Source organism: Methylobacterium sp. E-005, from assembly GCF_022829725.1.
Classification (GTDB): Bacteria; Pseudomonadota; Alphaproteobacteria; order Rhizobiales; family Beijerinckiaceae; genus Methylobacterium.
Genome location: NZ_JAKSYG010000239.1, coordinates 1 through 54,186 on the forward strand (window position 1 = coordinate 1; position 54,186 = coordinate 54,186).

Sequence of the window (54,186 nt, forward strand, 5' to 3'; positions counted from 1 at the left end):
GCCGGCCCTGGAACGTGATGTACGTCACCGCCAACGGCCGGGCGCTGCCGTGCTGCATCGCGCCGTTCTCGCAGCGCGGCTACGAGAACTACACCCTCGGCGACGCCACGCAGGACACCCTGCGGGCGATCTGGAACGGCCCGGCCTATGCGGATTTCCGGGCGGCCTTGCTGTCCGACACGCCGCCGCAGGCCTGCGGCAATTGCGGGCTGCGCTGGAGCCTGTGACCGCGTCAGCCTTCGTCACCGCCATCGTGCCCTGCCTCGACGAGGAGACCGCGATCGGCGGCGTCGTCGCGGGTCTCCTGGCGAACGGGGCCGACGCGGTCCTCGTCGTCGATGGCGGCTCCCGGGACGCGACCCGGGAGCGGGCCGCCGCCGCGGGGGCGCGCGTCATCCTTGAGCGCCGCCGCGGCTATGGAAGGGCGATCCAGACCGGTCTCGCCGCGCTGCCGCCGGAGACCCGCATCGTCCTGTTCGTCGACGGCGATGGCAGTGATCGGCTCGACCGCGTACCGGCCCTGCTGGATCCGATCCGCCTGGGCCGGGCGGAATTCGTCCACGGCTCCCGCATCCGGGGCGACCGCGAGCCGGGCGCCATGAGCCCCCAGCAGATCGTCGCCGGCCATCTCGCGGGCTGGCTGCTGCGGCTCACCTATGGGGCCCGTTTCACCGACATGTCCCCGTTCCGGGCAATCCGCCGCGACGCGCTGGAACGGCTCGGCATGCGGGACGAGACCTATGGCTGGAATCTCGAGATGCTGATGCGCGCCGCCGCGGCGGGCCTGCGCTGCGAGGAGGTCGCCGTCGGGCAGCGTCCCCGGCAGGGCGGCGCCTCCAAGGTGTCGGGGGACTGGCGGGTGGGGATGCGCGCCGCCTGGGTCATCGGCACGACCTTCCTGCGCCTCGCGCGTGCCCTGTCCCGCGAGGGGCGCACACCCGGCTGACGCGCCGCCCCTCAGGTCGCGACGCGCACGAGGCTGGCGGCCCATCCAAAGGTGAGGCCAGGCGGGTACCGGCGGCGCAGTTCGGCGTCGAGGCCCAGGCTTCGGCCCGCCGCGAAGACGCTGAACAGGGCCATGAGACCGCCGAGGAAGACGTAGGTCCACGGCCATTCCTGCGGGTGCAGGTAGAGGCCGAGCCAGAGCTGGGCGACGAACACGACACCGACCGCGCCGACGATCCGGACGCCGAGCCCGAGCAGCAGCGAGATCGCGAAGGTCAGCTCGGTGAAGAACACCAGCAGATCCAGGACGTAGAAGGTCGGCGTCGGCAGCAGCACATTCTTCACGAGCTCCCGGTGGATCGCGAAGGCGGCGTTCGTCACCTCCTCGCCGGTCCAGTAGTACAGCCCGTTCTCGGTGGAGAAGAGCGGCAGCTTCCAGAGCATGCCCTGGAACCACATGCCGCCGATCAGGGCGCGCAGCGCCCAGAGGGTGACATCGCGGCCGGTTCGCTGGGCCGGATCCTCGATCCATTCCCGGATCGCAATGACGATGCTGGCCAGGACCAGCAGCGCGAAGCCGGCGGCAACCAGCCAACGCCCCCAACCGAGGGCGACCTCGTCACTCTGCTGCCCGATCAGGAACAGCCACGTGTCGGTGAAGGGGTCCGTCCGCATCGCATCGATCCTCTCAAGGGCTACGCGCCATCAGGTACAGGCGGCCCGCAGGGGCGGTTCGGCCACGGACCCGGGCAGGGGCTTGGACAGGCGGGTCGGCAGGTCGCTGAGGCGCAGCGACCGGCGCAAGGCGCGGGACAGGGCATCGACCAGCGCGGTCAGGAGTGCCGTGGCGACGATCAGCAGCACGGCGACGTCCAGGCGCAACTCCGAGATCGCGGCATCGACGTAGAAGCCGAGCGTCGCCACGCCCAGGATGCCGAAGATGGCGCTCTCGCGCAGGATCAGCTCCCAGCGATACAGCAGGTAGGCCAGGAACTGGCCGTAGAGGCGCGGCACGGTCTCGTAGCTGTAGAGGTTCAGGCCGGTCGGTGCGTCGGGGCGATAGGCGAGATCGTCGGCGTGGCGTCCCATCAGGTAGCCGACGATGCCGGCATTGTGGATCGTCAGCGCCAGGATCGCCGGCAGCATCGAGGGGCCGAAGAGCTGCAGCAGCACGTAGGCGAGCATGTATTCCGGGGTCGAGCGCACCACCACCAGCAGGATTCGCCCGAAGGGCTGCCCGATCGGCCCGGCGAAGCGGCGCGAGGCCAGGGGGAACAGGACCAGCGCGCCGAGGCCGGTGGCCACCAGCGCGATCTGCGCCAGCACCAGCGTCTGGATGGCGCCGGGCAGGATCTGCTCCGTCACGATCGGCCGGAGCCACATCCAGAGCCGGCCCCAGGTCGCGGGATCGAGGAGGGCGCCGGACCGGAGCGGACTCGGCACGATGTCGTGGCCGAGGAAGCGGCCGAGGCTGGTCAGCCAGTCGGTCGACCCGACGGTCGTGGGCAGGGCGAGGATGCTGCCCACGAGCAGGATCGGCAGGGTCGAGAGCCGCATCCAGAGGCGGCGGGAGCCGATCAGGCCGTAGAAGACGAGGAGCAGGGCCCCGGCCTCGGCGTAGCGGCCCTGCCGGAAGGCGGATTCGAGGTAGAAGCCCATGGTGGGCAGGCCGATGAAGCCGAGAACCAGGGTCGAGCGCATCGCGCATTCGAACCGGTAGAGCGTGTAGTGCCGGAACGCCGCGGCGACCTCGGGCAGGCGGGCGTAGGCGAAGGCCGAGAGGGCGCCGGTCCCCTCCGGCAGGACCCGCAGGGCCGAGAGATCCGCCTCCTCGATGATCTCCGAATAGACCTTGGCGCAGATGCCGGCGTAGGGCAGCGCGATGGCGAGGATGCCGGTGATCGCCGACAGGCCGAACACCTGCGTCAGCAGCAGCGCCCAGAACAGTTCGTGGACCGAGCGCAGGCCGGCGCAGGCGAGCCGCACGCTCCGAACCTTGGCGAACGGGATGGCGAGGACGAAGCCGGCCCCGGCCCCGAGGGTCACCCCCAGGATCGCGAAGGCGACGGTGTAGACGACGCTCCAGATCTCCACCGACGGGAAATCCGGGTGGATCAGGCCGGCGAACAGGCGGCGCAGGTCGGCCCAGGGATGGAGGCTGGTGATCGCGAGGTCGGCCAGGAGGAGCGCCGCCGCCGCGCCGCCGACGAACCAGCGGGTCGCCGTGGCGTAGCCCGCGCCGGGCATCAATCGCGCGGCCCTCATGCGGCCTGCCCGTAGAACGGGACGAGGGCCGCCTCGTCCAGGTCGCGGGCGGGTGCGTCGAGGACGATCCGGCCCGCATCGAGGACGACGATCCGGTCCGTGTGCGCCAGCGCCAGCGCGATGTCGTGGAGCGCCAGAACGAGGGTCTGGTGGCGGGCGGCCATCCGCTCCAGGATCAAACCGCCCTGCCTACGGTCCAGGGCCGAGACCGGCTCGTCGCCGATCAGGATCGGCCGCCCGTTGTAGAGCGCCCGCGCCACCGAGACGCGCTGCTGCTGGCCGCCCGACAGCGCCCCGGCCTTGGCCCGGATCGCATCGGCGAGCCCGACCTCGCCGAGGATCCCGCTGACCTCCGCGAGATCGGCGCGGGCCGGGAACGCCAGGGTGCGCAGGTTGTGCAGGGTCGAGCGCCGGTCGAGGCGGCCCATATAGACGTTGTGGAAGACCGAGAGCGTCCGCACCAGGGCGGCCGCCTGCGGGATCAGCGCCACGCGGGCGCGCGCTTGGGCGTGGATCAGACCGAGCAGGGTGGATTTCCCGGCCCCCGAGCGCCCCATCAGCGCGACGCGTTCGCCGGCCCGGATGGTGAGGTCCAGGCCGAACAGGACGGGCTTGCCGTCATAGGCCGCCGTCGCGCCGGACAGGACGACCTCGGCTTCGCCTCGGGACGGGCTCACGGCGGCGCGCCATTCAATCCAGCAGGTCCGTGGATTTCGCCACGCGCTCCACCGGCTCATAGGCGGCATTGGTCACCGGGATGAACTTGGAGCGCGCGAAGGGCGCGAGGATCGCCGGATCGGTGATACCGATGAGGCCGGCCTTCAACCGATCCGTGAACCCGGCACCGTAGATCGCGTCGACATCGCCGCGCACGGTCCACTGGTAATCCGGGAAGGGCGGGCTCTCCCAGATGATGCCGACTTCCTTCGGATCGATCTTGCCGGCCTTGTTGTCGAGATCCCAGACCGAATAGTCCACGGCCCCGACCTCGAAGGCCCCGGACTGGACGAGCTGGATCGTGCGGCTGTGATCGCCGGAGAAACCGACGCGGGAAAACACCTCCTCGGGCGTCTTGCCCGGGAAGGCCTCGCGGATGAAGTATTCCGGCATCAGCCGGCCCGAGGTCGAGGCCCGGGAGCCGAACGTGAAGGTCTTGCCGGCGATCGTCTTGGGGAAGTCGGCCGTGCGCGTCAGGCCGGTCTTGGTGTTGGCGATGAAGTAGGTCTTGAAGGCCGCATCCTCGGCGCCCTGCGCGATCGCTTGGGCCCCGGGCGAGGCCTTGCGGGCCTGGACGCCGGTGAAGCCGCCGAACCACGCGAGCTGGACCTGCCCGTTCGTGAAGGCCGTGACCGCCGCCGGGTAGTTCTTCACCGGGAGGTACTTCACCGGCACGCCAAGCTTGCCCTCAAGGTAGGCAGCGACCTTGCCGAAGCGCTCGACGAGGCGGCTCTCGTCCTGATCGGGGATGCCGGTAAAGACGAAGGTCGGCTTGGCGCCGCCCTGCGCGCCGGCGGCCTGGGGTAGCGCGAGGCCAGCCAGCGCGCCCAGCAACCATTGGCCCAGTGTCCGTCTCAGCATCGCGTGCTCCCGTCCGGATTCCATGTGCGAACGACGCCATGCCGGCATCGATGTCCAATCAACTGACAGCTAGCTGATGTCTAGCGAAGCACCCGGTAAAGCCCGTCGATGGGCCTCATTCGTGTCGCCGCGCCGGGTGGTTACCAGACGCGAAGCTGCGTCGCTGCGGCAATCGGCCCGGCGGGCACCGTCACGCCTCCGGTCTGTTCGTCTTCGGCCCTGGCGGCTGTATTGGTGTAGAGCGCGCGGATCGACCGCGGTTATCAATCTTGCTGAAGATGTGATGTTACCGATGCGCCGTGCCGTGCGAAGGAAGCTGCGACGCTCCGGGGTCGGGCGCCGGTGGCCCGATGGTGCCTGTCGAGATCAGGCGAGAGGATCTGCATGGCTATGGACCTCGGGACGCCGCACCCACTGGAGCCGGACGCCGCTGCGCCCACGCCGTCATTCGCTCTGGGGGTCGGGCTCACCAACGAGTGCAACCTCGCCTGCTCCTTCTGCTACCGCGATCCCGATCGCCTGGACCGTCTCGGACCGGAACAGCTGCGGATGGTGCTCGACAGCCTGCCGGTACGCTCCGTCAATCTGGGGACCGGCGAGAACGGGATGCACCCCCAGTTCCGGCAACTCCTCGATCTGCTCCGGGCCGAGCCGATCAAGCTCACGATCACGTCGAACGGGCACTCGATCGCCGTGATGGACGACGCGGCGGTTCAGGCCTTCGCCGATGTGGAATTCTCGATCGACTACCCCACCCGGGAGGAGCAGGACGCGCAGCGCGGCGCCGGCAACTGGGACCTCGTGATGGCGCAGGCCGCCCGCTGCCGGGCGCTCGGTGTCGGCGTCACCTTCATCGCCGTGATGATGCGGACCAATTTCGACCGGCTGCACGAGATCGCCGCCCTGGCCCGCGGCTTCGATGCGCCGCTGCGCATCAACGTCTACCAGGCGGTGCGTACGGACACCTTCGCCCTCACCTACGCGGAATATTGGGACGGGTTCGCGCGCCTCTTCGCCGAAACCGACGTGATCGCCATCGGCGAGCCGCTCGTCCGGGCCATGGCGGGCCTCCCGGCGCGCCGGGGCGGATGCGGGGTCGGCACGGTGCGGGTCACGCCCCGCGCGACGGTGCAACCCTGCGTGTATTGGGGCGGCACGGGCCAGAGCCTCGAAACCCTCCGTCAGGCCGGCAGCGAGATCGTCGCCACGGCCCCGTTCACGGCGGTCCGGGCCCTGCCGGAACCCTGCCGGGGCTGCGCCTACGCGGAATCCTGCCATGGCGGCTGCGCCGGGCGGAGGCGGCTGATGGAGCGGCTCGATCAGGTCGATCCCTACTGCCCGATCGTGCGCGGCGAGGTCAGGCCCCTCTCGATCGTCATGGCGCCGGCCCGCGAGCTGCCGAAGCTCGAGAGCGCCTGCACGACGATCGTCCAGGCGCGGCCTGCCCGTGGCTGACGCGCCCCCGGCGCTCACTGGCCTGAGCCGGCTCGCGGAGTCCTTTGCCGTCGTGCTGTGCGACGTCTTCGGTGTGCTCCACAACGCGACGCGGGTCTTTCCCGCCGCAGCCGAGGCGCTGGCCGCCTTCCGGTCCGGCGGGGGCACGGTGATCCTCGTCTCGAACGCCGCCGAGCCCGGGATGCGTCTGGCGGAATCCCTCCGGGCCCGCGGGATCCCCGACCCGTACGATGATCTGGTGACCGGAGGCGACGTCGCCCGGAGCCTCCTCGAAGAGGCGGGTGTCCGGCGCGTCCATCACATCGGGCCGGCGCGCGACCGGGTCCTGTTCGCGGGGCTGCCGGTCACGCCGGTCCCGGTGGACGCGGCTGAGCAGATCGTCTGCACGGGCTATCCGGATTGCGACGACGACCTCGACGCGACATTGGAGGCCGCGCTGGAGCGCGGCCAGCGCCTGCTCTGCACCAATCCTGATACGAGCCTGACGGTGGGCGCGACGCGCCTGCGCTTCGCCGGTCTCGTCGCCGAGCGCTACCGCGCCCTCGGGGGCCACGTCGTCGAGACCGGGAAGCCCGGCGCCCTGATCTACCGTCGCGCCCTGGACAAGGCCGCACGCGTGCGCGGACGGCCCGTCGCCCCCGCGCAAACCCTGGGGATCGGCGACACTGTCCCCCTCGACGTGGCGGGGGCACTGGGAAACGGCTTTGCGGCGCTCCAGATCGGAACCGCGCAGCCCCCGCCGATGGCCGCGTCCGACCGATTCTACCGGATGCCTGCACTTGTCTGGTGACCCCGTGCCCGACACGGTCCCACCCGGATATCGACACGAGAGGATTGCTTGATGGATACGCCCCCGGTTCGCCTCACCAGCCTCGCCCATGGCGGTGGATGCGGCTGCAAGCTCGATCCCGCGGTGCTGCGCACGCTCCTGGCCGACCAGCCGGTCGCCGGTCCGTTCGAGCGCCTGCTGGTCGGCAACGAGACCGCCGATGATGCGGCGGTCTGGGCCCTGGATGACGGCACCTGCCTGATCGCCACCACGGACTTCTTCACGCCGATGGTGGACGACCCGCACGATTTCGGCCGGATCGCCGCCACCAATGCCATCTCCGACGTCTACGCGATGGGCGGCAAGCCGATGCTGGCGCTGGCCATCCTGGGCATGCCGGTCGGCAAGATCGCCCCCGCGATCGTCGCCGAGATCCTGAAGGGCGGCGCGGCCACCTGCGCCGAGGCGGGTATTCCCATCGCCGGCGGCCACTCGATCGACACGCCGGAGCCGATTTACGGCCTGGCGGTGATCGGCTCGTGCGACCGCGCGCATCTGCGGCGCAACGCCGATGCCCGTGCCGGTGACGTCGCCATCCTGACCAAACCCCTCGGCGTCGGGATCTACTCGGCGGCGATCAAGCGGGAGGCCCTCGACGCCTCCGGCTACGCCGATTTCGTCGGCACCACGACACGCCTCAACAAGGTCGGGGCTGATCTGGCGCGCGATCCGGAGGTCCACGCCATCACCGATATCACCGGCTTCGGCCTGCTGGGCCACGGCCTGGAACTCGCCCGCGGCGCCGGCCTGACCTTCGTGATCGCCGGAAACGATCTCCCGCTCCTGCCCCGGGCCGAGGCCCTGGCCCGGGAGGGCTTCGTCACCGGCGCCTCGCACCGCAACTGGGCGAGCTTCGGGGGGCAGGTGCGCCTGCCCGAGGGCCTGCCGGATTGGCGCCGGCATATCCTCACGGATCCGCAGACCTCCGGGGGCCTGCTCGTGACCTGTACCCCCGCACGAGCGGAGGCGATCCTCGCTCAGTGCCGGGAGGCGGGCTTCGCGCAGGCCGCCGTGGTCGGGCGGTTCGAGGCCGGCCCGGCCGCGATCCGCGTCGAGGCCTGACCCCGTCCGATGCCGCCCGACGAGCCGGCGACCGCCCCGATCCTGCGCGACAAGGCGCACGCGGCAGCCTCGGCGTTCACGCCCGAGAACCTGCTCCGCGAGGCGCGCCGGCAACGCGGTCTCGGCGCCGGCCGCGTGCCGGCTGTGTGCGTCCTAGACCCGGACGGCGACATCGTGCGCCACCTCTGCGCGACCGGGCGGGCCCGGCCCGATCCCGATTGGGCCTGCTACCACAGCACCCTTCACCGGTTCGCGGAATCCGGCCGCGCGATCGGCATCGTCGGCTGCGCGGTCGGCGCGCCTTTCGCCGTGCTGGTGGCCGAGCAGATGTTCGCCTCCGGCTGCGAACTCCTGATCAGCATCACCTCGTCGGGACAGATCACGGCGCTGCGGGCGCCGCCCTACTTCATCCTCATCGAGGCGGCCCTGCGCGACGAGGGCACGAGCTATCACTACCTGCCGCCGGCCGAGTTCGTGGAAGCTCCACGGGATCTGGTAGCGGCCGTGGCGCCCGCGCTGACGGGGATCGGTGAACCCGTCGAACGGGGCGCCACCTGGACGACCGACGCCCCCTATCGCGAGACCGAGCAGGCCATCGCGGCGGCCCGGGCGCGGGGGATCCTCGCGGTCGAGATGGAGGCGGCGGCCCTGTATGCGTTCGCGCAGGCGCGCGGCAAGGCCGTCCTGTGCTTCGCCCACGTGACCAACCAGATGGGTCAGGCCGGCGATTTCGAGAAGGGCGAGGCCAACGGCGCGACGACGGCGCTCCGCCTCGTCGCCGCGGTCGCGGCCGCTCGGTTCCCGATCTAGAGGGCGACCGTCCGGAAGCCGGCGAACACGTCGCGGCGCTCTGGGCCGAAGAAGTTGCGGTAGGCGGTGTCGACCATCCGCGCGCGGGTCGCCCAGGCGCCGCCCCGCAGGACCTTGCGCGTCCCGAAGGCGGGCTCCGAATATTCCCTGTAGGCATCCGGCGCGAAGCCGGGGAAGGGGAGGAACGGGCTCGCCGTCCATTCCCAGACGTTGCCGAGCATCTGCCGGCAGCCCCAGGCGCTGTCGCCCTCGGGGAAGGCCGCGACGTCGACACAGCCGAGGTGGCCGCCATCGAGGTTGGCATGCGTGGCGGTCGGCGCGCTGTCTCCCCAGGGATAGGTGCGCTTGGTGTCGCTCAACCTGCCGTCCGGCGTCGGCGCGCCGGCTGCCGCAGCCTCCCATTCCGCCTCGGTCGGCAGCCGTCGGCCCGCCCAGCGGCAATAGGCGTTGGCTTCGTACCAGTTGACGTGGACGACCGGCTGATCGGGCGCCAGCGGCTCATCCCGGTCGAACCGCCGGCAGGTCCAGTCGCCGGGCCCGTGAGGCGTCCAGTAGACCGGGTGCTCGGCGCCGCATCCATCGCGCCACCGCGCCCCCTCGGCGTCCCAGCAGGCGGCATTCCGATAGCCGCCATCCGCCACGAAGGCGGCGAACGCCCCGTTGGTCACCGGCGCGCGGGCGATGTGGAACGCCGCCACGGACACGGGATGCGCCCATTTCTCGTTGTCGAAGACGAAGCCGCCGCCGGGCTCTGCGCCGAGCTGCCACGTGCCCCCGCCGACCGCGACGTCGCCGGGCCAGGGACCCGTCCCCGTGTCCTGGGCCAAGGCCGAGGCGGCAAAGGACGGCCGCGGATAGCCCAGAGTCTGACGCGTGTAGGTGAAGGCCTCGTCGTGCATGTCCTCGTGGAAGGTGACGAGCTGGTAGAGCTCGGCCTCCTGCGCCGTCGGCTCGTGGCCGTCGAGGCGCCGGACGAGCGCCTCCTGCACGCCCGCCATATAGGCGAGGGTGTCGGGTAAAGCCGGCAACGGGATCGACCAGCGCGTCGCGTGCGGCACCCGCGCGGAGTCGTAGAGCCTGTCAGCGTCCGCCCTCCGGGGCTGTGCCCGGTCGATGCCGCGCAGGATGAAATGTTCGTGAAACCAGGCGAGATGGCCGATTTCCCACAGGAGGGGGTTCACGATCTCGCTCTGCGGGCCCATCAGGCGGTCCTGATCGAGGCCCGACACCAGTTCGAGCGTCCGCGCTCTGGCATCCTGAAGCATCGCCACGAGATCGGCAGTCGAGACCTGTGCGCTCATCAAACGTCCCGGAATCCTGTCACAACCATGAGAATCAGCCTGATCACACCGGCGGCGAGAACGTCTCGCGCCGGCAATCGAACCACGGCGATGCGCTGGGCGCGCATCCTCGGCGAACTCGGGCACCAAGTCGACGTGTCAACAACCTACCCGGACGACGCCGACGTCGACCTGATGCTGGCGCTTCACGCGTGGCGCAGCGCGCCGTCGATTGCGCGCTTTAAGGCGCAATACCCGGATAGACCCCTCATCGTCGCCCTGACCGGCACGGATCTCTATCACTATCTCGCGGCCGATCCGGAGCCGACCCTGCGCTCCCTTGATCTGGCGGACGGCCTGATCGGCCTGCACGACGACGTCCCCGCCGCCCTTCCGGAGCGCCACCGCGGCAAGGTCGAGGTGGTCTATCAATCCGCCACCGCGCGGGCGCAGCGCTGGCCGGTCTCCGACGATGCGTTCGAGGTTCTCGTCGTCGCGCATCTGCGTTCCGTCAAGGACCCGCTCTGCGCGGCCCGGGCGGCCCGGAGCCTGCCGGATCGATCCCGGATCCGGATCGTACATCTCGGCGGCGCGCGGGATCAGATCTGGGCCGATCAGGCCCGGGAAGAGATGGCGCACAACCCGCGTTACCACTGGCTGGGGGACCAGCCCGGCTCCCTGGTTCGGCGCTGGTTGACGCGGGCCAGAGTCATGGTCCTCAGTTCACAGCAGGAAGGCGGCGCGAACGTGGTATCGGAAGCGGTCGCCGCCGGTTTGCCGATCCTAGCCACCGCAATTCCCGGGACGCGCGGCTTGTTGGGCCCGGAGCATCCGGGCTATTTCCCGGTCGGGGATGATGCGGCCTTGGCCGCGCTGCTGCTTCGAGCCGAAGTGGAGCCCTGTTTTCTCGCGCACCTGCACGCGTCCGGTGCAGAGCGGGCAACGCTCTTCGCCCCGGCCAGGGAGCGCGAAGGGCTTCGCCGTGTCATTTCGCGCTGCATGGAGGTGCGCCCGACGTGATCGCGCGCCTCCGGGCCGTATGAGCGTCCCGCCTCAACCTGGACGAACCACGCCCCCGAAATGTCTGAACCGGCCCGAGCCGAAGTTGCGCTTGAAGGCCGCGGTATGGTCGAGAGGTGAGCGTGCCCCCTAGATCGTGACAGGAGGGATCGTCCGCGCCATCGTCGAGCCGTCGGGGACCTGAGCGGCTGATCCTGGGCTCAGTCGAGCCTGAAGCCGCGCTGTCTCACGAAGGCACCGAATTCCGTCCGCTGCGGCTCGGCGTATTGGCGTGCCTTGTCCTCCGACCAGCCGTAATCGACGGCTTCACCCCATCGGGCCGTGTTGCGCTGCTCGGGGTACGGCTGCTGGGCTCTGCGGCGACGGTCGTAGGCCGCGAGATCCGTTGCCAGGGTCGTGCAGCCATACCGGTCCTCGTGCACGGTCGTGGCGAGCGGCAAGCGTGGGCTGATCTGACCCGCATCCGCCGGCCAGCCGAGGCAGAAGCCCGCGAACGGGATCACCCGTTCAGGCAGCGCCAGCCAGTCGCTGACGTCCCGCGCGTTGTTTCTGATCTCGCTGATCGGGCAGCAGCCGAGCCCCATCGCTTCGGCGGCGCGGATCGCCGTCGCCAGGGCGATCGCCGCGTCGGCGGTGGCGTTGAAGAACAGATCGAGGTGGTCATTCGCGAAGGGCTTTCCGCGCATGCGCGCGATCTCGGGCAGACGCGCACCGTTGGCGCAGAACACGAGGAAAGCCGGCGCTTCGCGGACCCAGGGCATGTGGGGGAGAAACGCGGCGATCCTCCGCCGTAGCGCGGGGTCCGTAACCACCACGATATCGCGCTGCTGCAGGTCGCTCTTCGAGGGTGCGGAGAGCGCCAGCGCGCAGATCAGTCGGATCAGGTCGGGCTCGACGGGGCGGTCGCTGTAGCGACGGTGAACGCGATGGTCTGCGATCTGGATCAACGCATCCAGGCCCGAGAGGTGTGGTGGAATCGCGACAATCTCTCCGAACCGCTCGTGAAGCGCATTCCCCAGCGTCGTTCTGCCCGTCTCAGCCGCCATCGGAATGCTCGCTGTCGCCCCATAGTCCTGTCGGCCCGCCTTGGCGGACTGTGTGATGTGGAGCCTGCTCCAGGCAAGCCAGCGGTGAAGTCTGTGCGCTTGCGTCGAGGACGCGCCGCGACGCAGAGCCGGTTTTCGGCGGCGCGTCCGTGACAGGCGCCGGGATCGCGGACAGGAACAGGGTCAGAGGTCCGCTTCCGGGACAGGGCGCGGGGACATGTCGAGATTCCTGGACTGGAGATAGTCCAGGACAGGGTCGAGCAGTTCGAGCGGGCACTTGAGGTGCGGGTCCTTCTGTCAGCGCCTCGTATCCTGCCATTCTCAGGTCAGGGCGACCCATCACCTTGACGGGAAAGCCCAGCCGCGAGGGACGATCATGGCCGGTCATGCCTGCACCTGTGCCTGGGGAAACCCAAGTCCCCGGATGAAGTGGTTCCAGTCGGCGTTGCGCAGCGCCCCGCCGGTCGCCTGGGCGTGGCCGTTGCCGTAGCGACCGTCGGCGTTGGCCGGACGATGCTCGGCGAGGAAGGCGATCAGATCCCGCCCACTTGCCGACCTTGCCGCGAAGTGCACCCATCCGGGGCGGTAGCCAGCGTTGGCGGCGATGACGATCTTGTCCTTCAGGCGCCCACGCCATTGCTGCGCCACCAGGGGATGGATCTGGCATGGCGAGTCGAGGGCGATCAGCGCGACGTCGCCACCGATTGCCGGCGGGATGCGCTTGGCGACGTCCATGGCGGCGCGGACCTCGGCCTTGGCCGCGTGCAGAGCCGATGCGTCCGCGTCATCGCCCTTGGTGATGCGTTTTGGTCCGTCCGATGCCAGCAGGAGGCGTAACGCCGGCCCTGCATCGGCCGCCGCGGTCCGGCGGGGGGCGTTGACGAGCGACGTGGCATCGCGAAGGGCCGTCTTTCCCCAGCGCGTCTGAGCCTCGGCGATCTCGGGGAAAGGTAGGCCCTCGGCCATGTCGCCGATCAGGCCCACCGCCGCCAGCCATAGGAGATCGGCTTGGTCTCCCAGGGCACCGGCAGCCCACCACGCGAGCAAGGCGGTGGTCGGCTCGGGATCGAGGCCGTTTCCGCTGATCGTGATGGCATCCACCGGTTCGCCGGTCGGGACGTGGTGATCGATGACGAGCGTCGGGCAACCCGGCAGCACGGGATCGACCCGGGTGCCAAGGTCGGCGACGATCAGGCCGCCGGGCCCGTGCTCGCCGAGCCGGTCGGCGACCTCCGGGTCCCACGGCGACTCCCCCTTGCCGACGACAACGGACAACGCCTCTCTTCCCGCCTGCCGGAGGGCCCGGATCAGGATGGCAGCCGCGGTCAGACCATCCGCATCGAAATGACTGACAACCAGGACGGGCCTGCCCGGTTTGAACGTGGCGAGCGCAGCCGTCATCGCGTCTCGCGAAGCCGCCCGGACATCACCGTCCGGTGACAGGCTTCCGATCATCTGCGCCTCGGCGATCTTCCCCATTCGACACCTTGGTTTGTGCTGGTCGACGGCCGCCTGCATCGCTCATCGCCGATGCAGGCCGAGCGAACGCTTCGTTGAGACTGGGCAACGCTCGAACCCGTCATCCGCCGGCGAATCCAGGCGGAAAACCTGTGGGTTTCTTACGGGGCAGGGCGGACGCGGGGGAGTCGATCCCGACGAGCGAACTGCCACGGGCTGCGGTGCGGTTTATGTGCGGCCTCAGCAGGAAGGGGATCGAGACCGCCGGTCCCTAGGCCGTCGGCATCCCGGTGGGTTCGGAGATTTCGGCCCCGTTGCCCTGGGATCGGTAGGCGCGAGCGGCGGCGTAGGCGGGTCGACGGGCACGCATGATCGAGCCGAGTGGCCGGTGCGCGGCGAGGCCCGTCCACGGGTTGAAGGCAAGGTTGTCCTCGACCCATTCCCGCATGCCATCCGACCAAGTGTCCTGCGGGAGGGCCATGATCCGGGCGACGGGCAGGTAGGGGCTCGCGTCCTCGGGCCACATCGCGGCCGCGTCCTCGACCGGCATCGCGTCGATGTCGGTGGCCAACTGGACACGGAACTCCCAGACGCCAGGGCACGTCCGGAAGTGATCCCGCACGGTCTCGCGCAGCGCATCGGGATGGCCGGACGTGTCGATGGGGCTCTCCGATAGGGCGACGAGCTCCGACGAGACCGGGGAAAGGGCTACCTTGGCGAAATAGTCGCCATGCAAAAGCGCGGCCTGGGAGAAGAAGCTGTCGCCGAGAAGATGTGTCTTCGCCTGGCCGGCCAGGGTGGTCAGCGTCGCCGACTTGCCCCCGACCATTTCGAGGGCCGCCTCGGCGGTGCGCGTCACCGCTGAAACGACCTTCTTCACCGGTTCCGCGCGACCCGTGGTGGCGGCCAGCGGCCTCAGCTGGCGGAGGAAGCCCTTGGCCGTACCGATCTGGAACGACGGCGAGTTGCCGAGCACGTAATTCTGTGTCGTCTCGCCCTCGCTGCCGGGGAGGCGCCGCCCTGGTACGCCCAGGACCTTGAGGGCAGCACCGCGCGGCGTCGACACGCCGTCATGCAGCACGTCGCCCGGCGTGGTGCTGAACCGCATGATGGCGTCGTAAGTCGCCGGGGTGGCGAACAGTCCCTGGGCGAGTTCCGGCGGCAGGTCGGCAAGCACCTCGAACCTGGCCCGGAGGTAACCATGCGCCTTGGCATGGACGGCACGGTGGGCGTAGCCGGTGTCGGCGTGGGTCGTGCGCTGGATGCCTAGCATTGCCTCGGTCAGGCCACGCTGCGTCTCGGCCTCATCCTCGGGGGTGGTCTCGAAGGCAGGGTCGAACCGGAGCGGAGGATTCTGAGCCATCGGTTCCAACGTAGGCACTCGACCGGGGTTGCCGGTGGGGTCGAGATGCCGCGCGCCTCGGCGGCAAATTCGACCGGAAAGGGATATCGAATACGTCGAGGGCAACCTTACCGCGGGTCATCCATTCCTGCTGCGTGACCCAAGACGCCCCGGGCGATGCGCCCCACGCCCTCGTCGTCGATGACGACGTCCTGATCCTCATGGACGCGACCAGCATCCTGGAGGATGCGGGGTTCAAGGTGCTTGAGGCGATGAACGTCGCGCAGGCCTTGGAGGTGCTCGGCGAGCATCACGAGGCGGTGCAACTTCTCTTCACCGACGTGCACATGCCGGGTGGAGCCGATGGCTTCGAGCTGGCGCGGCGGACCGCGGAGAATTGGCCCCACATCGCGGTCGTGGTCGCCTCCGGCAACGCCAAGCCCGGGCCGGGGGATATGCCTGAGAAGGCGACGTTCATCGGCAAGCCGTTCAGCCCCGAGATCGTCCGGCACCACGTTCGCAAAACTTTGCCTGACGACAAGCACCCGGAGCCACTGAAGAGTTAGGTTCGTCGGCGCCCGACCCGACGCCGGGACCCTGTGCGCGTCACCTAACGGCGTCGGCTCCGGATCTCGCGCACCAGCGTCGCGATGAAGTTGCGGATCTCGACCTGCCGGTTGCCGTCGTCCGTGACCTGATCGTCCAGGCCGAGGCGCCAAGCGAGGTCGCGGCGGGTCGGTTCGCGGTGCAAGGCCTCCACCAGATCGGCGTGGGTCTCGACCTCATGGCGGGACAAGGCCAACCCGGCCTCGACCAGGTCGTCCGCCTGGCGCCGAAGCGCGCCGGTCACCTCGTCGAGGCCGATCTCGGGATGGTACTGCACGCCCCAGAACGTGCCGCCGTCATGGCGGACTTCCGCCGCCTGGACGACGGTGGAACGGTTGAGCGCGAGCAGGGTCGCGGTGTCCGGCAGGGTCTCGACCTCGTCGGTGTGGATGCTCGGCGCGTCGTAGGCCGCGGGCCGCCCCCGCAGGAGGGGATGGGACCGGCCTTCCTCGGTCGGCACGATGCGCCGGGCAAAGCCCGCCTCCGGGCCGTTGCGGTTCTGCCGGACCGTGCCGCCCGCCGCGACCGTAGCGAGCTGCAGGCCGACGCACGAGCCGAACGAGGGCGTGCCGGAGGTGAAGACGGCGCCCATGAAGGCGAGGGCCCGCCGGACCTCAGGGGTCTCCTCGTACAGGGACAACGGCGATCCGCTCATGAACACGGCGTCGTAGTCGACCAGCGACGTGCCCGACGGCAGCGCGCCGTCCGCGTCGGCAGGCTTGACCCTGTCGCAGGCGGAACCGGGCGCGAGGCGCGCGAGGATCTCCAGGTAGGTTTCCCCGGACGACCGGCCGACGCTCTCGCGCCGTTTCTGTCGGGCATCCGGCGGTTCGGTCTCCGCGACCAGGAAGCAGAGACCAGATGATGATGATTGCAAGGTGTCGACGCTCCGAGGACGCTATCCCCTCGGCGAACCGTGGTGTTCACCTGATGTTCCGACCCGGGCGGTCCTGACGCAGAGCCGGACGAGCCCCGCCCCCTTCCATCGCGTCCCGATTCGGGGCGGAACTCCATCGCGTAGCCGTGCCTCCTGACATTGGGTAGACAAGCCGCCGGTCGGCCGGACCACGGGCGGGCCGCTGGACGCCGAGCCGGAGCGTGCAGACAGGCTTGCCGCTCGAAGGGGGGAGCCGTTCGGTCGCATCCTGTAAGGGCGAGGTCACCATCGCCGCATTCCCGGTCGATCCTGGAACGGCCCCTGGCGACGGATGGCATTGCGGCGGCGATCCTCAGCCTGAAGTCCCCTTGGCGGTGGAACCTCAAGGGACCGCAGTTCATCGGCCTCCACGTGATGCTGGACGGCTTCCGCGCTGCGATCAGCGACCTCAACGACAAGGTGGCGGAGCGGGCGTCATGAGCGACGAAGCTTCCATCGCCCTGTCGTCCGAGGCCATTTCTTAACCGCCGTGGTTCGCCGCCGGCGTCGGGCGCCGGAGACCGGGATCGCCATCGACCTCGAAGGACGAAGGACCGTCATGACAGTCTTTCGCGATCCACCAGCACGTCGAGGCGGTACTTGTCCGACCGGATCCGGTCATGGACAAGCAGCTGATCACCGGCGCCGGCGATGAAAAGCTCAGCGGCCTCGTCGCCGGTCAGTGGGTAATGCGTATCGCCTGTCCAATGGACCAACACCACGTCGCCGCCCGGCCGCAGGCAGCCGCGGACCCGATCCACCAGGCGCGCCACATCGTCCGCATCGAGGTAATAGACCACCTCCGACAGCAGGATCAGGTCGAAGGTGCCGTCCGGCCACTGGCCGGGCACCTGAGCGAGTTCGAACCGCACATGCGACAGATCCCGGCACCGGTCGCGAGCCCGCGCCAGGGCGCGCTCCGCCAGGTCGAGGCTCGCGAGGGCGTCGCATCGCCTGGCCAGCGCCTCGGTCAGCACGCCGATTGAGCAGCCCACCTCCAGGGCTGTGGCGTACCGGGCCCGCGGCAAGGCATCGAGCGTGGCCGCGTACTTCGCCCGCTCGTAGTCGCTGGTCTCGAACTGCCAGGGGTCCGGATCGGCGGCGTAGCGCTCGTCGAAATAGCTCGGCGGCAAGGAGTGGTCGTACCGCGTCATCGCTCGTTCCGCCCGTCGAAGAGGTCTCCGGCCATGCCAGTCCCCGCAAGGATCTCGGCCGCCGCGGTAGTGAGGGCCCGGTCCGGCGCCGGCTGGCGCAGATAGGTGGCGAGATCGCGCGAGAGCTGCTCCAGGGGATGCTCGCGCAGGAAGCCCTGCAGGCCGACCGAGCGCTGGGCGAACTGCAGCACGTCGAGGCCGGCCTTCTCCACGGCGAGGCGCGCTAAGTTCACGAAGGCGACGATGCGTTCGGGGGCGAGATCGTCCTCCGAGACGACCCGTGCGGCACGCTCCACCCACAGACGCGCACCCGCGACCGCAATGGCACCCTCGCCGAGGCGCGCGAGCTGATGCGGGTCGCCGCCGCGGCCGGTCGCGGCGAGATGCCCGCGCCACGCGTCAAATACGGCCTCGACGCCACCGAGCTGCACGGCGGTGAACCGCCAAGCGCCGCCTGAGAAGACCGGCTGGCGGTGGTAGTCGTCCCACCCGCCCAGGATCCCGTCCGCGGTGACGGCGAGGTCCTCCAAGTCAACGGTGCCGGTCGCCGACGCACGCATGCCATGGGCGCGCCATCCGGAGAGATCGGCGCGGCTGCCGGGTTCCAGTGGCACGACCAGCATCAGCGGCGCGGCACCCGGCTCGCCCTTGACCGTCACGAGGGCTCGGGTGACGAACCCGGCACCCGACGCAAAGGTCTTCATGCCACGGAGCCGGTGGTCATCCCCGAGCTTCAGGCAGTCACCGGGCGGGTCGGTATTCCAGACCCCGAACAGGTGTCCGTCGCGCGCATCCATGAACAAGCGCGCCCGCTGCGAGGGTGTGCCGTACCGGGCGACGAGTTGAAGCGCATTCACGTGGCCCTCGTAGATGCGCCCGAGCGCGAGGCTCCCGTACCCAACGAGGCGAAGCACCACGGCGAGGTCGCTCGCGCCCGGCTCTTCACCCAAGCCGACGCCGCCCGCGTCCGTGGGAATGGGCGCGGCGAGCAGGCCGAAGCGGCCGAGATCGGCGACGTCCTCCACCGGGAACCCGTCGTCGCGGTCCTGTTCGCTCGCGCGGCGAGCGGCCGTGACGGCCGCCTGCCGCGCGGCCGCGACTGCGTCGTACGCCAAGTCGGACGGGGTCCTTTGGTCCATGCGCCTTCCTCCCGTCAGGCCGCCCCAGCGGCGATCTCTTCAACCGTGCGGCCTGTCAGGACCGAGTGCGGTTGCTCCTCCAGGATGTCCGGCTCGCCCGGCTCGCGTGCGACCTCGTCGCGCGACTTGATGAGCAGCCAGGAGACATGCCGCTCGCGGGGCCGCGGTTTCATGCGCGTGAGGCGCCATCGTCCCGTCAGCTTCCCGCCGAGCAACGTAAACGCGAGCGACCCCGCCGCAAGCGCCACGGCCGGGTCGCCGTCCGGCTCCCAGGTGCCGCGGTCCCAAAGCAGCACGACGCCCGCCCCGTAGCTGCCCGATGCGATCACGCCCTCGTAATCGGCGTAGTCCAGACCGTGGTCCTCGACCTCGACGGCCAAGCGCCGCTCGCCGGCGACGAGGCTCGGGCCACGCGTGACCGCCCAGCTCTTGAGGACGCCACCGAGCTCCAGCCGGAAGTCGTAGTGTAGACGACGCGCGGCGTGCTTCTGCACGCGGTAGGCCAAGGGCTCAGGCATGGCCGGCACGCTCCGCCGACGTTTGCGAGGCCTCCTCCACCGCAATGACCTTCGACCTGCGGGAGCGGCCGAGGACCTTGCTCGTGGACCGGACCAGGCCCAACACGGCGCGGGCGCGGAGGATCTGGCGGGGAAGTTCGGCGGGCCGCAGCGGGCGATACCTGAGCATGGCGCTGGCCGCCTCCGTCGCGGCGAGCACGGCGCCCAGTGTAGGGAGGTGAGCTATCGTTCGGGCCGCGTCCGTCCGGATGCCGAGCCACGGAGCCCAGAGCGCCTTGCGGCCAAGGCGTCCCGAGGCCTGTAACCCGATCATCCTCCGGCGCCAGGCGAATCGGAACAGGGCGCGCGGCAGCGGCTCCAGACGCGGGTCGCACGGGCTCTCGGGCACTTGGCAGCGCAGCTTCATCGTGTCCGCGGCCCCGCCGGGTGCGCGCCCGTCGAGCCGCCCCGAGGTGACCACGACGATATCGGGGTCGTGCCGGACCCGCGCGTCGCTCGACAGCAGCGACGACACGAAGGCCTTGTCCTCGCCGACCGCGAGCGGCGGCATGCCGCCGATCTGCCGGTAGGTGGCGAGCCGGACCGCGAGCGTCGCGCCAGAGGTGGTCCAGTGCCGCGGCCAGGGATCGTGCGCGATCGGGTTAATCCGTGCTTCGAGCTCCGTGAGCAGCGCCTCGTAGGCGCCCTCCAGCGCGCCGCGCGCGTGCAAGGACGCCGGAAGCCGCGCGGCATCTGCCTCGTCGAGGGCGATCCGGCCCGCCACGGCATCGACGCCATCGGTGATTGCAGCGAGGTTGCGCGCGACCCAATCCTCAGGAACCCGGCTATCCGCGTCGGTCGTGAGGATGACGCCATCCTGCGTACCGCTCTCCTCCAACCACGCCGCCGCGGCCTCCATGGCCTCCCGCCGTGCCCATCCCGCGTTCGCCTCCGCATACGCCCGCTCGATCACCCGAACCGGGCGACGCAGGGACGTCCGAAGGGCTGCGACCACATGGGCCGTGCCATCCGTGCAGTTGTTCAGGAACAGCAGGACGCCGTGCCCGCTTCCCCCGAGACCTTCCTGCCTGTCCAGAGCGTGCAAGCAATACTCGATGCGTTCGGCTTCGTTGAAGACCGGGACGGCGACCACCGCTCGCAGGGCCTGGTTCGGCATCCCTTGATCGACAGGTAGCGCCACAACTTCAGTTTCGGTCAGCACGAATATCTCCGGCGAGCCGGGTTATGCGCCGGCATCACGCAAACTTGCCGCGCGGCACCCTGTTCTGGGGCCAAGCCAGTTTTAATCCGGCGACGTTGCCGCACCTGAACACGGACAACATGCAGCCAGCTTTCAGCCTCGGCGCTCTGAACTTCGCCCTGGCCGGGGCGCGCGAGGGCTTCGGCCCGTTCCTCGGCGTGTACCTGCAGAAGCAGGGCTTCGACCCAGCCGCCACCGGGTTCGCTATGGGCCTCGCCGGCTTCGCGGGCCTCCTCGCCACCACGCCGGTAGGCGCGCTGATCGACCGGACCACGTACAAGCGCGCGGCCCTGGCAGCCGCCGTCCTCGCCATTGCCCTGGGCGCCGTCGCCCTGATCGCCACCGACAACCTGTGGCTGATCGGCCTGTCGCAGCTCGTCATCGGCGTCGCCGACACAAGCATCGCGCCCCTCGTCGCGGCGGTCACGCTCGGCATCGTCGGGCAGAAAGCCTACGGCCATCGGGTCTCGCGCAACGAGGCGTACAATCATGCCGGCAACGCCACCAATGCCGCCCTGTCCGGCGTGCTCGGCTACACGCTCGGGCTCGGCTACGTCTCCATCGCCATCGTGGTCATGGCGGTCGCCTCGTGCGGCGTGCTGCTGGCCATAGACAAGGGCAGCATCGACCACGGAACGGCGCGGGGCGGCGAGCAGGACGAGCGCTCGACCCTTCGCGTGTTGTTCGAGACCAAGCCGTTGCTGATCCTGGCAGGCACCGTGTTCGCCTACCAAACCGCGAACGGTGCCATGCTGCCGTTCCTGGCGCAGGCGCGCACGGCGGCCGGCGCCGACCCGAGCCTGACCACCGGCGTGATGACCGTCGTCTCGCAGGCCACGATGGTCGGGGCCGCGCTCCTGGCCGCCCGTGTCGCGCGAGGACGGGGGCACGCCAGCGTTCTCTCTCTAGCCCTCGGGCTGGTCGTGGTCCGCGGCATCCTCGCGGCGTTCGCGACCTCGTGGTTGCTGGTCATCCCCGTGCAGGTGCTCGAAGGGTTGGCGATGGGTCTCGGCGGAGTCGCCATCCCGGCGCTCGTGGCCGAGATGATGGAGGGCACGGGCCACGCCACGGCCGGGCTCGGCGGCGTCATGACTGCCTACGGCGCGGGAGCCACCGCGAGCCCGCTGCTCGCTGGCCTCGTCGCGCAGTACCTCGGCTTCTCAGCGTCGTTCTTCGCCCTGGCGGGCGTCGCGGGCATCGGCTTGGCCGTGTGGATGGTGGGCCGTCACCGCCTGGGCACGCGTGCGCCCGCAGGGCACACTGGTGAGGCGTCTGCCGAGCCGGCGTGACGGCTTGGAGCATGCGACATGGATGCGCGAACGGGAGCGAAGGCCTGGTCCCGCCTCCTAACAGGCTCCTTCCCTGCCTTTGTTCTCCTTCAGGGCTCGTTATACGCCGCCTACGGGACTGAATCGCCATTCCTTCCGAGTTTTCTCGGCGAGCGCGGCCTGAGCGCAAGCGAGATCGGCGTCGTGCTGGCGGCGGGCACGTTGATCCGCCTCGCCGCGGGCCCCGTCGCCGGCCACCTCGCCGATCGATACGATGCGACCCGGGCCGTCCTCGGCTGCGCCGCCTTTGCGGCTGGCGTGATCTCGTTCGCCTATCTCCTGGGGTACGGCTTCTGGCCGTTGCTGGCGGCGAGCGTCCTGCACGCGAGCGCCATCGCGGCCCTCGCGCCCCTGGCCGACGCACTCACGCTCACGGCTGCGGAGCAGGAGGGCACCTTCTCGTACGGGTGGGTTCGGGGTGCCGGCTCGGCGGCGTTCGTGCTCGGGACCCTGGCCTCCGGGCTGCTCGTCGCCCGAGCCGGCATTGCGAGCATCATCGTGTCGAGTGGCGTCCTGTTCCTCGTCATGGCGCTCGCGACGAGCCGCGTACCGGCTGCCAGTCCGCGGGAGCCGCAGGCCAGCCTCGGCCTCGACGGCGTACGCGAGCTCCTCGCAATGGCACCGTTCCGCCGGATGCTCATCGTGGCGGCTCTGGTCATCGGCAGCCACGCGCTCAACGATGGCTTCGCGGTGATCCTCTGGCGCGGGGCCGGCATCGGGCCGAGCACGATCAGCCTGCTGTGGTCCGAGAGCGTCGCCTCGGAGGTCTTCGTCTTCGTGCTCGCCGGTCCGTGGTTGCTGTCGCGCGCGAGCACCGCCCAGGCCGCGATGCTGGCTGCCGGAGTGAGCGTGCTGCGCTGGTCGGTTCTGGCCTCGACGGCCTCGGTCCCGGTTTTGGCGGTCATCCAGCTGTCGCACGGACTTACCTTCGCACTGCTGCACCTCGCCAACATGCGTCTGATCGTTCGGACCGTGCCGCCGCACGTCGCCGCGACGGCGCAGACGCTCTACGGAACGCTGGGACTGGGCGTGGCCTCCGCTGTCCTGACCGGTCTCGGGGGCTTGCTCTACGGCCGCCTCGGCGCAGGCGCGTTCTGGGTCATGGCTGCGCTTTGTGCGCTGGCGCTTCCGCTCACCGTCGGGCTGGGTCGGAAGGCCGGGAAATCCGGTGCAACCCCGGTCCCTCCAACGTAAGGACGCGCAAGTTAGGCAGATCTATTCTCTCTGCCGCGGCGAGACGCTCTACCTCGCGCACATGGCCGTCAGAGCCGGACGTCTTCAGCGTCGCCGCACCCAGCGAGCGGACATCACCGTCGACCGTGCGCGGGCCCCACGGCCCGTCGACGCGTGCGGCGTGCTCAGCCGAAGTGTCTCGATCATGCAGAGGAGGTGTTCGCAGTCCTGCACGTCGTCCGGCTCCACGTCCGCTTTCGAAGCTGACCGATGTCGTGCCCCATGGCTGGTCTGGGCGCGAACCCGGATGTCCGGTTTTGCTGCCGATGGTGATTCCGCATGACGTGGTCTAGCCGAAAGCGGAATGACCTCTTCGGAGAAGGCCCGCCGGAAAAGCGGACGGTCGCCTATCGATCCAAGCCGGACGCCCGGACCACCATTGGCGATTTCCATAAGCGGCTATTCACTGGTCGTCCCATAATTTCGCTTCGGGGTGGAAATCGGGAACCCGCAGTATGCGAAGCACGAGTGTTAGGAAGTACGGGCCCATCACGTACTTGGCTTACGCGTTCGCGGTGCTTTTGTTTGGGTTGATTGCCCATTCACAATTCGAAGATCTGCGCATACGCGAGACAGGAGCGATTGTAGAAGGGACGATTGAGACTGCTCATTCGGGCAAGAACACAGCATCTGGGATCGTGTATTATCAACTTATGACCGGAGAGCACTGCCGAGATTATACAGAGCTGGGCCCAAGAAGCGATGTACATCCAGGCGAGGAGCTTGACTTAGCGGTGGGTGAGACCTGCGGACATCCTGTTTCCACAAAGAAACGCGTTTGGCCTTGGGTGTACCTTTTCTTATGTCTCGGCAGTGCCTCCCGCTTGTTGCTCATAGCGTGGCGGGCGGACCGCAGTGAAAACGGTCAGGGAGCTACAGAAGGTTAGGGTAGTTGATGCTGGTGCAAATTAAGGACCGGTTCGCAGATTGGATTGATGCTGGAAATAGACGCGCTGCGATCACGACAATTTTCGTTTGCGGCGTGCTGTTAGCACCATTCTGGCTTACTCTCATCGAGTATTTTTTTGTAAGACATGGTATTATATATGAACGCCTGATCAATTTTTGGCTGCCATTATTCGTAGGAACGGCTGGCTGCCTGTTACTACCAATCGAGCGCTTATCCACCAGATTGTTGGTTGCCGTTGCATATACTTCCGTGTCGATGGTCCTCCTAATGGGATTTAGTATCACCGTAGGCTGTATGCTGATCGGGATTTGTTTGTAGCCAGCGTCCAACACTCGATAGGGCGCGAGTAGGCTTAGAGATTGCGTCCGCTTTCATGCATTGCCGATTGAGAGCGGACAGGCAGAAATCCACCCAATCCTGCCATTTCAGACAGCTGCCACGCCTACCGAAAGCTGGACCTGCAGGTTGCGCAACCGATCGCGGCGGGGCTTTCCAAGAGCCGCACACCCTGCTGGTCCACCATCGGCTATGTGACCGTCTCGAACGTTGCTCGAACATCCGCCACCAGAGCGGCAGCGTTCTCCATGGCCGCGAAATGCCCGCCTCTTGGGGGCTCGCTGTAATGACGCAGGTCCACGAAACGTCGTTCCGCCCAGCGCCGCGACAGCCGCAGCACCTCGCCGGGGAACACGCTGACGCCTGCCGGCAGCGGCATGGGATCGCTCGGCAGGCCGCCTTGGTCTTGCGCGTTGTCCCAGTAGAACCGTGCGGAGCTGGCCCCGGCGTTCGGTAGCCAGTAGAGCATGATGTCGTCGAGCATGTGGTCCAACGGGATCACCCGCTCGGGCTCGCCGCCGCTGTCGGTCACGTCCTGGAACAGCGCGTAGATCCAGGCCGCCAGCCCCACCGGCGAGTCCGCCAGCGCGAACCCAACCGACTGCGGCCGCGTGTTCTGGAGCGTCATGTAACCCGACTGCTCCCGGTCGTACCGCGCGATGCCGGACAGCATCGCCTGCTCCTCCGGTGTCGCCTCCGCGATCTCGTCCTCGGTCGGCCGGAACATGACCATGTTCAGGTGGATGCCGGCGAGGCCGGGCGCACGCATGTGCGCCAGCACCGTCACCACGGCCGCACCCCAATCGCCGCCCTGGGCGAACCATCGGTCGCCATAGCCCAGCCTCTGCATCAGCTCGACATAGGCGCCAGCGACGCGGCCGACGTTCCAGCCCGGCTCGGTCGGCTTGTCGGAGAAGCCGAACCCCGGCATCGACGGGATCACGAGGTGGAACGCACACCGCGGATTTTCGCCGTGCGATGCAGGATCGGTCATCGGCCCGATCACGTCGCGGAACTCCAGGATCGAGCCTGGCCAGCCATGCGCCAGCAGGAGCGGTCGGGCATCGGGCTCGGGCGAGCGGACGTGCAGGAAGTGGATGCCGAGGCCGTCGATGACGGTGCGGCTGCTGCCCCAGCCATTGATGAGGGCTTCGGCCACCCTCCAATCGTAGCCATCCTGCCAGCGGCCGACCAGACGGTGGATGGCGTGCGAGGTCGGACCCTGGCTCCCGTCGGTGACGGTGCCGGCGTCGGGCCAACGGGTGCGGGCGAGACGGTCGGACAGGTCTGTCAGGTCGGCGTCGGCGACCCGGATCGGGAAGGACGTGATGGCGTCGGTCATGGCGGGGGTATCCCTTCGCGGGTCGACGTTCAGCGGATCGTGGGGGCGAGGACGGCTGCGGCACCCGTCCAGACGGCCTTGCCGTAGCGGGCGTTGTCGAGGCCATGCAGCTTGCCGCGGCCAGTCGACATGTCGCGCAGGTATTGCATCCCCTGCCACGCCGGGAACGGCGCATCGGTCTCCGGGGTCAGGGCGCGCGTGACGGCTATGATCGCGCTCAGGCGACCGATGCCGCCGGCGCGCAGCAGCCGCCAGCGCCGACCCTCCATGCCGGTCAGCAGCTCGGCTAGCCCACGCGGGCTGATCTGATCGCCCGAGATACGCAGGTGGCGCGGCGCGTCAGGATCAAGTGCCGCGTCCGCGGTAAAGGCAGCGACATCGTCCTTGGCGGTGAAGTCGAACACTTGGTCGGTGTCGCCCCAGAAGAGAACGCGGCGAAAGCGGTGCAGCACGATGGGGGCCTGCCCCTCGAGAAGGTCCGCGAAAGGCCCGTTGAGGATCGAGGTCGCACGGATCGGCGCCGCATCGAGGCGGATTGCGAACCTGCGCCGCAGGTCCATGTTGCGATTGTCGCCCGGCCGGGTCGCCAAGTAGTCCAGGCAGAAGTCGGACGGGATGAAGCGCGGCACGCCGGCCGCCACCGCTGCGTCCAGCAGCTGCCCCTGCGTGTCGAGGATCACCGGCGCGGTACCGTTCAGCGCGGACACGACGCACGCGGCGCCGGTGACGGCGCGGATCAGCGCCCCGCCGTCACCAAAGTCGACCGTGACCTGTTCGACCTTGCCGCGCGCTAGGCTGTCGGTCGGGCGGCGCACCAGTGCCCGTACCGGCACCCCCTTGGCCACTAGTGCCTCGGTGATCCGGATGCCGAGGTCGCCGGAAGCCCCTGCCACGACCACCACCGGCCAGGTCTGCTTGCCATCCACCGCTCATTCCTCCTGTCGTCTGCCGATCCGGAAGGTAGGCGTTGCACATTCCAGCGATTAGCTGGGCAAGATGCGACAGGCTGTTGCAAAAACTGGAACGACGATGCAGCTGTCCGACCTACGCGCGTTCGCGCGGATCACTGACCTGATGAGCGTGTCGGCCGCAGCGCGCGCGCTCGGCCTCCCGAAGTCGGGAGTCAGCCGCGCGCTGGCACGGTTGGAGCGCGATGTCGGCACGGCGCTGGTGGATCGCTCGACGCGTCACTTGCGGCTGACCGACGCCGGCACGCTGTTCCGGCCGCACGCGCTTCGCATCCTGGCCGACGTGGACGAGGCGGGCATGGCGCTCGAAGGGCTCGGAGGCGCCCCGGCCGGAACTCTGCGGGTCAGCCTGCCTTTCACGGTCGCGACCGCGCTGGTCGCTCCCATGCTGCCGGGGTTCATGGCCGCCCACCCCCAGGTCCGCGTGATCCTGGCGGTTGAGAACCACTTCGTCGACATGCCGTCCGAGGGCGCGGACCTGCTGATCCGGGTGGGATCCCTCGTGGACAGCGACCTGATCGCCCGCCGGCTGCTGGTCTCAGAGGCGTGGCTTTGCGCCAGCCCCGGCTATCTCGCGGCGCGTGGCACGCCAACTTGCGTCGCCGACCTCACCGACCATACGCTGATCGGCTACGGCGACCGGGCCGTGGCGTACCAGGACGATGCGACCGGCGAAGCGGGACGTATCGATCTACCGCCGGCCGTCGCCGTCTCTGATTCCGCGGCGCTGCTGCCGGTGGCGCTGGGCGGCGCCGGCATCGCGTACCTGCCCGACTTCCTTGCGAGGCCGTACGCCGCGGAGGGCCGGCTCGTTCGGCTATGGCCTGCCACGGGGGGGCTTCGAGACCGTGATCCACGCGGTCTATCCGAGCCACCGCAGCTTGTCGGCCAAGGTGCGAGTTTTCATCGATGCGCTGGTCGCCAGCCTTGATGGACTGCGTCGCTAGCGGCCAAGTCGAACCCGTGGTTCGGCACGGCATTTCCTCTTGATCCGGGATCGCCCGCCGGCTTGCCGTCGGTCGGTGCTACCGACGGTGAGCATGGCGGAGCCGGAGCTCGTTTCCGGACGGGTCGATGACGCGATAGGCACCCCCGTCTGTGACGGGGCACGGGAGCGGAGAGCCCTCGGGTGCTTCGGCGCCACGCTTGGGTGTTCGAGGCCAGTCCACGCGCCCCTAGGCCGAACTCCCGAGAGACCCGAAGGGTTTTGCGTAGAGGCACGGAGATGTCGTCCGATTCTGTGGATTGCGGCCCGAAAGCGGACTGGCAAAAATCCTCAATCCAGCCGTTCAGTGCTGCCGGCCAACGAGGCCGGAAGTGGCCGAACGCTGCCGGTCCGCTTCGGAGCGAGACTGCTCGACAAGCAGGCAAGCCCCTATCCAGCATCGTCAGAACACCGCGTGGTCGCCACGCTCGGCGGCCGCCTCGCCACGGACGACGCGCGCATAGTAGTCGAATAGCGTCTCCGATCCCGTCGACGGAGTGGCTTGTGCATCGTATCGCCCGGTCGCTGGGTCCAGTACGAGCATGGACTCCGTCGCGTAATAGCGCCCGATCCGCGCGAGTTCGGCCTTGGCGGCCAAGGCCGGCACCCATCGGCCAATCGTCGCCAGAACGGCGACGATCACGTCCAGCAGCACGACAGGAATTTGCGTGAAGCGTGGCTCGCGCCCCAGCAAGGCGAAGAGCCGCTCGCCCTGCGCTCGCGGCGTGATTGCCTCGCCCGGGCCGCCGATCGGTAGAACGCGATTGCGGCGGTTCCCATCGTCGAGGCAGTCTGCGAGATAGCAGCCAAGGTCGCTGTCACTGATCGGCCTGCAGGCCGTCGCGGTCCCATCTCCGAACACCAAGAATGGCTTGCCGCGTTTCACACGATCGATCTGTCCCGAGAGCGATTTGAAGAAGGCGGTGGGCCGAACGATCGTATAGTCGAGCCCCGACGCGATTAGTTCTGCCTCGAAGGCGCGCTTGGCGTGCTGAAAGGCGAGGACCGGCTTCTGGACGCAGATCGCCGATAGAAGCACGACATGCGTCACGCCGGCCGTCCGGCCCGCGTCCAAGGCCCTGACCTGCGCGCCGTAATCGATCGCCCAGGCATCGTCGGGCAGCCCCGTGCGCGAGGCGAGGCACGACACCAGGACGTCGAAGCGTTCGCCGCGGACACCGTCGCGTGCCAGCGACACCGTATCAGTCAGATTCACGATCCGCGCAGTAGCGCCTGCGGGGATCGCAGATTCGGCAGGGCGCCTGACGAGGCAGATGACCTCGTGACCGCGCGACACCAGAGCCTGAACCGTCGCCCGGCCTATTGTGCCGGTCGCCCCCAGAAAGAGGACACGGCGCGGCCTCACACCGTCCGGTCGCTCTATGGTCATGATCGCTTCCTTACAACGTTCAACCATCCTGACGCGACGGCGACGCTGCGCTGCCCCGTCGAACGGCAAAGACGAGATTACGACGGGATCCGCGGAATGACCCGCGTCAGTTCCGACATTCAGCTGTGCAAGACCGCCTGCTAGTGTCGACCCAACCCCGCCATCCGAACAGCCTGACGCCCTTCTTGAAAGCGGCCACCTTGGATGAAGAAGCGGGGTCTGCGTCGTCCAACAGGGCTGCCCTGGAGCCCGCCGTCGACAAAGAAGCGACACGTCATGGGGAAGCACCAATGCCTCTCAACGGTCTCGACCTCTCGCAGCAGCTCATACGCTTCCGATCGATCAATCCTCCGGGCGAGGAGAAGGAGTGTTCCGAGTTCATTGCTCGACTGCTGACCAAGCACGGGTTCGACGTCGCCAGCTACGCGTTCGCCAAAGATCGACCGACGCTGGTCGCTCGCATCCCTGGGTCGGCAGGTGGCAAGCCACTCTGCTTCACCGGGCACATCGACGTCGTGCCCCTCGGGTCGAACGAGTGGCAATTCCCGCCGTTTGGAGGGGTCGTGCAGGATGGCCGGCTGTACGGCCGCGGTGCCAGCGACATGAAGGCCGGCGTAGCCGCGTTCATCGCGGCCGTATGCAATTTGATCGAGGACGGACGCCGCTTCCACCGCGGGGTCACGCTTGTGATCACCGCCGGAGAGGAGACGGGATGTGAAGGCGCATTCCATGTTGGCCGCGAGAATGTTCTCGGGCCGGCCGAACTCCTGATCGTGGCCGAGCCGACGTCCAATGCCCCCATATTCGCTCACAAGGGCTCCCTCCGCGTCGTCGTGACCACGCGCGGGCGGACAGCGCATTCCTCAATGCCGCTCGAGGGCGAAAACGCCATCAGCAAGGCGGCGGAGTGGATCCGGCGGCTTGAGGGCCACGACTTCGGCGCCCGCCATCCATTGCTCGGTAGCGCCACGACCTGCGTCACCACCATCCGCGGTGGGGAAAATATCAACTCCGTCCCCGACTTCGCCGAGTTCACCATAGATATCCGGACCCTGCCGGAGCAGAAGCACGAGGCGTTGGTCGCCGAGCTGAACCACCTATTCGGATCAGAGGCTGAGATCCGGGTCGTCACGAGCTTTCCAGGGTTCGCCACCGAGCCGGACGATCCGTCGGCCGCTGCGCTCCTGTCTCTGCTGCGAGAGCGGACTGGCGCAGCGGCGCAACCCGCCGGGGCACCCTATTTCACCGATGCGTCGGCTCTCGTGCCTGCCTTCGAGGGCGTCGCCGCGGTGGTCATCGGACCCGGCGAGGCGGCGCAGTGCCATAAGACGGACGAGTACTGCCTCGTCGACCGGATCGAGGAGGCGCAGGCCATCTACAGAGACTTGATGCTCCGCATGTGCTGCGGCCATGCGGAGTGAGGCGCAGCGACCGAAGCCACTGCCGCGGACCTGTATTGTGCCTCCAGAGCCGAAGGCGAGCGGGCAAAATCCACCCCTCTGAGAGGTTGGGGCGGGCGATGGGTGGCGACAGGAGCTGGCCGTAAGCGCCGATCCGCTTAAGAGTGGGTTCGTAGGAAGAGCGGACTAGCGCTCCGACGGCGCGCACGGCGCTTCTATCCGGCGGAGATCGGTGCAGGTTCAACTCACGGAGGCGGAAACGGCGCTATGGCGGACGATGACAAGGAACTCGTCGCCCTGTTCGAGGGGCTCGATACGCCGAGTGTCTCGGACGCGATGGACAAGCTCGGCCTGCCGGGACAATGCTTCGGTATCGTCCCCCTCGACAACTACGCGAAGACGGTGGTCGGGCCAGCCTTCACGGTGAAGTACGTGCCGGCGACGACCCCGCCCGGCACGGTCGGCGACTTCATCGACGACGTTGCCGAGGGCGACGTCGTGGTGATCGACAACGACGGACGGACCGACTGTACGGTGTGGGGGGACATCATGACCCAATATGCCGGCGCGCGCCGCTTCGCTGGAACGGTCATCGATGGGGTCTGTCGCGATGTGGCCAGGGCGCTCGGCGACGGTTATCCGATGTTCACGCGTGGCCGCTTCATGCGCACCGGCAAGGACCGGGTGCAGGTGGAGGCGGTGAACGTCACCATCTCCGTCGGTCAAGCGCGCGTAGGCCCACGCGACATCGTCGTGGCCGATGCAAACGGTGTGGTCGTGGTGCCGCGGGAACATGCCCGCGCGGTCGCCAAACGCGCTCGCGAGATCGAGGCTGTCGAGCATCAGATTCGTGGGGAGATCGAGCGGGGCAAGAGCCTCAAAGAAGCGCGGGAAGCCCTCGGCTACCACAACCTGCAGCGCAGGCGCTGACCACGATCGCGTCGCTATTGGCAGCTCCCGCCCTTGCGTGCGGAGGCTCGCCCCTTGGTGTCGGCCTGGACCGTCCCGCCTTCAGCCCACGCCTCAATCCGCACGCTTGGCAAGGGGCCGCTCGGTTGGACCCCTGTGCCAGCCCCCGGCCAGAAGTCTCAGGCCCCACCGAACAGAACGTGATCAGGAGCATGACATCAGGGCTGCCGAATTGAAGTGCCCCCAAGCAGGTGCTGTTCGACCGGGGGAGGAATCGTCGGATGACGCACTCGTGAGGCGATGCATTCATGCGGCGCACCGATAGTCGCATCGTTCAGAAACAATACTTCGTAAGAATGCTCCTCACGTCCGCGGCGATCTTGCGAGCTCGACAACGAAAACCCGTGGCGCGGCCATGGCTAACCGCGGCGCGTTCCGTTCGCGCAGCAGGTCCCGAGCCTCGTACAGCTAAGAAGACGTTTGAGAGAGGAACGCATGAGCGACGACATCGAGGCGCGCACCATGCGTCGCGTCTACTGGCGGCTGATCCCGTTCCTGTTCCTCCTCCTGGTCGTCAACTATCTCGACCGGGTCAATATCGGTTTTGCCGCCCTGCGCATGAACGCCGATCTCGGTCTCAGCGCTACCGCATTCGGTTTCGGGGCCAGCATCTTCTTCGTCGGCTATGCCCTGTTCGAGGTCCCCTCGAACCTGATCCTGCATCGGGTCGGAGCGCGCGTCTGGATCGCCCGCATCCTCGTCAGCTGGGGGCTGGTCTCGGGCTGCATGGCCTTCGTCCAAGGCGAGACGAGCTTCTACATCCTCCGCTTCCTCCTCGGCGTCGCGGAGGGCGGCTTTCTGCCCGGCATCGTTTACTATCTCACCCAGTGGTTCCCGATCGAACACCGCTCCAAGGCGAACTCGGGCGTGGTCGCGGCGACCGCCGTGGCGTCCGTGGTCGGCTCACCCCTTTCGGGGGCGATCCTGACCTACATGCCTGAAGCTCTCGGCTTGCGCAGTTGGCAGTGGATGTTCCTCGTCGAGGCCATCCCAGCAGTTCTACTGGGTATCGCCGTCCTATTCTGGCTGACAGAACGCCCAGAGACTGCAGGTTGGCTGCCCGCCGACGAGAAGGCTTGGCTGGCACGACGTCTGCGTGAAGAAGAGAGCCTCACGGCAACACAGGGTGATCTCCCATTCTGGCGAGTCGCCAGGCTTGGGCGCGTATGGGCCCTGGCCGCGCTCTTCACCTGCTTCCTCACCGCGTTCTACGGCGTGCTGCTGTGGCTGCCGCAGATCGTCAAGGCGTTCGGTGGCCTCACGGACGTCGCGGTCGGCCTGCTCTCGGCTCTGCCGTTCCTGTGCGGCGCGACCGCGATGCTGCTCTGGGGGCGCCACTCCGACCGCAAGCGGGAGCGCAAATGGCACTTGGCGGCCGCGCTGAGTCTGGGCGGGCTCGGGCTTCTGGGCAGCGCTTACGCGCCGGACAAGCTGGCGAGCTTCGCATGTCTGTGCGTGGCAGCCGCCGGCATCTGGGGCGGCCTGGGGATCTTCTGGAGCCTCACCGGTGATTTCCTCTCCGGGGGAGCCCGCGCGGCCGGTATCGCGCTCATCAACACGCTGGCCCAGCTCGGCGGCCTCATCGGTCCCTGGATGACCGGTGTGGTCCGCGATTGGGCCGGCAGCTTCACGGCCGCGCTGGCCGCGCTCGCCTGCTTTGCGTTCCTGGCGGCCCTGATCGCCGCGCTCCTCAATGACCGGCTCGCCACCGCCGAGCCGACCTCCAAGACCGTGGTCGCCTGACATGAACGACGCCGCATCAACCGAAGCCTCGAACAGCCCTGTAGGCCGCAGCCTCCGGGTGGCCGTTCTCGACGACTACCAGCGCGTGGCGCTCGAATATGGAGATTGGGAACGGCTCGGCCCCGATCTCGACGTGACTGTGTTCGACCGCAATCTCGATCTTGAAGAGGCGAAGGTTGCGCTCGCGCCCTACGACGTGCTCTGCCTCATGCGCGAGCGCATGGCCCTGCCAAGGGGGCTGATCGAGGCTCTGCCGAACCTTCGGCTCGTGATCTTCACGGGCGTTCGAACGCGCTCGATCGATTTCGCGGCGCTCGCCGAGCGGGGGATCATTGCTTGCCACACGGGGGGCGGGGAGATGCAGCCGGCGACAGCCGAGCTGACCTGGGGCCTGATCCTGTCAGCGATGCGCCATCTGCCGCGCGAGATGGCGGGCATGCGGGACGGCTTTTGGCAGACGACGGTCGGCACCGTTCTCGAGGGTCGGACCCTTGGCCTGCTCGGTCTCGGTAAGCTCGGGCAGCGCGTGGCGGCAATCGGCGCGGCCTTCGGGATGCAGCGTATCGCCTGGAGTCCCAATCTCACCGCGGAGCGCGCCGAGGCTGCTGGCGTCACCCTGGTCGACAAGGACAGGCTGTTCGCGACCTCGGATGTTGTGACCCTGCATATGGTGCTCAGCCCAGCGACTCAGCATCTCGTCGGCGCGTCCGAACTCGGCCTGATGAGGCCGGAGGCGCTCCTCGTGAATACGTCGCGCGGTCCCTTGATCGACGAGAATGCGTTGATCGAGACCCTGCGCGCCGGCCGGATCCGCGGTGCGGCGCTCGACGTGTACGATCAGGAGCCCTTGCCGGCTAATCACCCTCTGCGCGGCCTGGGGAATGCCTACCTCACGCCACACCTCGGCTATGTTACCGAAGGATCATACCGCCTGTTCTTTCGCGACGTGGTGTCGGTCATCGCCGCTTGGCGGGCGGGCGCGCCGATCAACGTGGCATCGGTCGCCTGAAGATCCGTCCGACGCCCGCGACAAGACTGAGCCAAGCCGTGGTTTTGGCGCGCCTCGACACTGCAGCCGAGGGACCCGACCGGACTCTCGATCTTGGTATGGCCGAGATGGCCCGGCTACGGACGCGACCCCCGCTGACGCGGTCGCCAATCTTGAGCTTGACGATGTCGCAGCCGCGCAACTTGCTGTCGATGACGCGGTCGAGCCAGAACCGGATGGCCCAGACCTGCTGAGGTGTGAGGGCGTGCTTGGCGCCGAGCTTGCGGCCGGCGTTCCAAGCCGGCCGGCCCATCGTCCGGCCCCTCGCCGGCCCGTGCCGACAAGGCGCGGGGACACCCGAACCAATGCTCCGGCGACCCGACTTCAGAAAGCGAATATGAAGGTCGCGATGGCTCTCGATTTCAGGCGCTTGCCCGCGAGTCGAGAGCTATGCCGTTAGCGTCGGCGTTCGCAAGATGCGTGGGTTGGCCGTCACCGGGCGCCGGGGGCGGCAATAACGGGGCCTGGATCTTCAAGAACAGGCTGTGAGGACAGCCCCCGGAGCGAGGTATACGGACAAGCTTCGTCGATGCCGCATCCTATCGCACGCGGTGAGGCAAGTGATATAGGTTCAAGCTTGGCCGATCGATCCGTCCGTGGGATCAGCCTATTCATCGACACGACGCCAAACGACCCGGAACTTACCGCTGCACCTCGGGTTGGGGCACTGTTTCCAGAGTGTTTCTACAGCGCCGAGGGTGGTGGCATGGCGATTCGGTTCCTGGGTATGGCAGCGGGTCTCACGCTTGCGGCGATCAGCTTCACAGCGCCGGCCTCGGCGGCCGGTGTCGATCGGGCAGGGGGTCTGAACGACACGCCGACGACCTGGGTAAGGATGACCCGCCATCGCTCGAAGATGGGCCGCCGCGTCGATCGGAATAAGGGGGCGGGGACGGCCTCGGCGTCAGCACCGAATGGCCGTGGATACGGGATGGGACCGACCGGCCAGCCGAGCGGTGTCAAGTAAAAAGTCTACTCAGCCGGCAGCCCTTCTCTATCGGCTCGGTCTTCGGTCGATTGATCGTCTTCGATCTGGCCATGCACGGGCTTGTGCATGGCCGGCCATCCCGTCACGTGTCGAAAGATAGTCCCCTTGTCGATCCAATATACTTGTAAAGCTCCGATCCGCCTGGCTTTTGTCAGCGCGCTTGGTCTGCTGAGTCTCTGTCTGCCGGGCGCAGCACAAGCGCAGTCGGCCGGTAGCCGGATTGATCAGCCGACCCCAGGAACCCTGCCTGCCGGGTCACACAATTCAGGCACCTCCACTGCGCCAGCCAATCAGCCGACCGGCCAAGTTTCACCGCCAAGTGCGATCAGCTCGTCGACCGATGTCATGAAGGGGGGGCGATCCAGGGGGGCGGGAGCAGCGAGAGGGTCAATCCCATCCAGCATCTGCCGGACAATATGAAGCGGTGATTGTTCGGACGCGCTGAGCGATCGACGGTCGGCGCGACATCGTTTCCCTGCCGACCCACGGTCGTGCGGATGGAAACGCAGCGTGACGCGCGGATTTTAGAACGTGTTCGATACCACCGAATGAACATCGTAGATCAGGTGGGCGACCGAGTTCTAGCGCTCATTCGGCGGTCGTTACGGGAGTTCATCGGTCTTCCGCTTATCGTCGTCGCTGTATTCCTGGGATTGTTCGCGCTGAGCTACCTGCTCGACGACGCGCTATGGGATCGCTCTGGCCCCACGCCGGTCCCCTGGCTTTCCCATCTGCTCGGTGACACGAGCGCGATCGCGAGCCTGCTCGGCACCGTCGCGTCCGGTATGATTACGGTGACGTCGATCACCTTTTCGCTCCTTCTGATCGCCGTTCAGCAGACCGCGTCGACGCTCTCGACCCATGTCTATGACCAGTTCATCCAGCGACGCTCGAACAAGCTCAGTTTCGGCTTCTTCGTCGGTCTCAGCGTCTTCGTGCTCCTGACGCTCGGCAGTGCCAATCCCGACCACAAACCGATCATCGGGGCGCTCCTATCGCTCCTGATGACGGGAGCCGCGCTGTGCATGGTCGTGATCCTGATCTACAGCACCATCGATCAGATGCGACCGCACGCGGTCATCACCGCGATCCACGACCATACGATGAAGGCCCGCGTGGTGGACGGGCGCATGATTGCGGGTACCCGCCAGTTTCCCCGCGCCGGGCTTTCCTGGTCGCAGGTGGTCCGAACGGATGCCTATGGCGTGGTGTGCGGCCTCGACCTGCCGACGATCGAACGGTCCGCAGCGGAGCAGAGTGCTGACATCGAGATCATCGGCCGGGTCGGCACCAACGTCGCTTTCCGCGACCCGCTTTTCCGCATCCATGCTGCGCGGGCACCATCAGCCGACGCGCTTATGAATCTGAAGCGGTCGGTGACTGAGGCCATCAAGATTGAACCGCGCCGCACCATCGACAGCGATGCCGGCTTCGGGATCGAGCAGCTTTATTCGATCGCGTGGACGACCGCCTCGACGTCGAAGCAGAACCCGCAACCCGCCATCCTGGTGTGCCACTGCCTGCGGGATATCATCGCCCGTTGGAGTAGCGCCGACAAGATTTTGGAAAACAGCGCGTCGCGAGTCGCTTATGCCGATCGGGGGGTGGACGATGCGATCCAGGCGATCGCCGCGATCGGCGTCGTCGCTTCCGAGAGCATGCAGAACATGCTGGCTGCCGAGGTCTGGCGGACCCTCGCGACGTTAATCGATGATGTGCCGGCCGAAAGGCTGCCGGCGCTGACCGACACGGTGCGACGGCTCCTATCCAGCCTCGGGGATCACGTATTGACCCATGATCTCGAAGGGGAACTGGGTCGCTGCCGTAGGAGCTTGGAGAGCAGAGGCGAGCCAGATGCCGCCGAGGCCATTCGGGTGGCCGCCGAAACGCTCGCAATGAGCATCGGTACGCTCAACGCACGCGGGACGCGCGTCCCCACATCCGCCTGAGCGCGGTTGCCTGTCACTTCGTCCCTGGCGCGGCGCGCGCCGGCTCGGGAGACAGGCCTTTCGCCTCGTGGGCGCCCGGGCCGTGCACGGCATCGCTGCCGATGATACCGCCGCCCACGGAGGAAGCCGGCGGGTTTCCGCTTCGCGCTCCGGCGCCGGAGACCGGGGTCTGCCGGGTCGTCATGGTTGCCGTACCGGCGGCGTTCGGCGCTGCGGTCTCCGCGAGCGCAATGCCCGTCCCGCCGACGACCAGCGCTGCAACAGTGATAACCTTGGCCACCATGATGGTTTCCGAAAAAGGCCTGCCGCAACGCGCGGGGATCACATCGGTTCGCCCGGCCTGCAGAGCTGAAGCGCATCCATGCATCGCTGTGTCGATCTCACGATCAGCCCGACGTTCAACACCCGCATACGGCAGACGGCTCAGTCCGCGCTCAGCCCAAGCTGCGACTTGTCCGTCAATCGGTTGTTGCGGAAGGTCAGCGTGAGATTGGCGCCGTAGGTTCCGTGGCCGCGCCAGGAATAGGTCGCGCGCGCCTCGCTGCCGATGGTGAGGTGTGAGACGCGCCGCCCCCCGCAGCCGAGGCGGTCGCGGACCTGGGCGTAGCTCATGCCCTGCTTGAGGGCAGCGTATTGGGTGCGGTCGACGCGGCAGGGCCCTGCACCGGGAGAGCGGGCCGCCTCGGCTGTCGAAGCGGCGAGCACCAGGGCGAGCGAGAGCGGGACGAGGCTTTTGCGCATCGGCGCCTCACCCGGGTTGGCCGGAGGCGGCCCCGTTCGCGGGCGCCTTGTCCGGCGAACTGGCTTCCATCGCCTTCGTCTCGACCTTGAGATCCTGGCGCATGTCCTGAATGTGGTCCGTCACCACCTTCTCGCCCGGCTTGAGCCCCGCCACGATGGCGGTGCTCTCCCCGAAGCTGTCGCCGGTCGTCACCGGCTTCTGATGCACCACGCCCTTGTCGTCGACGACGTAGACGATCTGCTGGGCGAGCTGAGCCGAGAGGGCGATCGTGGGCACGAGGAGCTTGTCCTCCGTCCCGGTCTTCACCCGGGCGCGGACGAACTGGCCGGGGAGGAAGCGCTCGTCCGGGTTCGGCAGGAGGGCGCGCACGAGGCGACGGGCGGTGCGGGGATCGAAGCGGTTGTCGAGCTGGTAGATCCGGGCCTCACGCACAGGCTTGCCGGACTCGTCGAGCACCTCGACCATCACGGCGCCGCCCTGCATCGCCTCGCGGACGGTCTCGGAATCTTCTGAGGACAGGGCCATCTGCACGTCGATCGGATCGAGCTGCACCACCGAGACGAGCTGCGTCTGGTTCTCGATCACGAGGTCGCCCGGGTTGATGATCGACAGGCTCGCCCGGCCGTCGAAGGGGGCGTTGACCGTCGCGTAGTCGAGGTTGAGGGTCTGCCGGGCGATGGCCGCCTCCGCCTGCTGCACCTGGGCGCTGGCTCCGGCGGCGTTGGCCTGCAACTGCTGGAGCCGCTGCTCCGTGGCATAGCCCTTGTCGGCCAGCGTATCCGTGCGGCTCACCTCGGCCTGAGCGAACTGAAGCTGCGACTTCGCCTGCGCCTCCTGGGCCTTCGCCTGGGCCAGCGAGACCTCGAAGGGGCGCGGATCGATGCGGAACAGCACCTGCCCCTTCTTCAAGTGGCTCCCCGGCTCGAAGGGGCGCTCGATGACGTTGCCCGTCACCCGCGCCTGGAGGGCCGCGTCCTGCGGAGCGATGATCGTGCCCGTGTAGGTGAAGGTGATCGGCACCGCTTCCCTGCGCGCCGCGGTCACCGTCACCGTCATGGGCGGCTCCTCGGCCTTCCTGGGCACCTGCGACCCCGTCAGCGAGGCCATGATCGCGGCTGGCGCGGGCCGCCCGGCCGCCAGCCAGCCCCCGCCAGCCAGCACCAAAAGAGCCCCGGCCCCGATCAGCCCGTATTTCGCCCCCGATCGCACGTGGATCGCCCCCTCCGAGGCGCCCCCTGGCGCCGAACCGGACTAGGGAACACGCGAAATTGACTGGCGTTGCATGCCCGGTCCCCGCGACCACCGAGCGATTCCCGAGGACCGATGTTCGCCCGCTTCGTCGACCGGCCCATCCTGGCGGGCGTGATCTCCGTGCTGATCACCCTGATCGGCGCGGTGGCCGGCCTCACCCTGCCGATCGCGCAGTTCCCCGAGATCGCCCCGCCGATCATCAACGTCCAGGCGACCTATCCGGGCGCCAGCGCGCAGCAGGCCTACGACGCGGTGACGACGCCGCTGGAGCAGGAGATCAACGGCGCGCAGCACCTCCTCTACATCGCCTCGACCAGCAACACCGACGGCAGCGTCAACCTCGACGCGACCTTCGAGATCGGGTCCGACCTCGATGCCGCCGCCGCCGAGGTGCTCACCCGCGCCAACCGCGCGGAGGCGAAGCTCCCGGCCTCGGTGCGCGCGCAGGGGCTGGAGATCCAGAAGAGCACGCGCCAGCAGCTCGGCAACATCGTCCTCTACGCCGAGGAGGGCTCGCCCTACGACGAACTGTTCCTGGCGAACTGGGCCGAGACGCAGGTGATCAAGCCCCTGCGGCGGGTCTCCGGCATGGGGCGGATCCAGAACTTCTCCCAGAAGCGCTACGCCATGCGGCTGTGGCTCGATCCGGTGAAGATGGAGGCGCTGGCGATCAGCCCCGATGCGGTGATCAAGGCGGTGAGCCAGCAGAACGAGCAGATCACCACCGGGTCACTCGGCAAGCCGCCGACCGACGGCACGCCGACCCCCTTCGAGTTGCAGGTGGTCACGCAGGGGCGGCTGAGCCAGCCGCAGGAATTCGCCAACATCCTGCTGCGGGCCAATCCCGACGGGTCGGTGGTGCGGGTCCGGGACGTGGCGCGGGTGGAACTCGGCTCGGAGCAGTACGGCGTCCGCTCCAGCTTCGACGGGAAACCCTCCGCGACCCTCGGCCTCTACCAGACGCCCGGCGCCAACGCGGTCCAGGTCATGGACGGCGTGAAGGCGACGATGGAGGAACTCGCCCGCCGCTTCCCGCCGGGCCTCAAGTACAAGATCGCCCTCGACCGCACCGAGTTCGTCCGAGAGGCGATCACCGAGGTGGTGCACACCCTGTTCGAGGCCCTCGCCCTCGTCATCGTCGTCACCTACCTGTTCCTGCAGAACTGGCGGGCGACGCTCATCCCGTCCATCGCCGTCCCCGTGGCGCTGGTGGGCACCTTCGGGCCGATGGCCCTGCTCGGCTTCTCCTTCAACACGTTGAGCCTGCTCGGCCTGGTGCTGGCGGTCGGCCTCGTGGTCGATGACGCCATCATCGTGGTGGAGAATACCGAACGGCTGATGGATGAGGGGATGGCGCCCCGGGACGCCTCCCGCGAGGCGGTGAACGAGGTGGCGGGCCCGGTCATCGCCACCACCCTGGTGCTGGCGGCCCTGTTCGTGCCGGTGGCCTTCATCCCCGGGCTCACCGGCCAGCTCTACAACCAGTTCGCCCTCACCATCGCGATCTCCGTGATGATCTCGGCGGTGGTCTCCCTGACCCTCACCCCGGCGCTCTGCGGCCTGATCCTGAAGCACCGGGCCGAAGGATCGGACCGGCGCGAAAGCCGGTGGAAGGCGCCGCTCCGCTGGTTCAACCGCACCCTGGAGGCGAGCGCGAACGTCCTCACCCGGGTGATCGGCGCGCTGAGCCGTCACCTCGTGATCGTCGGGCTGACTTTCCTCGCCTTCGCGGCGCTCACCGTCCTCCTCGTGATGCAGCGCCCGACCGGCTTCGTCCCCAACGAGGACCAGGGCTACTTCTTCGCCGACGTCGCCCTGCCGAAGGGCGCCTCGGTCGCCCGGACGGACGCGATGGTCGAGCGCCTGGGCAAGGCCCTGCGCGACATGCCCGAGGCGGACCACACGATCGGCGTCATAGGGCGCAGCATCCTCGCCGACGCGGTGGCCCCGTTCTACGGCTTCCAGATCCCGGTCTTGAAGCCCTGGGGCGAGCGCGCGGCCTCGGCGGACGACATCATCGCCCGGGTGCAGAAGGAGTTCCGGCGCGACCCGGCCGGGCAGGTGCGGGTGGTGAACCCCTCGCCCCTGCCGGGCCTCGGCACCCGCAGCGGCCTGACCCTGGAGATCCAGGATCGCAGCGGCGCAGGCGGCCTCAAGCTCGCCCAGGCGGCGCAACGCTTCATCGACGAACTGACGAAGAGTCCGAACATCGCCCAGGCGCTCCCGACCACGAGCTACGGCGTGCCGCAGATCCGGCTGGAGATCGACCGGGCCAAGGCCGAGCAGCTCGGCGTACCGCTCCAGAACCTGTTCGACGCGCTGGGAACCTATGTCGGGTCGAGCTTCGTGAACCTCTTCAACCGCTTCGGCTTCGTCTACCAGGTTTACGTACAGAGCGAGGCCGCGGGTCGCCGGACGATCCAGGACCTCGAAGCCCTGCCGGTCTTGAACGGGCGCGGGGAGCCCGTGCGTATCGGCTCCCTGGTGCGGGCGGAATTCACCACCGGCCCGACGGCGGTCCTGTCCTACAACACCTACCCCGCCATCGAGGTGGCGATCGAGGTGGCCGAGAGCGCGAGTTCGGGCACCGTGCTCAAGGAGGTCGAGGCCCTGGCCAAGGACCGCCTCCCCGGCGATTTCGCCGTGGAATGGACCGATGTCGCCTATCAGGAGAAGGTCGCGGGAGGCTTCGCGCCACTGATCTTCGGCCTCGGCGTGCTGATGATCTTCCTCCTGCTCGCCGGGCAGTACGAGTCCCTGCGCCTGCCCTTCGTGATCCTGCTGGCGACGCCGATCGCGATCTTCGGCGCCGTGGGGTCGCTGGCTTTGCGCGGCCTCGCCCTCGACATCTTCGGGCAGATCGGCCTCCTGCTGCTGGTGGGCTTGGCGGCCAAGAACGCGATCCTGCTCGTCTCCTTCGCCGAGGATCTGCGGCGGCAGGGGGAGGACGCGCTGAAGGCGGCCCAGGACGCTGCGCGCCTTCGGATGCGCCCGATCCTCATGACCTCCTTCGCCTTCATCATGGGCTCGATCCCGCTGGCCATCGCCAGCGGCGCGGGGGCGAACGCCCGGGTCTCCATGGGCACGGTGGTGATCGGCGGCCTCATCGTGGCGACCTTCATCACCCTGTTCATCACCCCGACTTTCTACGTCGCCTTCGAGCGTCTGTTCGGCGCAGACAGACCCGCCGCTGATGCAACGTCAGGGAACGGAGGCCGTGTGCAACCGGCCGAATAAGCCGACAGGTCGGTCGGCAAGCTCGTCCGCCCTGCGATCCGACTGATCCACACCGACACGATCCGTCAGCCGGCTGGTCGCCCCAGGCGATCCCATGTTTGCCGCCGATTTGGATGCGAACGCTCCGGGTCGGCGCGCCTTGATTGGGCGCGGCGCGAAGCCGCAGGCATCCAGAAGGCGTCGAAAACGCGCGCGCTCAGCATCGGCCTGCCGAATGCGCCGATAAACCCATTCGTCGCGCCGACATGGGGCCCGCCTACGCGGAGCAGGATCCCGCGTCAGAACCTGACGGCCTGCGGCGCTCATCCCGACCCGCGGGTCCGATGGATCAAACGGTGCCGACAATCGTCTGTCTGAAGGAGTTTTCGCCAGCGGGGGTGGGGTTGTGACTGTCGGACTGATCGCCCTGCTGGACGACGTCGCCTTCATGGTCCGGACGGCGGCGGCCTCCCTCGACGACGTGGCGGGCCAGGCTGCGCGCGCGGGAACCAAAGCCGCTGGCGTCGTCATCGATGATGCTGCGGTCACGCCCCGGTACGTCGTCGGGTTTGCCGCCGAGCGGGAATTGCCCATCGTCGGCAAGATCGCCCTCGGGTCGCTGCGCAACAAGCTCCTGTTCCTGTTGCCCGGTGCCCTCGCCCTGAGCGCCTTCGCGCCGTGGGCGATCACGCCGCTCCTGATGCTGGGCGGCGCGTACCTCTGCTACGAAGGCACCGAGAAGGTGTACGAGACCCTGGTCCCCCATGGAGCCCATGGACACGGCGCGGACGACCAGAGTGCCGCGGGAGACGACCAAGCTCGGGAAGACCGCCGCGTCGCGAGCGCGATCAAGACGGATTTCATCCTCTCAGCCGAAATCATGGCCATAACCCTCGCGGCTTTGCCGGAGGGCAGCGTCTGGATGCGGGCGGCTGTGCTCTCGATCGTCGCTGTGGGCATCACCGCGGGCGTCTACGGTTTGGTCGCGCTGATCGTGAAGGCCGATGACGCCGGCCTCGCGCTCGCCCGGAGCACCGCCGGGCCGCCCTTTGGAAGACTCATCCGCGGTCTCGGACGCGGCGTGGTCAGGGGGATGCCGATCCTGTTGAAGCTCCTCGCCCTCATCGGTACGGCGGCGATGATCTGGGTGGGCGGCGGAATTCTGATGCACGGGCTGGAAGCCTACGGCTTGTCAGCTCCGGCACACATCGCCCAACAGGCCGCGGAGATCGCCGCAGCGTCCCTGCCGGCCGCCAGCGGGGTCGTCGCGTGGCTCGTCACGGCGCTGGCATCGGGCCTGCTCGGATTGGTGGCGGGCGGACTTCTGATCCCGCTGACACGCTTTGTCCTGGCACCGACATGGCAAAGCCTGACGCGTGCTGGGCCTCAATCAGCCTGATCCCTGTGATTAAGGGAATTGAGGAACCTCAAGACCGACGGTTAACGTCTGCCGGTGCTTCGTTCGGCAGACTCATCTGGCGCATGTCCACTGGTCCAAAGCCGAATCATCATCAGCCTTGGTTGAGCATCGGCTCGTAAGCGGAAGCGCAACGCGTTGGCTGAACTGCACGAGGCCTGACAGGGAGCGACGATCACGTCCCCTCTTATGCCCCGTCGCTTGGAAGCAGACCGGCAGAGATCCACCCCGGGCGGTCGTCAGGCTCGCCTGACGGTGCCCATTCGTCGGTCCCGGGTTCCCGCGTTGAAGCGGTACCCGCGTGTTGTTCAGAGGGTCCGGCTGAGAGGGGAATGGGGTTCGGCCGTCATGCCGGACCAGGGCAGACATCATCCCCCCGCCGGCGCGCGGTCGAAAGGCGTCAGCACGCGCCTACATCGTTCGTCTGCCCGAAGCCCGCCGCGGCACGTCGTCTTTCCGGACCCGATCCCCCATGGTTCATACCGGCTACAATCCGGCTCTCGTCGTGCTGTCCGTGGTCATCGCGGTGTTCGCCTCCTACGCGGCGCTCGACCTCGGTGCGCGTGTGCGCAAGCCCGATGTCGGACCGCGCTGGGCCTGGGGCGCCGGCGCGGCGGTGGCGATGGGCGGCGGCATCTGGGCGATGCATTTCGTCGGCATGATCGCCTTCGAGATGGGCATGCCCGCCGCCTACGATCTGGGCCTGACACTCCTATCCCGGCTGATTGCCATCAGCGTGACCGCCATGGCCTTCGCGTGGGTGGCCGTGCGTGGAACCGGCGTGCGTGCGCTCTTCGTTGCCGGGCCGCTCATGGGCGTAGGCGTGGCCGCCATGCACTACACCGGCATGGCCGCGATGCGCGTTCCTGGAAATCTCGCCTTCGACCCCGCCATCGTCGCGGCTTCCGTGGTCATCGCGGTGACCGCAGCGACGGCCGCCCTATGGCTGACCTTCCGGCGCAACCGTCCCTGGCAGAAGGTCGCCGCCGCCTGCGTCATGGGCTTGGCGGTGGCGGGCATGCACTACACCGGCATGGCGGCAGCGACCTTCACCGCGGAGGAGGCCGGCGCCCACGCCGCGTATGCGACCGCCCTGGGAGCAAACCAGCAGAACCTCGCCCTCTCCGTGGCGGGCGTGACCTTCGTCATCCTGTTCCTGGCGATGATGGCGGGCTCGCTCGATCAGCGGCGCGTGCAGAGGCGCCTGCACGTGAGTGAGGCGCGCTTCCGCTCCGCGGTCCTCGCCGTCGATGGCGTGATGTGGACCGCCGACGCGGCCGGTGAGTTCATCGAGGAACAGCCTGGCTGGGAGCAAATCACCGGCCAGACCTTCGAGCAGTATCGCCGCGGCGGCTGGGCCACGGCCCTTCATCCCGACGACATACCCGTCACGGTGCATGCCTGGACCGAGGCGGTCCAGACCGGCGGCCACTACGCCGTCGAGCAGAGGCTTCGCGGCCGGGATGGCTTCTGGCGGCATTATGCGGTGCGCGCCGTGCCGGTGCGGGATACCGACGGGACGATCCGCGAATGGGTCGGCGTTCACGCGGACGTCACCGCCCGCCACCAGTACGAGACCGCGCTGCGTGAGGCCCGCGATGCGGCCGAGGGGGCCAACCGCGCCAAGAGCGCTTTCCTCGCCAACATGAGCCACGAGTTGCGCACGCCGCTCTCCGCTGTGATCGGTTACGCGGAGATGCTGCAGGAGGAAGCCGAAGACGCGGGCGAGGACGCCCTTCTGGGGGACCTCGGAAAGATCAAATCGAATGCCCAGCACCTGCTCGGCCTGATCAACGACGTGCTGGACCTGTCGAAGGTCGAGGCCGAGAAGATGGACGTCGCCGCGGAATCCTTCGATGTCGAGGCATTCTCCCGGGACGCGACCGGCACCGTCGAGGCCTTGGTGGCCAAGAAGGGCAACACCCTCATCCTCGACTTGGCCCCCGATCTCGGCAGAGCCCATACCGACGTGGTGAAGCTGCGTCAGTGCCTGTTCAACCTCATCGGCAACGCCGCCAAGTTCACCGAGAAGGGAACCGTGACGGTGCGGGTGCATCGCGAGGCGGATGCGGCAGGGGACCGGCTCGTCTTCGCCGTCGCGGATACCGGCATCGGCATGACGCCGGAGCAGGTCGCCGGGCTATTCCAGCGGTTCAAGCAGGCGGACGAGACCACCACCCGTCGCTTCGGCGGGACCGGCCTGGGCTTGGCCCTGACGAAGGCCTTCGCCCAACTCCTCGGCGGCGACGTCACCGTCGCGAGCGTCGAGGGTTCGGGGACGACGTTCACGCTGGCCGTCCCCGCTGCGTTGACCCCTGAGAGTGCGGATATCAGCACCGTGGGAATGGATGCCGTCGATGCGGCACACGACCCGACGGGCCGAAGCCTCATCCTGGTCGTCGACGACGAGGCCAGCCAGCGTGATCTGATGACACGGTTCCTCACCCGCCAAGGCTTCGCGGTCCGGACGGCGGCCGACGGGCGCAGCGGGCTGGAGCTTGCCCGGCAATTGGGCCCGGCGGCGATCCTGCTCGACGTGATGATGCCGGAGATCGACGGGTGGGCGGTCCTGACGCGTCTGAAGGACGACGTCGTTACCCGGGACATTCCCGTCGTCATGGTCAGCTTCGTCTCCGACGCAGCTCTCAGCTCATCCCTCGGCGCGGTGGGGTCGGTGCCCAAACCGGTCGATTGGGTTCGGCTGAAGGGTATTCTGGACCGGATCGGCGCGATCGAGCGGGCGGGCGACGTGCTCGTCGTGGATGACGATGCTGACATGCGCGATCGCCTGCGAACGGTGCTCGAACGCCATGGGTGGGCTGTGCGGGAGGCCGGCGACGGAGCCCAGGCCCTGGACCGGGTACGCATCGCCGTCCCACGCCTGATCCTGCTCGACCTGACCATGCCCGTCATGGACGGCTTTGCATTCCTGCGCGAAATGCGCGCCCTGCCGGACTGTGCGGAGGTGCCCGTGGTGGTGCTCAGTGCCCGGGATATCTCGGCTGGCGAACGCCGCGAACTGGCCGGGGCCGACCGGGTGTTGAAGAAGGGTGACGTCAGCCTGCGCGAGATCGCCGTGGAGGTCAGCCGCCTTGGACAATCCGTGGACGCACGGACGACGGCCGCGCCTTAGGCGGATCGTCAGCCCTCGTCAGGCGCGTTCAGCCAACTCAGCCGTTGCCCCCGCGCTCGGCAGGGCGCGCCGGGGCGGATGGCGGGGTCGGACGCGTCGGTGCCTATGATACCCCGGAGGAAAACCGTGAGGGACGCGGACTATGCCGCGCGCCTGCCCTTCCAACGGGGTTGCCATCCGTCCGCGACCTGACCGTCTGCGGCAAGCTCGCGATCGCCGGTGCCGGGGGTGGCGCCGGCCGTGGCCCCCGCGAAAGTGACCTGCGCGCCGGGGCACCGACATCCCGGCAGGTTCGTTCAGACGCAATGGCTCTGCCGGAATGGCGCTGGACAGACCCTCCGGTGCTCCTGGGTTGCCGATTCATGACGTTCCGCAACGGAGGGTGACAGGTTGCATTTGTTCGGGATCGACTGGGTCGGCGTGAATGCCGAGAACGGACGCAAGCTTGTCCTGTCCATCGCCTTCATCGCAATCATCGTCTGCGGCAGCTTGGGATTGCGCGGTCTGGTCGGGCTGATCCTGTCACGGTCAGACCATGCGAGCGTTCAGACTCGATTCTGGACGCGTCAGGGCGTCAGCCTCCTGGCGGCTGCACTGCTCATCCTAGGCCTGATGTCGATCTGGTTCGATGACCCGACCCGGCTGGCCACCGCCTTCGGCCTCGTCTCGGCGGGACTGGCCTTCGCCCTGCAGCAGGTCATCACCTCGCTGGCCGGCTACTTCGTCATCCTGCGCGGCGCGACCTTCACGGTCGGCGACCGTATCTCCATGGGTGGCGTGCGTGGCGATGTCATGCGCCTCGGCTTCATCCAGACCACGATCATGGAGATGGGGCAGCCACCCGCTGTCCAGGGTGCCGAGCCTGCGATGTGGGTGCGCAGCCGCCAGTTCACCGGCCGCATCGTCACGGTCAGCAACTCCAAAATCTTCTCGGATCCCGTTTACAACTACACCCGCGACTTCCCGTTCATATGGGAGGAGATTGCCATCCCGGTGAGCTACTCGGATGACCGGGCCCGGGCGGAGGCCATCCTGCTCGACGCCGCACGCCGGCATGCCATCGATCCGGCCTCGATGGCCGCCGAGGCCAAGGCGCGGCTGCAGGCCCGGTTCGGGGTCGAGCCGCTGGACCTCGAACCGCGGGTGTTCTGGCGCATCACCGACAACTGGCTTGAATTGAGCATCCGCTTCATCCTCGGGACCCACCAGATCCGCGGGGCCAAGGACGCAATGAGCCGGGATATCCTGGCCGGCTTCGACGCGGCCGGCATCGGCATCGCCTCGGCCACCTACGACATCGTCGGGATGCCACCCTTGCGGCTCGACGACCGCTTTGCCCGACGGATCGCTCCGGACGCGGTCTCGCCCGGACAGTCGACGCCGGATCAATAACGAACCGTGGTGCGCAGCCCGAAGACGAGGGCATCCCCGATCCGCGCGTATCTGGGCGCAGACGGATTCTGGATCCCTCCCGCGGGGCGAACGCTGTATTGGACAGGGGGCCGCAGGGACCATCCCGGTACGATCTGGGCCCGATAGTCGTCTCCAGCGGCCGCGCCCGTGGATCGGGTAGCCATTGGCGTGGAGGACCGTACGCTCCACGCCGGCGAGCCGCTCCAGGTCGGCGGTGACCTGCAAGTCGAGCCGTCCCACGTACAAGGCGCCGCGCTTCATGCCGCCCGTGGCGTTGCCGAGGAGCGCGCCGATACAGTCGAGGGTGTAGGTGATCCCAACGCGCGCCAGGAACGCGCCGGAGGATGCGCGTCGGCTCGCTGGGGCAAACCCTGCGTTCCGGGCTCGCTACCGCGGCCGCGGCCATCGACGCGCCGAGCCACGCGGTCCAGCGGCAGCTCCGGCACAAGCGGTTCGACACGACGAAGCGCCGCGGCCGATACGAGAAGCCCCCGCCTCGATCCACGCGCACCCCAAAGGGTTCAAGGCGCTGCGGGGGATCGCGGCCGCCCCGATTGCAAACCCCGCGACCTCGACATTGAGGGGCTGCGGATGGTGTTGCGTCAGCACGGGCGCGCCTTCGATGCGTTGAACCGCGGGGTGTAACAACGTGACAACATCATCCGGCCGGTCGCGGATGTCGTGACGCGCGGGGGGGATGGTGACAATGAGCCCGGCGGATTGAGCCAGCGGCTCGTATCATGGTCCGCGACGCGTCCAAGTGCCAAACCAGACACAGGGCAGGTTCCTCGGTAGAGTCCCTCGTGCAACTTCAGATCAACATTCACGAATTGTACAGTATGTGCTTGTTGTAATTCGAACGATCGGCGTAGCGGCCGTATTAACGGCTGTAGATCAAGTCTTGTCGGGTTTCGTTCGATGTATGAGCGCCGTGCGAAGCTGCGAGTGCAGGCCACGATTGAGGGGCATGCGGCTTTTCCCGGTGTGGAGGCCGAAGTTCGCTGCCTCGTAGTGAACCACTCGCCTGTGGGTGCCTGTCTCTCGTTCGTGCCGGGGACGGCGGTACCGCGCTACTTTAACCTCGCCATTGGGCATGAGCCCGCTGCATCACCCGTCCGCTTGGTTTGGAAGCGAGAGGATGCGGCTGGCGTAGCCTTCGTCGCACCCCGGTCGGTGCCGGACGTGATCCCGGGCTGATGTGACAACGTCCGGCACGATCAATGTCGGCAACCTCAAGCCCGTCTGGTTCAGAGGGCGCTATGGAGGCGGGCCGGATCCCGTGACGACGTGGTTCGGCCCTGCGCCGTTCGGCATCCGAGCCGGAGCGACCATCGTCATGTAGCGCGTCGCGTTGACGGCGCGGCGGCGGTGAGTGCTGAGCAACTAGCGGGCGAATAGCTGCGAGGAACACAGCGGGAGCGGGTACCTTTGCGGCGATGGAAGCGATCCCTATGCCCGACATCCTTGCCGCGCCGGGCGCAGCCCCGGGGCTCGCGCTGCTGTTCGTCTTCTCCGCGGGCACAGCGGCCATGATGCGGTGTCGCCAGGACCCCGACCGGTGCGCCGAGCGGGCGATCATCGTGCTCGTGCTGCCGCTCCCTATGGCGGTGCGCATGGTCGCCTTCAGACCTGTTGAGGCCGGTGATCGAGTCGAGGAGCGCGATGCGCGCTGAAGCCCGGGGCGCTGCCCACTTTGCGCATTCGGGCACGTGCGCGAGGCTGTCGCTGAGGGCAGCATGGCGGATCCTCTCAGGCGGCTCGGGTACCTCGAGAGGTACCCACCATCCTCGTGGAGGTGCTGATCCAACCCCTGCCGCGTGCGGTTCGCTTGGTAGCGTTGTCCCAGCGGGCCAGCGCTGAGGCGATTATCCACCTGTTAGGCCCTGCGCATCGCCTGCGCCTGCAGGCGCTCGGCCTCTTCCTGCCATGCGTCGCGCTCGGTTCGCATCGCCTCCACGAGGGCGTGCATGTTCCCGGCGTCAATCGCGGTCTCGACGAGCATGTCCTGAGCCGACGCCAGTTGCTGGCGAAGCTCGGCGTTCTCAGTCACCAGCGCCAGCAGTAAGGCGGTCATGACATCGCCCATTCCTGCTCCCGCGCACCCTAAGGCAGAGCGTTTAGCCGGGCTCAAGCTTGGCCGCAATCGCGTCCGATCACCACGGCGCACCGAAGGGACTACTCGCCCGTTGTGCCAACGCCTCGCGTACGTGGCGCTGTGCGCACCTGATCGATCTCGTTTGGACCTAGGCTGGCCACTCCGTAGAGCGGATCACCTCCGCGCTTCTGCGCCTGCCGGCGACGCTGCAGGACGACCAAGCCTGAAGCCACGACTGCGATCATGAAGATCGCGAACGCGATGAGCCTCCAGTCCTCCATCGCGCCACCCCCTCGGATTAGTGACTCGGATCAGTGTAGCGCGCAGCGTCTGAACTTCCCGTAGGTGCGGCAAGTCGGCATCGCCAGGCAGAGATAGAGGGTCTGGAATCATCGCGACTGCGTCGGCGAGGCCGCACCAAGGTGAGGTGTATCGGGCCCCGGTGCTGCGCTTCCGGTGCGCGGCCGGAGCCGATCACTGGACCGTTGCAGGTGCAGAAGGTGAATGAAATCTGCTTCCGAAACGCCTTCGGGATCTGAGCGGCTTTGTTCAGTGATCGACACCATCGCGGCGAGTGGCCGCCCGATGAGCTTGGCGGCGGTGCAACCGAGGTGCGTGGCCCTGAGGGGCGAGCGAGGCGGGATACGGTTCGACAGCCCGCTGGGTCGGCCCGCTCAGGAGCGCACCAAACAGGCCTCCAGGTCTGTACCCTTGCGCGGCCACGATCCTATTTGCCTCTTCGACACTCATATCACAGGCGCTCGTCATGCCTTGAAGGGCGCCAAGAGCGCGCTCGTATTCGGGGAGATTGGTGCAGCCTGGTGAAGTCCAGGCCCTAGCCGGAACGGGACCCGCTAGCCCGGCAACAAGAGCAGCAAACGCCAGGCTTGTTTTGAACCCCACAGCCAACTCTCCACCGTTTCCTATGTCCAATAACGGTGGCCATAGATCTCACGATCCCAACCGCATCATGTGGCCAAAAGGACCAGCGCGACGGATCTCGCAACTTACCTCGACCAGCGCAGGGGGGGGGCGTTCGCGAGGAATGTCGGCAGCGCTGCGGGTGGCCTGGAACGACAACGGCGCAGCAACCCGTGAGGTCACTGCGCCGCTGGATCGGGCCGCCTGAGGGGGCGATGACGGCCGCAAGGAAGTGGGTACGCTCAGCTTGGCCTTCGCGAAGTGCGCATCGGCACATCCACCCGCATGTGGCTCGGCGGTGACACGCATCGACGACCACCTGTGGACGGCGCCGAGTGCCCCTGATTGGTCAAGATTCAAGGGCGAACGTGGGTCGTTCACTCGATGCGGCCTTGCCATGTTCGCCAGCCCTCACGCCTTCGTCCGCTACCATCGCGAGCGCTTCGCAGTGCTCCTCTCCTCGGCCCTGTTCCTAGCGGGCGCGCTGCCCTTATTCTGGGCCATCGCCTAGACCTTCGAGCTCCCTAGCGGTGGCCCTCGTAAAGCGTTGCGGAACGATTGGGCCCCACGGACACATGCCCTACTGCGCACCCTGCGCCGTGGAGCCGCTCGCATGTTCATGAAGATCGACCGTCTTTTGACGGAGCTGCCCGAGCCGAAGAAGCCCGAGCCGAATGCCGCTGCGGCCCTGCAGGAGTTGCTCGGCGGTAAGTACGGCGAAATGTCGACCCTCGGCAACTACATGTTTCAGAGTTTCAATTTTCGCAACAAGGAGAAGCTGCGGCCGTTCTACAGTCTCGTGTCGAGCATCTTCGCCGAAGAAATTGGACACGTCGAACTAGTCTCGAATGGCATCGCCATGCTGAACAATGGGCCTGGCAATCCCAAGAAGAATGTCGACATCTCGAAGGCGCCCTTCGAGGACATGCAGGATATCCGGCTCGCCGGGAGTTTCCTGTCGAATGGCGGCGGCGCCATGCCAATGAACGCGAATGCGGCGTCCTGGAATATGGACATGGTCACGACGACCGGGAACCTGATCATCGACCTCCTGCACAACTTCCACCTGGAGTGCGGCGCGCGCATTCACAAGTTGCGCGTCTATGAGACGATGACGGAACCGACCGGGCGTGAGGTATGTGGCTATCTGCTCGTCCGCGGCTCCCTGCACGCCCACGCTTACGCCCTGGCCCTCAAGAAGCTGACCGGCGTCGAGATCGAGAAGATGCTGCCGACGCCGAACATCGACCTGTCGCGTGTGCCGGAGTGTCAGAAGTACCTCGATGAGGGCAAGCACCGCCGGCTCTACACGTTCAGCCCGGACGACTACGCCGAGGCTGCGGGCGTCTGGTCGAACGACGAAGTGGCGCTGCCGGGCGACCCGCCGGGCAATCTGGAAGTCGTCGATGGGGCGCCGGAGGGCGGTAAGATCCCAGAGCTGGATGGTAATTACGGCGCCTTCGCACCGGATTATGCCCCGGAGGAGATCTTCGAGATCGCAAGCAAGCTCTACAAGAAGGGGCGCTAAGCCGATCGAGCGCAGCGTCGAGGGTAGGGGGGCCCCGCGGGTATGGATCCGCGGGGCAGCTGTCAGATCACTTGCCGCTCGGGGCCGCGCCGCTGCCGGTGGCACCGTTGCCCGTACCACTGCCTGCAGGCGCTCCAGGCGTGCTGACGGGTGGGCCGCCGCTAGTGCCGGGCCCCGTGCCCGTGCTCATCGTGCCGGTGCCCATTGAGCTGCTCCCGCCCTCCATGGTTTTCTCGGAGCTGCTCTTTACCGAGCCCGGGTTGTTCATGTTGCCTTGGGCACTGCCGCCGCCGGTTGCCGTCTGAGCTACGGCGGCGCTGGAGACCGCAGTTGCGAGCGCGGTCGCCAGGATCAGTATCTTCATCGACATGGATGTTCCTCCAGACTGATCAGCTCGATCGGTCAGAGGTTGAACTTCATTGCGATCGCCATCGTTCTGGCACCCGCGGGAGTCTGGTTACAAATCCCGCGCACGTCGCAGCTTGAGGGCCAGGATCAGGGCGCCAGGCCAGAACACGAGGCTGAGACAAGCGATCGGGCCGATAGGCCGGCCTTTCCACCAAACGATGATCACCGGCAGGAACAAGCCCGGGATCGCCGCGGCGAGGAGGGCCCAGAATTGAAGATCTGATAGGTCCATGCGTGATGCGTCGCAGCCTTATGCTGCTACGTTCCCGTTCTTCTCGAAGGCATGAGGCGGCTCACTCCGGGTGTCTCGCATCGCGGTTTTGCGAGCAAGTCATCCGAATCGGTCGACCCACCGCGATCGATCTGTGCCGCACACGCTTGCGTCGTTGCGCATCCCGTTTTGTTCGGGCTCAGGACGTGCCGATCTATCGCCTCGAGTGCGTCCGACGCTTCAGGACCGGGCATGCCGGGGCCGTTGTCGATGACGTCGCGCTCAGCGCGAACAGGCCTGATGAAGCGATCGCGTTGGCTGCGCTGTATCGCTGCTCGACCCCGGGGATGACGCTGAGCGTCGCTGTATTCCGTGATGAGACAGGCGCACCGATCTGGCCCCATCGAACTCTCAGTCCCGAGGACCTCGACGAACAACAAAACACCCCAGAAGCGGGAGCTCCCAGGGTGCTGCCGATCGAGCGGCCAGTTTGATCAGGCTGGAGATGCGAAGGTCAGCCGGACGGCTGCTCTTCGGCGGCGGAGAGCGATGAGGAGGACCAACGACCCCGCGCTCGCCGCCGCATCTCCCGGCACGGA

General features: G+C 67.8%; 44 protein-coding genes. 22 read left to right on the forward strand and 22 right to left on the reverse strand.

What is annotated here, in order from left to right:
* Window positions 1-227: SPASM domain-containing protein (locus MKK88_RS29325; protein WP_244006268.1), on the forward strand; the 227-nt coding region annotated here is incomplete at its 5' end.
* Window positions 224-946, forward strand: coding sequence for a glycosyltransferase family 2 protein (locus MKK88_RS29330; RefSeq protein WP_244006270.1), 723 nt, complete (start codon window positions 224-226; stop codon window positions 944-946). The genes MKK88_RS29325 and MKK88_RS29330, both read left to right, overlap by 4 nt.
* Before the next feature lie 11 nt (window positions 947-957).
* Here MKK88_RS29330 and MKK88_RS29335 read toward each other — a convergent pair whose 3' ends face one another.
* The 4 genes from MKK88_RS29335 to MKK88_RS29350 are packed head-to-tail and all read right to left on the reverse strand — an operon-like array spanning window position 958 to window position 4,788.
* A complete protein-coding gene (locus MKK88_RS29335) occupies window positions 958-1,620 on the reverse strand; it encodes a DoxX family protein (protein WP_244006272.1) in 663 nt (220 codons plus the stop codon).
* Between the two features lie 30 nt (window positions 1,621-1,650).
* Window positions 1,651-3,210, reverse strand: a complete 1,560-nt coding sequence (locus MKK88_RS29340; protein ID WP_244006278.1) for a PhnE/PtxC family ABC transporter permease — start codon at window positions 3,208-3,210, stop codon at window positions 1,651-1,653.
* On the reverse strand, window positions 3,207-3,887 hold the full coding sequence (locus MKK88_RS29345) for an ATP-binding cassette domain-containing protein (protein WP_244006285.1): 681 nt from the start codon (window positions 3,885-3,887) through the stop codon (window positions 3,207-3,209). Before MKK88_RS29345 ends, MKK88_RS29340 begins: the two co-directional genes overlap by 4 nt.
* 13 nt (window positions 3,888-3,900) lie before the next feature.
* Window positions 3,901-4,788, reverse strand: a complete 888-nt coding sequence (locus MKK88_RS29350; RefSeq protein WP_244006287.1) for a putative selenate ABC transporter substrate-binding protein — start codon at window positions 4,786-4,788, stop codon at window positions 3,901-3,903.
* Between the two features lie 384 nt (window positions 4,789-5,172).
* Here MKK88_RS29350 and MKK88_RS29355 point away from each other — a divergent pair, with 384 nt between their 5' ends.
* The 4 genes from MKK88_RS29355 to MKK88_RS29370 are packed head-to-tail and all read left to right on the forward strand — an operon-like array spanning window position 5,173 to window position 8,944.
* Complete coding sequence (locus tag MKK88_RS29355) at window positions 5,173-6,243, forward strand: radical SAM/SPASM domain-containing protein (protein ID WP_244006288.1); 1,071 nt, start codon at window positions 5,173-5,175, stop codon at window positions 6,241-6,243.
* Complete coding sequence (locus MKK88_RS29360; RefSeq protein WP_244006290.1) at window positions 6,236-7,033, forward strand: HAD hydrolase-like protein; 798 nt, start codon at window positions 6,236-6,238, stop codon at window positions 7,031-7,033. The genes MKK88_RS29355 and MKK88_RS29360 overlap by 8 nt, the downstream gene beginning before the upstream one ends.
* A 51-nt stretch (window positions 7,034-7,084) precedes the next feature.
* A complete protein-coding gene (gene selD / locus MKK88_RS29365) occupies window positions 7,085-8,134 on the forward strand; it encodes a selenide, water dikinase SelD (RefSeq protein ID WP_244006292.1) in 1,050 nt (349 codons plus the stop codon).
* A 9-nt stretch (window positions 8,135-8,143) separates the two neighbouring features.
* Window positions 8,144-8,944, forward strand: coding sequence for a nucleoside phosphorylase (locus MKK88_RS29370; protein ID WP_244006294.1), 801 nt, complete (start codon window positions 8,144-8,146; stop codon window positions 8,942-8,944).
* Here the strand turns inward: MKK88_RS29370 and senA are convergent.
* Window positions 8,941-10,245: a selenoneine synthase SenA gene (senA, locus tag MKK88_RS29375; RefSeq protein ID WP_244006312.1), complete on the reverse strand. Its 1,305-nt coding sequence runs from the start codon at window positions 10,243-10,245 to the stop codon at window positions 8,941-8,943. The two genes, MKK88_RS29370 and senA, sit on opposite strands and share 4 nt — an antisense overlap.
* A 27-nt stretch (window positions 10,246-10,272) precedes the next feature.
* Here senA and senB point away from each other — a divergent pair, with 27 nt between their 5' ends.
* A complete protein-coding gene (senB, locus tag MKK88_RS29380) occupies window positions 10,273-11,244 on the forward strand; it encodes a selenoneine biosynthesis selenosugar synthase SenB (RefSeq protein ID WP_244006314.1) in 972 nt (323 codons plus the stop codon).
* Window positions 11,245-11,444: 200 nt separating this feature from the next.
* Here senB and MKK88_RS29385 read toward each other — a convergent pair whose 3' ends face one another.
* The 3 genes from MKK88_RS29385 to MKK88_RS29395 all read right to left on the reverse strand — a co-directional run bounded on the left by MKK88_RS29385 (window position 11,445) and on the right by MKK88_RS29395 (window position 15,111).
* Entirely contained in the window at window positions 11,445-12,191 is a 747-nt protein-coding gene (locus MKK88_RS29385) for a nitroreductase family protein (protein WP_244006320.1), read from the reverse strand.
* Between the two features lie 483 nt (window positions 12,192-12,674).
* Window positions 12,675-13,769: a phosphoesterase gene (locus MKK88_RS29390; RefSeq protein ID WP_244006327.1), complete on the reverse strand. Its 1,095-nt coding sequence runs from the start codon at window positions 13,767-13,769 to the stop codon at window positions 12,675-12,677.
* A gap of 250 nt (window positions 13,770-14,019) precedes the next feature.
* Window positions 14,020-15,111: a catalase family protein gene (locus MKK88_RS29395; protein WP_244006329.1), complete on the reverse strand. Its 1,092-nt coding sequence runs from the start codon at window positions 15,109-15,111 to the stop codon at window positions 14,020-14,022.
* A 134-nt stretch (window positions 15,112-15,245) separates the two neighbouring features.
* Between MKK88_RS29395 and MKK88_RS29400 the strand changes: the two genes are divergently transcribed.
* Window positions 15,246-15,656 (forward strand): response regulator, encoded by a 411-nt coding sequence (locus MKK88_RS29400; RefSeq protein WP_244006331.1) that lies wholly within the window; start codon window positions 15,246-15,248, stop codon window positions 15,654-15,656.
* 44 nt (window positions 15,657-15,700) lie between these two features.
* Here the strand turns inward: MKK88_RS29400 and MKK88_RS29405 are convergent, their stop codons facing one another.
* The 5 genes from MKK88_RS29405 to MKK88_RS29430 form a co-directional block, all read right to left on the reverse strand.
* Entirely contained in the window at window positions 15,701-16,573 is an 873-nt protein-coding gene (locus MKK88_RS29405) for a type 1 glutamine amidotransferase (RefSeq protein ID WP_244006338.1), read from the reverse strand.
* 596 nt (window positions 16,574-17,169) lie between these two features.
* Window positions 17,170-17,766: a class I SAM-dependent DNA methyltransferase gene (locus MKK88_RS29415; RefSeq protein WP_244006340.1), complete on the reverse strand. Its 597-nt coding sequence runs from the start codon at window positions 17,764-17,766 to the stop codon at window positions 17,170-17,172.
* A complete protein-coding gene (locus MKK88_RS29420; protein WP_244006347.1) occupies window positions 17,763-18,905 on the reverse strand; it encodes an acyl-CoA dehydrogenase family protein in 1,143 nt (380 codons plus the stop codon). The genes MKK88_RS29415 and MKK88_RS29420 overlap by 4 nt, the downstream gene beginning before the upstream one ends.
* A 14-nt stretch (window positions 18,906-18,919) precedes the next feature.
* Window positions 18,920-19,423 (reverse strand): DNA polymerase ligase N-terminal domain-containing protein, encoded by a 504-nt coding sequence (locus tag MKK88_RS29425; RefSeq protein WP_313902360.1) that lies wholly within the window; start codon window positions 19,421-19,423, stop codon window positions 18,920-18,922.
* Entirely contained in the window at window positions 19,416-20,624 is a 1,209-nt protein-coding gene (locus MKK88_RS29430) for a glycosyltransferase (protein WP_244006349.1), read from the reverse strand. Before MKK88_RS29430 ends, MKK88_RS29425 begins: the two co-directional genes overlap by 8 nt.
* Window positions 20,625-20,743: 119 nt before the next feature.
* Between MKK88_RS29430 and MKK88_RS29435 the strand changes: the two genes are divergently transcribed.
* A complete protein-coding gene (locus MKK88_RS29435; RefSeq protein WP_244006350.1) occupies window positions 20,744-21,952 on the forward strand; it encodes an MFS transporter in 1,209 nt (402 codons plus the stop codon).
* A gap of 18 nt (window positions 21,953-21,970) precedes the next feature.
* Entirely contained in the window at window positions 21,971-23,185 is a 1,215-nt protein-coding gene (locus MKK88_RS29440; protein WP_244006352.1) for an MFS transporter, read from the forward strand.
* Window positions 23,186-24,660: 1,475 nt separating this feature from the next.
* Here the strand turns inward: MKK88_RS29440 and MKK88_RS29445 are convergent.
* Both MKK88_RS29445 and MKK88_RS29450 read right to left on the reverse strand, forming a co-directional pair.
* A complete protein-coding gene (locus MKK88_RS29445; RefSeq protein WP_244006354.1) occupies window positions 24,661-25,812 on the reverse strand; it encodes an epoxide hydrolase family protein in 1,152 nt (383 codons plus the stop codon).
* A 29-nt stretch (window positions 25,813-25,841) separates the two neighbouring features.
* Entirely contained in the window at window positions 25,842-26,738 is an 897-nt protein-coding gene (locus tag MKK88_RS29450; RefSeq protein ID WP_244006356.1) for an NmrA family NAD(P)-binding protein, read from the reverse strand.
* Window positions 26,739-26,841: 103 nt separating this feature from the next.
* Here MKK88_RS29450 and MKK88_RS29455 point away from each other — a divergent pair, with 103 nt between their 5' ends.
* Window positions 26,842-27,711, forward strand: a complete 870-nt coding sequence (locus MKK88_RS29455; RefSeq protein ID WP_244006358.1) for a LysR family transcriptional regulator — start codon at window positions 26,842-26,844, stop codon at window positions 27,709-27,711.
* Between the two features lie 457 nt (window positions 27,712-28,168).
* Here the strand turns inward: MKK88_RS29455 and MKK88_RS29460 are convergent, their stop codons facing one another.
* Window positions 28,169-29,155, reverse strand: a complete 987-nt coding sequence (locus MKK88_RS29460) for an NAD(P)H-binding protein (RefSeq protein WP_244006360.1) — start codon at window positions 29,153-29,155, stop codon at window positions 28,169-28,171.
* A gap of 290 nt (window positions 29,156-29,445) precedes the next feature.
* Here MKK88_RS29460 and MKK88_RS29465 point away from each other — a divergent pair, with 290 nt between their 5' ends.
* The 5 genes from MKK88_RS29465 (at window position 29,446) to MKK88_RS29490 (ending at window position 37,252) form a co-directional block, all read left to right on the forward strand.
* On the forward strand, window positions 29,446-30,576 hold the full coding sequence (locus tag MKK88_RS29465; RefSeq protein WP_244006362.1) for a M20 family metallopeptidase: 1,131 nt from the start codon (window positions 29,446-29,448) through the stop codon (window positions 30,574-30,576).
* Window positions 30,577-30,822: 246 nt separating this feature from the next.
* Entirely contained in the window at window positions 30,823-31,485 is a 663-nt protein-coding gene (locus MKK88_RS29470; protein ID WP_244006377.1) for an RraA family protein, read from the forward strand.
* Window positions 31,486-31,959: 474 nt separating this feature from the next.
* Window positions 31,960-33,267: an MFS transporter gene (locus MKK88_RS29475; protein WP_244006379.1), complete on the forward strand. Its 1,308-nt coding sequence runs from the start codon at window positions 31,960-31,962 to the stop codon at window positions 33,265-33,267.
* Between the two features lie 58 nt (window positions 33,268-33,325).
* Window positions 33,326-34,276, forward strand: coding sequence for a D-2-hydroxyacid dehydrogenase family protein (locus MKK88_RS29480; RefSeq protein ID WP_313902361.1), 951 nt, complete (start codon window positions 33,326-33,328; stop codon window positions 34,274-34,276).
* A 1,575-nt stretch (window positions 34,277-35,851) separates the two neighbouring features.
* Window positions 35,852-37,252 (forward strand): DUF2254 family protein, encoded by a 1,401-nt coding sequence (locus MKK88_RS29490; protein ID WP_244006387.1) that lies wholly within the window; start codon window positions 35,852-35,854, stop codon window positions 37,250-37,252.
* 13 nt (window positions 37,253-37,265) lie between these two features.
* Here MKK88_RS29490 and MKK88_RS29495 read toward each other — a convergent pair whose 3' ends face one another.
* The 3 genes from MKK88_RS29495 to MKK88_RS29505 all read right to left on the reverse strand — a co-directional run bounded on the left by MKK88_RS29495 (window position 37,266) and on the right by MKK88_RS29505 (window position 39,203).
* Window positions 37,266-37,535 (reverse strand): hypothetical protein, encoded by a 270-nt coding sequence (locus MKK88_RS29495; protein ID WP_244006389.1) that lies wholly within the window; start codon window positions 37,533-37,535, stop codon window positions 37,266-37,268.
* Window positions 37,536-37,675: 140 nt separating this feature from the next.
* Window positions 37,676-37,993 carry a DUF3862 domain-containing protein gene (locus tag MKK88_RS29500; RefSeq protein WP_244006391.1) on the reverse strand — a complete coding sequence of 106 codons (318 nt, stop codon included), beginning with the start codon at window positions 37,991-37,993 and terminating at the stop codon, window positions 37,676-37,678.
* A 7-nt stretch (window positions 37,994-38,000) separates the two neighbouring features.
* Window positions 38,001-39,203 (reverse strand): efflux RND transporter periplasmic adaptor subunit, encoded by a 1,203-nt coding sequence (locus MKK88_RS29505; protein ID WP_244006393.1) that lies wholly within the window; start codon window positions 39,201-39,203, stop codon window positions 38,001-38,003.
* 114 nt (window positions 39,204-39,317) lie between these two features.
* On the opposite strand from MKK88_RS29505, the gene MKK88_RS29510 reads away from it, so the two are divergent.
* From MKK88_RS29510 to MKK88_RS29525, 4 genes are all read left to right on the forward strand, one after another.
* A complete protein-coding gene (locus MKK88_RS29510) occupies window positions 39,318-42,482 on the forward strand; it encodes an efflux RND transporter permease subunit (protein ID WP_244006399.1) in 3,165 nt (1,054 codons plus the stop codon).
* 385 nt (window positions 42,483-42,867) lie between these two features.
* Window positions 42,868-43,860 carry a DUF808 domain-containing protein gene (locus MKK88_RS29515; protein WP_244006407.1) on the forward strand — a complete coding sequence of 331 codons (993 nt, stop codon included), beginning with the start codon at window positions 42,868-42,870 and terminating at the stop codon, window positions 43,858-43,860.
* Window positions 43,861-44,350: 490 nt separating this feature from the next.
* Entirely contained in the window at window positions 44,351-47,011 is a 2,661-nt protein-coding gene (locus MKK88_RS29520) for an MHYT domain-containing protein (RefSeq protein ID WP_244006409.1), read from the forward strand.
* Between the two features lie 390 nt (window positions 47,012-47,401).
* Window positions 47,402-48,403, forward strand: coding sequence for a mechanosensitive ion channel family protein (locus MKK88_RS29525; RefSeq protein WP_244006410.1), 1,002 nt, complete (start codon window positions 47,402-47,404; stop codon window positions 48,401-48,403).
* Here the strand turns inward: MKK88_RS29525 and MKK88_RS34345 are convergent.
* A complete protein-coding gene (locus tag MKK88_RS34345; protein ID WP_409566727.1) occupies window positions 48,397-48,588 on the reverse strand; it encodes a carbohydrate porin in 192 nt (63 codons plus the stop codon). The two genes, MKK88_RS29525 and MKK88_RS34345, sit on opposite strands and share 7 nt — an antisense overlap.
* 1,287 nt (window positions 48,589-49,875) lie before the next feature.
* Here MKK88_RS34345 and MKK88_RS29530 point away from each other — a divergent pair.
* On the forward strand, window positions 49,876-50,097 hold the full coding sequence (locus tag MKK88_RS29530) for a hypothetical protein (protein WP_244006412.1): 222 nt from the start codon (window positions 49,876-49,878) through the stop codon (window positions 50,095-50,097).
* Between the two features lie 203 nt (window positions 50,098-50,300).
* Here the strand turns inward: MKK88_RS29530 and MKK88_RS29535 are convergent, their stop codons facing one another.
* A complete protein-coding gene (locus tag MKK88_RS29535; protein WP_244006414.1) occupies window positions 50,301-50,510 on the reverse strand; it encodes a hypothetical protein in 210 nt (69 codons plus the stop codon).
* A gap of 1,543 nt (window positions 50,511-52,053) precedes the next feature.
* Here MKK88_RS29535 and MKK88_RS29540 point away from each other — a divergent pair.
* A complete protein-coding gene (locus tag MKK88_RS29540) occupies window positions 52,054-52,968 on the forward strand; it encodes a manganese catalase family protein (RefSeq protein WP_091716222.1) in 915 nt (304 codons plus the stop codon).
* 457 nt (window positions 52,969-53,425) lie between these two features.
* Here the strand turns inward: MKK88_RS29540 and MKK88_RS29550 are convergent, their stop codons facing one another.
* Window positions 53,426-53,608: a hypothetical protein gene (locus MKK88_RS29550; protein WP_244006422.1), complete on the reverse strand. Its 183-nt coding sequence runs from the start codon at window positions 53,606-53,608 to the stop codon at window positions 53,426-53,428.
* Window positions 53,609-54,186: the final 578 nt, after the last annotated feature.

Bases quoted from the DNA above. Each gene is read 5' to 3' on its own strand.
- MKK88_RS29530 (WP_244006412.1), top strand. From the start codon at position 49,876: ATGCCCGACATCCTTGCCGCGCCGGGCGCAGCCCCGGGGCTCGCGCTG.
- MKK88_RS29540 (WP_091716222.1), top strand. From the start codon at position 52,054: ATGTTCATGAAGATCGACCGTCTTTTGACGGAGCTGCCCGAGCCGAAG.
- MKK88_RS29455 (WP_244006358.1), top strand. From the start codon at position 26,842: ATGCAGCTGTCCGACCTACGCGCGTTCGCGCGGATCACTGACCTGATG.
- MKK88_RS29510 (WP_244006399.1), top strand. From the start codon at position 39,318: ATGTTCGCCCGCTTCGTCGACCGGCCCATCCTGGCGGGCGTGATCTCC.
- MKK88_RS29425 (WP_313902360.1), bottom strand. From the start codon at position 19,423: ATGCCTGAGCCCTTGGCCTACCGCGTGCAGAAGCACGCCGCGCGTCGT.
- MKK88_RS29335 (WP_244006272.1), bottom strand. From the start codon at position 1,620: ATGCGGACGGACCCCTTCACCGACACGTGGCTGTTCCTGATCGGGCAG.
- selD (WP_244006292.1), top strand. From the start codon at position 7,085: ATGGATACGCCCCCGGTTCGCCTCACCAGCCTCGCCCATGGCGGTGGA.
- senB (WP_244006314.1), top strand. From the start codon at position 10,273: ATGAGAATCAGCCTGATCACACCGGCGGCGAGAACGTCTCGCGCCGGC.
- MKK88_RS29440 (WP_244006352.1), top strand. From the start codon at position 21,971: ATGGATGCGCGAACGGGAGCGAAGGCCTGGTCCCGCCTCCTAACAGGC.
- MKK88_RS29500 (WP_244006391.1), bottom strand. From the start codon at position 37,993: ATGCGCAAAAGCCTCGTCCCGCTCTCGCTCGCCCTGGTGCTCGCCGCT.
- senA (WP_244006312.1), bottom strand. From the start codon at position 10,245: ATGAGCGCACAGGTCTCGACTGCCGATCTCGTGGCGATGCTTCAGGAT.
- MKK88_RS34345 (WP_409566727.1), bottom strand. From the start codon at position 48,588: ATGGCTACCCGATCCACGGGCGCGGCCGCTGGAGACGACTATCGGGCC.
- MKK88_RS29350 (WP_244006287.1), bottom strand. From the start codon at position 4,788: ATGCTGAGACGGACACTGGGCCAATGGTTGCTGGGCGCGCTGGCTGGC.
- MKK88_RS29390 (WP_244006327.1), bottom strand. From the start codon at position 13,769: ATGGGGAAGATCGCCGAGGCGCAGATGATCGGAAGCCTGTCACCGGAC.
- MKK88_RS29470 (WP_244006377.1), top strand. From the start codon at position 30,823: ATGGCGGACGATGACAAGGAACTCGTCGCCCTGTTCGAGGGGCTCGAT.
- MKK88_RS29535 (WP_244006414.1), bottom strand. From the start codon at position 50,510: ATGGGCGATGTCATGACCGCCTTACTGCTGGCGCTGGTGACTGAGAAC.
- MKK88_RS29460 (WP_244006360.1), bottom strand. From the start codon at position 29,155: ATGACCATAGAGCGACCGGACGGTGTGAGGCCGCGCCGTGTCCTCTTT.
- MKK88_RS29520 (WP_244006409.1), top strand. From the start codon at position 44,351: ATGGTTCATACCGGCTACAATCCGGCTCTCGTCGTGCTGTCCGTGGTC.
- MKK88_RS29445 (WP_244006354.1), bottom strand. From the start codon at position 25,812: ATGACCGACGCCATCACGTCCTTCCCGATCCGGGTCGCCGACGCCGAC.
- MKK88_RS29415 (WP_244006340.1), bottom strand. From the start codon at position 17,766: ATGACGCGGTACGACCACTCCTTGCCGCCGAGCTATTTCGACGAGCGC.
- MKK88_RS29370 (WP_244006294.1), top strand. From the start codon at position 8,144: ATGCCGCCCGACGAGCCGGCGACCGCCCCGATCCTGCGCGACAAGGCG.
- MKK88_RS29435 (WP_244006350.1), top strand. From the start codon at position 20,744: ATGCAGCCAGCTTTCAGCCTCGGCGCTCTGAACTTCGCCCTGGCCGGG.
- MKK88_RS29495 (WP_244006389.1), bottom strand. From the start codon at position 37,535: ATGGTGGCCAAGGTTATCACTGTTGCAGCGCTGGTCGTCGGCGGGACG.
- MKK88_RS29395 (WP_244006329.1), bottom strand. From the start codon at position 15,111: ATGGCTCAGAATCCTCCGCTCCGGTTCGACCCTGCCTTCGAGACCACC.
- MKK88_RS29340 (WP_244006278.1), bottom strand. From the start codon at position 3,210: ATGAGGGCCGCGCGATTGATGCCCGGCGCGGGCTACGCCACGGCGACC.
- MKK88_RS29490 (WP_244006387.1), top strand. From the start codon at position 35,852: ATGAACATCGTAGATCAGGTGGGCGACCGAGTTCTAGCGCTCATTCGG.
- MKK88_RS29420 (WP_244006347.1), bottom strand. From the start codon at position 18,905: ATGGACCAAAGGACCCCGTCCGACTTGGCGTACGACGCAGTCGCGGCC.
- MKK88_RS29355 (WP_244006288.1), top strand. From the start codon at position 5,173: ATGGCTATGGACCTCGGGACGCCGCACCCACTGGAGCCGGACGCCGCT.
- MKK88_RS29465 (WP_244006362.1), top strand. From the start codon at position 29,446: ATGCCTCTCAACGGTCTCGACCTCTCGCAGCAGCTCATACGCTTCCGA.
- MKK88_RS29475 (WP_244006379.1), top strand. From the start codon at position 31,960: ATGAGCGACGACATCGAGGCGCGCACCATGCGTCGCGTCTACTGGCGG.
- MKK88_RS29550 (WP_244006422.1), bottom strand. From the start codon at position 53,608: ATGGACCTATCAGATCTTCAATTCTGGGCCCTCCTCGCCGCGGCGATC.